The 42,372-nt window shown below is 55.3% G+C and carries 33 protein-coding genes; 16 read left to right on the forward strand and 17 right to left on the reverse strand.

Translation table 11 applies throughout. The features are described from left to right. Nucleotides 1–52 precede the first annotated feature (52 nt). From mnmA to purB, 3 genes are all read left to right on the forward strand, one after another. A complete protein-coding gene (mnmA, locus tag ACW14G_RS13240; protein WP_249021991.1) occupies nucleotides 53–1,162 on the forward strand; it encodes a tRNA 2-thiouridine(34) synthase MnmA in 1,110 nt (369 codons plus the stop codon). A 76-nt stretch (nucleotides 1,163–1,238) separates the two neighbouring features. After that, on the forward strand, nucleotides 1,239–1,880 hold the full coding sequence (hflD, locus tag ACW14G_RS13245; protein ID WP_167576170.1) for a high frequency lysogenization protein HflD: 642 nt from the start codon (nucleotides 1,239–1,241) through the stop codon (nucleotides 1,878–1,880). Between the two features lie 3 nt (nucleotides 1,881–1,883). Next, entirely contained in the window at nucleotides 1,884–3,254 is a 1,371-nt protein-coding gene (gene purB / locus ACW14G_RS13250; RefSeq protein ID WP_167576171.1) for an adenylosuccinate lyase, read from the forward strand. 174 nt (nucleotides 3,255–3,428) lie between these two features. Here the strand turns inward: purB and ACW14G_RS13255 are convergent, their stop codons facing one another. Further along, nucleotides 3,429–5,924, reverse strand: coding sequence for an autotransporter outer membrane beta-barrel domain-containing protein (locus tag ACW14G_RS13255; protein ID WP_249021992.1), 2,496 nt, complete (start codon nucleotides 5,922–5,924; stop codon nucleotides 3,429–3,431). Between the two features lie 485 nt (nucleotides 5,925–6,409). On the opposite strand from ACW14G_RS13255, the gene phoP reads away from it, so the two are divergent. From phoP to ACW14G_RS13270, 3 genes are all read left to right on the forward strand, one after another. Continuing rightward, on the forward strand, nucleotides 6,410–7,084 hold the full coding sequence (phoP, locus tag ACW14G_RS13260) for a two-component system response regulator PhoP (protein ID WP_167576173.1): 675 nt from the start codon (nucleotides 6,410–6,412) through the stop codon (nucleotides 7,082–7,084). Continuing rightward, nucleotides 7,081–8,544 carry a two-component system sensor histidine kinase PhoQ gene (gene phoQ, locus ACW14G_RS13265; RefSeq protein ID WP_167576174.1) on the forward strand — a complete coding sequence of 488 codons (1,464 nt, stop codon included), beginning with the start codon at nucleotides 7,081–7,083 and terminating at the stop codon, nucleotides 8,542–8,544. Before phoP ends, phoQ begins: the two co-directional genes overlap by 4 nt. A 76-nt stretch (nucleotides 8,545–8,620) precedes the next feature. Then, nucleotides 8,621–9,742 (forward strand): ribosomal protein uL16 3-hydroxylase, encoded by a 1,122-nt coding sequence (locus tag ACW14G_RS13270; RefSeq protein ID WP_167576175.1) that lies wholly within the window; start codon nucleotides 8,621–8,623, stop codon nucleotides 9,740–9,742. 43 nt (nucleotides 9,743–9,785) lie between these two features. Here the strand turns inward: ACW14G_RS13270 and pepT are convergent, their stop codons facing one another. Continuing rightward, the gene (gene pepT / locus ACW14G_RS13275) at nucleotides 9,786–11,012 is read right to left on the reverse strand and encodes a peptidase T (RefSeq protein ID WP_419057391.1); all 1,227 of its coding nucleotides are present in this window, start codon (nucleotides 11,010–11,012) and stop codon (nucleotides 9,786–9,788) included. Nucleotides 11,013–11,280: 268 nt separating this feature from the next. Between pepT and potA the strand changes: the two genes are divergently transcribed. Genes potA through potD form a run of 4 tightly spaced genes read left to right on the forward strand, consistent with a single transcriptional unit; the run spans nucleotide 11,281 to nucleotide 15,109 of the window. Further along, a complete protein-coding gene (gene potA, locus ACW14G_RS13280; RefSeq protein ID WP_163448080.1) occupies nucleotides 11,281–12,417 on the forward strand; it encodes a spermidine/putrescine ABC transporter ATP-binding protein PotA in 1,137 nt (378 codons plus the stop codon). Continuing rightward, nucleotides 12,401–13,258 (forward strand): spermidine/putrescine ABC transporter permease PotB, encoded by an 858-nt coding sequence (gene potB, locus ACW14G_RS13285; RefSeq protein WP_163448081.1) that lies wholly within the window; start codon nucleotides 12,401–12,403, stop codon nucleotides 13,256–13,258. The genes potA and potB overlap by 17 nt, the downstream gene beginning before the upstream one ends. Next, entirely contained in the window at nucleotides 13,255–14,046 is a 792-nt protein-coding gene (gene potC / locus ACW14G_RS13290) for a spermidine/putrescine ABC transporter permease PotC (protein WP_163448082.1), read from the forward strand. Before potB ends, potC begins: the two co-directional genes overlap by 4 nt. Before the next feature lie 16 nt (nucleotides 14,047–14,062). After that, entirely contained in the window at nucleotides 14,063–15,109 is a 1,047-nt protein-coding gene (potD, locus tag ACW14G_RS13295; protein ID WP_249021994.1) for a spermidine/putrescine ABC transporter substrate-binding protein PotD, read from the forward strand. 27 nt (nucleotides 15,110–15,136) lie between these two features. Here potD and ACW14G_RS13300 read toward each other — a convergent pair whose 3' ends face one another. Further along, nucleotides 15,137–15,841, reverse strand: coding sequence for a GntR family transcriptional regulator (locus ACW14G_RS13300; RefSeq protein WP_419057389.1), 705 nt, complete (start codon nucleotides 15,839–15,841; stop codon nucleotides 15,137–15,139). Nucleotides 15,842–16,101: 260 nt separating this feature from the next. Here ACW14G_RS13300 and ACW14G_RS13305 point away from each other — a divergent pair, with 260 nt between their 5' ends. Both ACW14G_RS13305 and bglX read left to right on the forward strand, forming a co-directional pair. Further along, nucleotides 16,102–17,379 (forward strand): PTS sugar transporter subunit IIC, encoded by a 1,278-nt coding sequence (locus ACW14G_RS13305; RefSeq protein WP_455648618.1) that lies wholly within the window; start codon nucleotides 16,102–16,104, stop codon nucleotides 17,377–17,379. Continuing rightward, nucleotides 17,376–19,598, forward strand: coding sequence for a beta-glucosidase BglX (gene bglX, locus ACW14G_RS13310; RefSeq protein WP_419058637.1), 2,223 nt, complete (start codon nucleotides 17,376–17,378; stop codon nucleotides 19,596–19,598). Before ACW14G_RS13305 ends, bglX begins: the two co-directional genes overlap by 4 nt. 40 nt (nucleotides 19,599–19,638) lie before the next feature. On the opposite strand, the gene cobB is transcribed toward bglX, so the two are convergent. From cobB to lolC, 5 genes are read right to left on the reverse strand one after another with little or no spacing between them, the layout of a single operon-like run. Further along, nucleotides 19,639–20,460 carry a Sir2 family NAD+-dependent deacetylase gene (gene cobB / locus ACW14G_RS13315; protein WP_064549186.1) on the reverse strand — a complete coding sequence of 274 codons (822 nt, stop codon included), beginning with the start codon at nucleotides 20,458–20,460 and terminating at the stop codon, nucleotides 19,639–19,641. A 12-nt stretch (nucleotides 20,461–20,472) separates the two neighbouring features. Next, a complete protein-coding gene (gene nagK / locus ACW14G_RS13320; RefSeq protein ID WP_065356372.1) occupies nucleotides 20,473–21,384 on the reverse strand; it encodes an N-acetylglucosamine kinase in 912 nt (303 codons plus the stop codon). Nucleotides 21,385–21,444: 60 nt separating this feature from the next. Then, nucleotides 21,445–22,689, reverse strand: coding sequence for a lipoprotein-releasing ABC transporter permease subunit LolE (gene lolE, locus ACW14G_RS13325; protein WP_249021996.1), 1,245 nt, complete (start codon nucleotides 22,687–22,689; stop codon nucleotides 21,445–21,447). Then, complete coding sequence (gene lolD / locus ACW14G_RS13330) at nucleotides 22,689–23,390, reverse strand: lipoprotein-releasing ABC transporter ATP-binding protein LolD (RefSeq protein ID WP_064549182.1); 702 nt, start codon at nucleotides 23,388–23,390, stop codon at nucleotides 22,689–22,691. Before lolD ends, lolE begins: the two co-directional genes overlap by 1 nt. After that, a complete protein-coding gene (gene lolC / locus ACW14G_RS13335) occupies nucleotides 23,383–24,582 on the reverse strand; it encodes a lipoprotein-releasing ABC transporter permease subunit LolC (protein ID WP_163448085.1) in 1,200 nt (399 codons plus the stop codon). Before lolC ends, lolD begins: the two co-directional genes overlap by 8 nt. Nucleotides 24,583–24,756: 174 nt before the next feature. Between lolC and ACW14G_RS13340 the strand changes: the two genes are divergently transcribed. Next, on the forward strand, nucleotides 24,757–25,374 hold the full coding sequence (locus ACW14G_RS13340) for a DUF2238 domain-containing protein (protein ID WP_249023335.1): 618 nt from the start codon (nucleotides 24,757–24,759) through the stop codon (nucleotides 25,372–25,374). A gap of 48 nt (nucleotides 25,375–25,422) precedes the next feature. Here ACW14G_RS13340 and ACW14G_RS13345 read toward each other — a convergent pair whose 3' ends face one another. The 3 genes from ACW14G_RS13345 to melA all read right to left on the reverse strand — a co-directional run bounded on the left by ACW14G_RS13345 (nucleotide 25,423) and on the right by melA (nucleotide 28,554). Then, nucleotides 25,423–25,677, reverse strand: coding sequence for a SemiSWEET transporter (locus ACW14G_RS13345; protein WP_163448086.1), 255 nt, complete (start codon nucleotides 25,675–25,677; stop codon nucleotides 25,423–25,425). A 2-nt stretch (nucleotides 25,678–25,679) separates the two neighbouring features. Further along, entirely contained in the window at nucleotides 25,680–27,110 is a 1,431-nt protein-coding gene (melB, locus tag ACW14G_RS13350) for a melibiose:sodium transporter MelB (RefSeq protein WP_249021997.1), read from the reverse strand. Nucleotides 27,111–27,198: 88 nt separating this feature from the next. Then, nucleotides 27,199–28,554, reverse strand: a complete 1,356-nt coding sequence (melA, locus tag ACW14G_RS13355) for an alpha-glucosidase/alpha-galactosidase (protein WP_249021998.1) — start codon at nucleotides 28,552–28,554, stop codon at nucleotides 27,199–27,201. Between the two features lie 269 nt (nucleotides 28,555–28,823). Between melA and melR the strand changes: the two genes are divergently transcribed. From melR to fhuE, 3 genes are all read left to right on the forward strand, one after another. Next, nucleotides 28,824–29,750: a transcriptional regulator MelR gene (gene melR / locus ACW14G_RS13360; RefSeq protein ID WP_163448089.1), complete on the forward strand. Its 927-nt coding sequence runs from the start codon at nucleotides 28,824–28,826 to the stop codon at nucleotides 29,748–29,750. 117 nt (nucleotides 29,751–29,867) lie between these two features. Then, on the forward strand, nucleotides 29,868–33,314 hold the full coding sequence (gene mfd, locus ACW14G_RS13365) for a transcription-repair coupling factor (RefSeq protein WP_249021999.1): 3,447 nt from the start codon (nucleotides 29,868–29,870) through the stop codon (nucleotides 33,312–33,314). Nucleotides 33,315–33,566: 252 nt separating this feature from the next. Continuing rightward, nucleotides 33,567–35,744, forward strand: coding sequence for a ferric-rhodotorulic acid/ferric-coprogen receptor FhuE (gene fhuE, locus ACW14G_RS13370; RefSeq protein ID WP_249022000.1), 2,178 nt, complete (start codon nucleotides 33,567–33,569; stop codon nucleotides 35,742–35,744). A 202-nt stretch (nucleotides 35,745–35,946) separates the two neighbouring features. Here the strand turns inward: fhuE and ptsG are convergent, their stop codons facing one another. The 6 genes from ptsG to pabC form a co-directional block, all read right to left on the reverse strand. Then, a complete protein-coding gene (gene ptsG / locus ACW14G_RS13375; RefSeq protein ID WP_064549167.1) occupies nucleotides 35,947–37,380 on the reverse strand; it encodes a PTS glucose transporter subunit IIBC in 1,434 nt (477 codons plus the stop codon). A gap of 302 nt (nucleotides 37,381–37,682) precedes the next feature. Further along, nucleotides 37,683–38,477 carry a metal-dependent hydrolase gene (locus ACW14G_RS13380; protein WP_065356304.1) on the reverse strand — a complete coding sequence of 265 codons (795 nt, stop codon included), beginning with the start codon at nucleotides 38,475–38,477 and terminating at the stop codon, nucleotides 37,683–37,685. A 10-nt stretch (nucleotides 38,478–38,487) separates the two neighbouring features. Then, nucleotides 38,488–39,492 carry a DNA polymerase III subunit delta' gene (gene holB / locus ACW14G_RS13385; protein WP_167576183.1) on the reverse strand — a complete coding sequence of 335 codons (1,005 nt, stop codon included), beginning with the start codon at nucleotides 39,490–39,492 and terminating at the stop codon, nucleotides 38,488–38,490. Continuing rightward, nucleotides 39,489–40,130 (reverse strand): dTMP kinase, encoded by a 642-nt coding sequence (tmk, locus tag ACW14G_RS13390; protein WP_167576184.1) that lies wholly within the window; start codon nucleotides 40,128–40,130, stop codon nucleotides 39,489–39,491. The genes holB and tmk overlap by 4 nt, the downstream gene beginning before the upstream one ends. Next, a complete protein-coding gene (gene yceG, locus ACW14G_RS13395) occupies nucleotides 40,120–41,142 on the reverse strand; it encodes a cell division protein YceG (protein ID WP_249022001.1) in 1,023 nt (340 codons plus the stop codon). Before yceG ends, tmk begins: the two co-directional genes overlap by 11 nt. A gap of 1 nt (nucleotide 41,143) precedes the next feature. Continuing rightward, on the reverse strand, nucleotides 41,144–41,953 hold the full coding sequence (gene pabC, locus ACW14G_RS13400) for an aminodeoxychorismate lyase (RefSeq protein ID WP_167576185.1): 810 nt from the start codon (nucleotides 41,951–41,953) through the stop codon (nucleotides 41,144–41,146). Nucleotides 41,954–42,372 lie beyond the last annotated feature (419 nt).

Consider the following 42,372-nt stretch of genomic DNA (forward strand, 5'->3'; position numbering starts at 1 on the left):
GGGCTGCGTGCTAGAATATGCCGCCTTGAAGTCCAATGTCGTGAGTATTCCAATGTCAGAAAGCCAGAAAAAAGTGATCGTCGGCATGTCCGGCGGTGTTGATTCCTCTGTTTCCGCCTACCTGTTACAACAACAGGGCTATAAGGTGGAAGGCCTGTTCATGAAGAACTGGGAGGAAGACGACGGCGAGGAATACTGTACTGCCGCCGCCGACCTTGCCGATGCGCAGGCGGTGTGCGATAAGCTCGGCATTGAGCTGCACACCGTGAACTTTGCTGCCGAATACTGGGACAACGTCTTTGAACTGTTCCTGCAGGAGTACAAAGCGGGCCGTACGCCGAACCCGGACATCCTGTGCAACAAAGAGATCAAGTTTAAAGCCTTCCTGGAATTCGCTGCAGAAGACCTCGGCGCCGACTACATCGCCACCGGCCACTACGTGCGCCGTGCTGACGTCGACGGTAAAAGCCAACTGCTGCGTGGCCTTGATGGCAACAAAGACCAGAGCTACTTCCTTTATACGCTGGGCCACGAACAGATCGCGCAAAGCCTGTTCCCGGTTGGCGAACTGGAAAAACCGCAGGTGCGTAAAATCGCCGAAGAGCTGGATCTCATCACCGCGAAGAAAAAAGACTCTACCGGTATCTGCTTTATCGGCGAGCGCAAATTCCGCGAGTTCCTTGGCCGCTACCTGCCCGCACAGCCGGGTAAAATCATCACCGTTGATGGCGATGAGATTGGTACCCATCAGGGGCTGATGTACCACACGCTGGGTCAACGTAAAGGTCTGGGCATCGGTGGCACCAAAGAAGGCAGTGAAGATCCGTGGTATGTCGTTGATAAAGACGTTGAGAACAACATTCTGGTTGTCGCTCAGGGTCACGATCACCCGCGTCTGATGTCGGTGGGTCTGATTGCCCAACAGCTGCACTGGGTGGATCGCGAACCGGTCACCGGCACCTTCCGCTGCACCGTGAAGACGCGCTACCGTCAGACGGATATCCCATGCACCGTCACCGCACTGGATGCAGAACGTATTGAGGTTCGTTTTGATGAACCTGTTGCCGCAGTCACTCCGGGCCAGTCCGCCGTGTTCTATCGCGGTGAAGTCTGCCTGGGCGGCGGCGTAATTGAGCAGCGCCTGCCGCTGCCGGTGGAATAAAGCCCTCGTCTGAACAGGGCATAACGTAGCCTGCCTGGCGTCGCGCCGCCGGGCCAGGCGCCAACAAGGAGTTAGCGTGGCGAAGAATTACTATGACATCACCCTGGCGCTGGCGGGAATTTGCCAGTCAGCCCGTCTGGTGCAGCAGCTGGCCCATCAGGGGCACTGCGACGGCGAGGCGTTACACGTCTCGCTGAACAGCGTTATCGACCTCAACCCAGACTCCGCGCTGGGCGTGTTCGGTGGCAGCGAAGCGAATCTTCGTCTCGGCCTGGAAACCTTACTCGGCGTGCTCAATGCCAGCAGCCGTCAGGGTCTGAACGCCGAGTTAACCCGCTATACTCTTAGCCTGATGGTGCTTGAGCGCAAGCTCGCCGCCGCTAAAGGCGCTATGGAGACGCTGGGTAACCGCATCAATGGGTTACAGCGCCAGCTCGACCATTTTGATTTGCAGTCCGATACCCTGCTAAGCGCCATGGCGGGTATCTATGTTGACGTCATCAGCCCACTTGGCCCGCGTATTCAGGTCACCGGCTCCCCTGCTGTGCTGCAAAGCCCACAGGTTCAGGCCAAAGTCCGCGCCTCGTTGCTGGCTGGGATCCGCTCTGCGGTGCTGTGGCACCAGGTCGGTGGCGGACGTCTGCAGCTGATGTTTTCTCGTAATCGCCTGACCGCTCAGGCAAAACAAATTCTTGCTCATTTAACCCCGGAGTTGTGATCTATGGAATTATCCTCACTGACCGCCGTTTCCCCTGTCGATGGACGCTACGGCGATAAAGTCAGCGCGCTGCGCGGGATTTTCAGCGAATATGGTTTGCTGAAATTCCGTGTACAAGTCGAAGTACGCTGGCTGCAAAAGCTGGCCGCACACGCAGCCGTCAAGGAAGTTCCTGCTTTTGCTGCCGACGCAAACGGTTACCTTGATAGCATCGTGGCTAACTTCAGCGAAGAAGACGCCGCGCGCATTAAAACTATCGAGCGTACCACCAACCATGACGTGAAGGCAGTTGAGTATTTCCTGAAAGAAAAAGTCGCGTCCGTGCCTGAACTGCACGCCGTGTCTGAGTTTATCCACTTTGCCTGCACCTCCGAGGACATTAACAACCTGTCCCATGCGCTGATGCTGAAAACCGCCCGTGAAGACGTGGTGCTGCCGTACTGGCGTAAGATTATCGACGCCATCAAAGATCTGGCGGTGCAGTATCGCGATATCCCGCTGCTCTCCCGTACTCACGGTCAGCCTGCCACGCCGTCCACCATCGGTAAAGAGATGGCGAACGTTGCTTACCGTATGGAGCGTCAGTACCGTCAGCTCAGCCAGGTTGAAATTCTGGGCAAAATCAACGGCGCGGTGGGTAACTACAACGCCCACATTGTCGCCTATCCAGAGGTTGACTGGCATCAGTTCAGCGAAGAGTTTGTTACCTCTTTGGGCATTCAGTGGAACCCGTACACCACCCAGATCGAACCGCACGACTATATCGCCGAACTGTTTGACTGCGTCGCTCGCTTTAACACGATCCTTATCGACTTCGATCGTGACGTGTGGGGCTACATTGCCCTGAACCACTTCAAACAGAAAACCATCGCCGGCGAGATTGGCTCGTCCACCATGCCGCACAAGGTCAACCCGATCGACTTCGAAAACTCCGAAGGCAACCTGGGGCTGTCCAACGCCGTACTGCAACACCTGGCCAGTAAACTGCCGGTTTCCCGCTGGCAGCGTGACCTGACCGACTCTACCGTACTGCGTAACCTTGGCGTGGGTATCGGTTATGCACTCATAGCTTATCAGTCCACGCTGAAAGGGGTGAGCAAACTGGAAGTGAACCGCGATCGTCTGCTGGATGAACTGGACCATAACTGGGAAGTTCTGGCTGAGCCGATCCAGACGGTAATGCGTCGTTACGGTATCGAGAAGCCGTACGAGAAGCTGAAAGAGCTGACCCGCGGCAAACGCGTTGATGCCGAAGGCATGAAGCAATTCATCGACGGCCTTGCGCTGCCGGAAGAAGAGAAGACCCGCCTGAAGGCGATGACCCCGGCGAACTACATCGGCCGCGCCATCACCATGGTCGACGAGCTGAAATAATCGCGGCTCTCCCCTTCTTCGTTCTGGAGAAGGGGATTTTCCCTCATTTTATCGTTATCGTCAGCGCAGGAAACTCGCCGTTAAGCCGTTGGGCTGATGTCCCAGGGCGTTCCTTATTGCAATAAAAAAAGCCAGCAACAATCGTCACTGGCTAATCAGCTATTTCAACTGTTTTTAGAACGCGTAACGCACCTTCAGGCTAATGCTCTGGCTGGTGAATTGTGTTCGTTGATTCGCATCATACTGTACGGTGCCATCAAGCACATCTGTGAATCTGGCCGTCACACCAACACCGGCCATCGCAATCCACGGGCTTTCACTCATACCATGATAGGTAAACGGCGTGTCCGCTGCGCCAATAAATGCCGCCGTGGTTTTGCTACGATCGTTCTTTGTATCGTAACCCGCCCCGACATAACCATGTACATCAACAATCTCCGAAAGCTTGATGCCCGCTTTCAACTTGCTGGAAACCACCAGGGCCTCGGTTGTGACCCCTCCCACCTTCAGGCCGACATCCTCGGCGCCAGTCTCCTGGTAACCTTTATCCTTCACGCGATAGTAATCAGTACGCAGTTCAGGAGTGAGCATAACGTCATCCATGGGGTGGAAAGTGCTTTGCAGCCCTATCCCAGCCTGGAACGTATCACTGTCGTAATCTGAGTGTGCGACGCCATTGTAGGCAGTGCTTCCATCGGTAGGGTTTTCAATATTCAAATAACGATTGCCGGTCGTATTATTTCGCCCGAAGCCAGTTTGCCAGGTTACAGCCGTGTCAGGCGTAAAATCATAGCCGCCATAAGCAAGAATATTCCAGCTATCCACACGCGCATCATGGCGGATGTCATCCGAGGTATCGTTAACGTCTGTTCGACTCATGCCCAGCGCCAGGCCAAGACGGGTTTTGTCTAATATCAGGCCATCCGCACCGATGGCGATCCCACGGGTATCGGCGTTATAGCCTGTGTAATCACCACGGTTGGACTGGTTATCCCAGCGTCCAACCGGGCGGATCCACAGGTATTTTTCAGGATTAAATTCGTTGGTATAACCCTGACCACGAACGGACTCCTGACGGCTGTTTACGATATCGCCAAATGCGCGCAGATTATTCATTTCAATGTATGTCATGCTGCCATCCATCAACGGAGCAAGTTGAACCACATTTTTGTGAACCTGGCTGGCATTAAATGACGAGGTGATGGCACATACCGTACTCGCCAGAGCGCCGGTACAGTTCTGAGAGCCGGTATTATTGTTGTTGATAATGTTATCCACCACGGACCCAACACCAACCAATGACGTGTTCTGGCTGGTATTAGTAATGGCGTTATTGACGGTCGTCAGATTGGTCTCGGCAATTTTCAGGGAGTAGCTACTTCCGGTTTGCACCTGAATAAACTGATAACGAAGCGAGTCATCCAGTACCGCCGATGGTGAACCCGTGATATTACTCGCCGTTACGACATCAACCAGTTCATCACCATCAGCAAAACTTGTGCTACCTCGGGTGATCACCACTGTCCGTCCATTCAGTGAAGCATTCCCGGCGACATTTAACTGTCCATAGCTACTGGTGCTGTCTGCCTGCAACGCCAGCACACCATTGCTATTTTGAACGTAAGTATTAACCGTTGAGGGCTGCTGGCTGCTGAGCAACTCAAAAATACCGCTGTTACTCATCGCGCTGTTCGGGGCATTAACTCGCCCAATAATAATCCCCTGGTTATTAATGCCCCCGGCAATTGTACTTGTGCTGGCAACCTGAATAGCATCACCCGTTAGTGCGCCAATTAACCCCTTGTTCTCGAACTGGTTCACCTTCGCAGTATCCGTTAACACCACAGCGTTGCCGCTACCACCACCAATGATAGTGCCTGTATTGACTAATGTTCCGGTCTGAGAGGTCCCTCCTAACGATACCCCTGCCACGCCACCATCAATAATACCGGCATTGAGAAGGGTATTTATTGCGGCAGTCTCAGTCACCGTAATACCCGTTCCATTCGGGGCATAAATAACACCATTCCCCAGGTTTTGCAGGGTCGTATCCGTTACGTTACTCCCGGCATAAATACCGTTGCTTCCGGCACCATTAACCGTGATATTACCGTTATTTGCAATCAGGCTACTTTGGAAGGCGTGCGCATTAATACCATCAGCATTCGCCCCTGACGTTGTAATATTGCCGTTATTGGTTATAGAGCTACCTGAAACAACGTTTAAAAAAATCCCATTAGCCTCATCGGCCGTTGTCACCAATTTACCGGTATTTAAAACTTCACTATCTGCCACTTCTGCCACATTGATAGCATTAGTGCGGGCACCTGAAGTTGTCACGGTCCCCTTATTTTCAACTTTGGAATTATTTGTCGAGAAAAAACGAATCCCATCACCATCGGAAGTGATGTTCCCATTATTCAGCAAACTTGCTTTATGGCTGCCAAAATGGATAGCAGTATCACTCCCAGTGGTTGTAAATTGCGTTCCCTGGGCAACAGTGACACTTTGTCCGTCAGTGCGAAAATATTGTGGCGTCGTAACACTGTTACTACAGGTTACCGTCGCACCCGATGGATCGGTACAATCCGCCAATGCCAATGGAGAAGCCAGCATGCCAGCACCTCCAAGGATGCTACTCATCACTAAACAACTGGTTTTCTTCTTCAAGGTGGTTCCTCAACATAATAATCACGATTTTAACAAATTTAGTTGCGAAATCTGATAGTTGCCATACGTTATCTTTTCACCATTATGCATTAGCACTAATTCTTCGTCTGCTTAGCAACCATAAAAATAACCATAGTCTATAAATCGTTTACCAACACCGCTTCAGAGCCGTGATACCGGGTCCGGATACCTTTAACAGTGAATAAACAAACGTCGTTTTTATCAGAAATGCTTAAGCTTACGAATGGGAGTCAGTTTATAGTTCACACACCCTGGAAAGGGCACCAGATTAAATGAGCAAAAGTGAGCCAGAGCGTTGTCAATCAATGAGATCGTCAGCAGGAACGCGAAAATGCACGTATGGTTTATGATGTGGGGCTCCGGCATAACCGTAGAGATAAAAATCATGTGATTTCAACATCATGTGGTTTGTAGCAATATTTAGCGCTAAACTATTCACGTCGTTAATTTAATGGAGAAACAGCATGCGCGTACTCGTCGTAGAGGACAACGCTCTGTTACGTCATCACCTGAAAGTTCAGCTCCAGGAAATGGGCCATCAGGTGGATGCCGCAGAAGATGCGAAGGAAGCAGACTATTTTTTAGGCGAGCATATTCCCGATATTGCCATTGTCGACCTTGGGTTGCCGGATGAAGACGGCCTGTCGCTGATTCGCCGCTGGCGCAGCCATGATATTTCACTACCGATTCTGGTGCTGACCGCACGTGAAAGCTGGCAGGACAAAGTGGAAGTACTAAGCGCTGGTGCTGACGACTACGTCACCAAGCCGTTCCATATTGAAGAAGTTGCCGCCCGCATGCAGGCGCTGATGCGCCGTAACAGCGGCCACGCCTCACAGGTAATCTCTTTGCCCCCGTTCCAGGTGGACCTTTCACGTCGCGAGCTGTCCATTAATGAAGAAGTGATCAAACTCACCGCCTTCGAATACACCATTATGGAAACGCTGATCCGCAATAATGGCAAAGTGGTCAGTAAAGATTCTTTAATGCTTCAGCTCTATCCGGACGCCGAGCTGCGCGAAAGTCACACAATCGATGTGCTGATGGGCCGCCTGCGTAAAAAAATTCAGGCTCAGTACCCGCAGGACGTCATTATTACCGTACGCGGCCAGGGCTATCTGTTCGAACTTCGCGAATGAAAAATATCCGACGGCATATTCTGCCGCTGTCGCTGCGGATGCGCTTTCTGCTGGCGACGGCCGCCGTGGTTATCGTTCTGTCGCTGGCCTACGGCATGGTGGCGCTGGTGGGCTACAGCGTCAGCTTTGATAAAACAACTTTTCGTCTGCTACGCGGCGAGAGCAACCTGTTCTATACCCTCGCCAGATGGGAAAACAATAAGCTGGACGTAGAGATCCCCGATAATCTGAATATGCAGGGCCCGACGGTGGCGCTGATTTACGGCGACAAGGGAAATTTGCTGTGGCAGCAAAAAAATCTGCCGTGGCTGACCCAAAGCATTCAACCCGAGTGGCTGAAAGGCAATGGGTTTTATGAAATCGAGGCCAATGCAACCTCCTCCAGTACGCTCCTTCACGGCAATCACGAGATTCAAAAAGAACTCAGTGAAATGCAGCAAGCTGGCGATGATTCAGAGATGACGCACTCGGTGGCCGTCAATAGCTACCCGGCGACCAGTACGATGCCCGCTCTCACCATCGTGGTGGTGGACACCGTGCCCATTGAGCTTAAACGCTCCTACATGGTCTGGAGCTGGTTCTCCTACGTGCTGGCCGCTAACCTGCTGCTGGTGATTCCGCTGCTGTGGATTGCCGCTCACTGGAGCCTGCGCCCCATCGCCGACCTTACCCGTGAAGTGCGTGAGCTAGAAGATCACCACCGTGAACACCTCAACCCGGACACCACCCGCGAGCTGACCAGCCTGGTACGCAACCTCAACCGGCTGCTGAAAAGCGAGCGCGAACGCTATGATAAGTACCGCACCACCCTCACCGACCTGACGCACAGCCTGAAAACGCCGCTGGCAGTGCTGCAAAGCTCGCTGCGTTCACTGCGCAGTGAAAAAATCACAGTCAGCGAGGCTGAGCCGGTGATGCTGGAACAAATCAGCCGGATCTCGCAGCAAATCGGCTATTACCTGCATCGCGCCAGTATGCGCACCGACAGTACGCTGGTCAGCCGTGAACTGCACCCGGTGGCGCCGCTGCTCGATAGCCTGACTTCCGCGCTCAATAAGGTCTATCAGCGCAAAGGGGTAAATATCACACTGGATATTTCACCGGAAATCACCTTTGCCGGTGAGAAAAACGACTTTATGGAAGTGATGGGTAACCTGCTGGATAACGCCTGTAAATACTGCCTTGAATTTGTCGAGGTTTCCGCCCGCCAGACCGATGATTACCTGCATATTATCGTTGAGGATGATGGCCCAGGCATTCCGCAGAGCAAACGCGATATCGTGTTCGACCGCGGTCAGCGCGCCGATACCATGCGCCCAGGACAGGGCGTTGGCCTTGCCGTTGTCCGTGATATCGTCGAGCAGTATGACGGCCAGATTGTGACCCGCGATAGCCTCCTTGGCGGCGCGAAAATGGAAGTGATCTTCGGTCATCAGAATCTGGACGGTCACGAAGGGTAAATTCTGTTTCCGCAGCAGGGTAGTTTTGTGAATAAGATGTATAATCCGGACATACATCTGCTGCGGAAAAAGTCATATGGAATACCACTTAACGTTAAACTGGCCCGATTTTCTGGCGCGCTACTGGCAAAAACGACCGGTCGTGCTTAAACGCGGCTTCGCCAATTTTATTGACCCCATTTCACCGGATGAACTGGCAGGTCTGGCGATGGAAAATGAGGTTGATAGCCGACTGGTGAGTCATCTTGACGGTGACTGGCAGGTCAGCCACGGTCCGTTTGAAAGCTACGATCATCTGGGCGAGAGCAACTGGTCGTTGCTGGTCCAGGCCGTTGATCACTGGCACGAACCTTCCAGCGCGCTGATGCGCCCGTTCCGCGCCCTCCCCGACTGGCGTATCGACGATCTGATGATCTCCTTCTCCGTCCCCGGCGGCGGCGTTGGCCCGCACGTCGACCAGTATGACGTGTTTATTATCCAGGGCACTGGCCGTCGCCGCTGGCGCGTGGGCGAGAAAACCACGCTCAAGCAACACTGCCCGCATCCGGATCTGCTCCAGGTGCAGCCGTTTGACGCCATCATTGATGAAGAGATGGAGCCAGGCGATATCCTCTATATTCCACCGGGATTCCCGCACGAAGGCTACGCGCTGGAAAACTCGCTCAACTATTCCGTGGGCTTCCGCTCGCCAAACAGCCGCGAGCTGATTAGCGGCTTTGCCGACTATATTCTGCAACGCGATCTGGGCAACCAGCACTACAGCGACCCGGACGTTCCGGCACGCGACCACCCGGCAGATCTGCTGCCGCAAGAGGTCGATCGCCTGCGCGATATGATGCTGGGGTTGATACAACAACCTGAGCATTTCCAGCAGTGGCTGGGGGAATTTATCAGCCAGTCGCGCCACGAGCTTGACGTTGCGCCGCCGGAGCCGCCGTATCAGCCGGATGAGATTTACGACGCGCTGCAGCAGGGCGATATGTTACAGCGCCTGGGCGGGCTGCGGGTCATTCGCATTGGCGATGACTTCTTCGTTAACGGCGAGAAAGTGGACTCTCCGCACCAGCATGCGCTGGATGCGATGGCGGGCAGTATTATGCTGGAGAGTCAGCACTTCGGCGAGGCGCTGGACGACCCGTCGTTCCTGGTGATGTTGACCGCGCTGGTCAACAGCGGGTACTGGTTCTTCGCGGAGTAAGATGAAATAACCCGGGTGTTCGCAAGCGACCCCGGGTTATTTTTTAGCTGCGTTTCGCGGTTAGCTCGGCGATACGCACAATCACCTTCACCGCTTTCTCCATTCCTTCCAGGGTCACGAACTCGTGCTTGCCGTGGTAGTTATAGCCGCCAGTGAAAATATTCGGGCACGGTAGTCCCATAAACGACAGCTGTGCGCCGTCGGTGCCACCGCGGATCGGCTTGAGATTGGGCTCAATATCGCAATCGCGCATCGCCTGTTGGGCGATATCGACAATGTGCGGATGTTCCGCCACCTTCTCACGCATATTGTAGTAGCTGTCTTCGATAATCAGCTCAATATAGCAGTCCGGGTGCAGCCCTTTGCCCACCTTCTTGGCGATCTCCATCATCTTGCGCTTGCGGGCTTCAAACTGCTTGCGGTCAAAATCGCGCACGATGTAGTGCATTTCCGCGCGGTCAACCGTGCCCTTAATGCTGGTGAGATGATAGAAACCTTCATAGCCTTCGGTTTTTTCCGGGCTTTCATCGGCCGGCACTTCCGCATGAATGCGCGTCGCCAGCGACAGTGCATTCACCATTACCCCTTTGGCCGTGCCCGGGTGGACGTTGTTACCGACAATTTTGATAGTGACCGACGCTGCGTTGAAGTTTTCATACTCCAGCTCCCCCACGCCGCCGCCGTCAATGGTATAGGCCCACTGAGCGTTAAACGCTTCAACGTCGAAGTGTTTCGCCCCTTTGCCCACTTCTTCATCCGGCGTAAAAGCCACACGGATATCCCCGTGCGGGATGTTCTGGCCTTTCAGCACCGCCAGCGCGGTCATGATTTCGGCAATGCCAGCTTTATCATCAGCGCCAAGCAGCGTTTTGCCGTCGGTGGTAATCAGCGTCTGGCCCAACAGTTGGTGCAACACCGGGAACATCACCGGCGAAAGCACTTCATCACCGATGCCCAGCGCGATATCGCCACCGCGATAGTTTTCCACAATCTGCGGGTTAACGTTCTTACCACTAAAATCCGGTGCGGTATCCACATGGGAGATAAAACCAATCGCCGGAATGTCGCCGCTGACGTTCGCAGGCAGGGTCCCCATGACCGTGCCCTTCTCGCTCAGCGTAACGTTCACCAGCCCCATCGTTTCTAATTGCTCTTTGAGCAGATGTAACAGTTTCCACTGCCCTTCGGTACTCGGCACCTGACGCACGCCGGGCTTCGATTGCGTGTCCAGAGAAACGTACTGCAAAAAACGCTCAAGCAATTTATCCATGTAGCCACCCTCACTTTTTGTGACAACATTATCAATAAGCCATAAAAGACAAATATTGCGTCAGGTCACTTTTAGCCCGGCAAAGGCAACTTTTTTTCCCCGAACGGCATCTAATCGTCAGATATTCCTATAGTAAGTTTAACAAGGATTGGCGATTGAGCACGTTTGCCGTAGAATGCCAGCCCTTATTAATACGTATCAGACCTCTAAACGTCTAAAGGTGGTTAACCACAAACCCCGCATCGCCAGATTTTTTCGATGCGTTTACATGGGACAGAGTAATAAATTGAATACAAAATCGCGTTCGCTGTCACCGCTGGTGGAACTGGTGGGGATTCGCAAGGACTTCGATGGTAAAACGGTCATTTCGGATCTCGATTTGACCATCAATAACGGCGAGTTTCTCACGCTGCTTGGCCCCTCGGGCTGTGGCAAAACGACCGTCCTGCGCCTGATTGCCGGGCTGGAGAGCGTCGATGCCGGGCAGATCCACCTGGAAAACCAGGATATCACCCACGTTCCGGCTGAAGATCGCCACGTCAATACCGTATTCCAGAGCTACGCGCTCTTCCCGCACATGACCGTTTTCGACAATGTCGCGTTTGGCCTGCGCATGCAAAAAACGCCGGCCAGCGAAATTACGCCGCGAGTGCTTGACGCCCTGCGTATGGTCCAACTGGAAGAGTTCGCACAACGTAAACCGCATCAGCTTTCCGGCGGCCAGCAGCAGCGCGTCGCCATCGCCCGCGCGGTGGTCAATAAGCCTAGCCTGCTGCTGCTGGATGAGTCGCTCTCCGCACTCGACTACAAGCTGCGTAAGCAGATGCAGAACGAGCTAAAGGCCCTGCAGCGTAAGCTCGGCATCACCTTTGTCTTCGTCACCCACGATCAGGAAGAAGCGCTGACCATGTCAGACCGCATCGTGGTCATGCGCGACGGTAAAATTGAGCAGGACGGCACGCCGCGTGAAATCTACGAAGAGCCGAAAAACCTGTTTGTGGCGGGCTTTATCGGCGAGATTAACCTCTTCGATGCGACCGTCATTGAGCGCCTTGACGAGCAGCGCGTGCGCGCCAACGTGGAAGGTCGCGAGTGCAATATCTACGTCAACTTCCCGGTCACCGCGGGACAAAAGCTCCACGTTCTGCTGCGCCCGGAAGATCTCCGCGTCGATGAGATCCACGATGGTACCGAGCTGGAAGGGCTTATCGGCTATATCCGTGAACGCAACTACAAGGGCATGACCCTGGAGTCGGTTGTCGAACTGGAAAACGGCAAGATGGTGATGGTCAGCGAATTCTTCAACGAAGACGATCCTGATTTCGACCACTCGCTGGACCAGAAAATGGCGATTAACTGGGTCGAAAGCTGGGAGGTCGTACTGGCTGATGAAGAGCACAAGTAAGTTCCAGAACGTGGTGATTGCCACCATCGTCGGTTGGCTTGTGCTGTTTGTGTTCCTGCCCAACCTGATGATCATCGTCACCAGCTTCCTGACGCGCGACGATGCCAACTTTGTCCAGATGGTCTTCACGCTGGACAACTACGCGCGCCTGCTCGACCCGCTGTATGCGCAGGTGCTGCTGCACTCGTTGAATATGGCGGCCATCGCCACGCTGGCGTGCCTGGTGCTGGGCTACCCCTTCGCCTGGTTCCTTGCCCGCCTGCCGCAGAAGGTGCGCCCACTGCTGCTGTTTTTGCTGATTGTCCCCTTCTGGACCAACTCGCTGATCCGCATCTATGGGCTGAAAATTTTCCTCAGCACCAAAGGCTACCTCAACGAGTTCCTGCTGTGGCTCGGCATCATTGATACCCCTATACGCATCATGTTCACCCCCAGCGCGGTGATCATCGGCCTGGTGTATATCCTGCTGCCATTTATGGTCATGCCGCTGTACTCCAGCATCGAAAAGCTCGACAAACCGCTGCTGGAAGCGGCGAAAGACCTCGGCGCCAACAAGCTGCAAACCTTTATCCGTATTATTATTCCGTTGACCATGCCAGGGATTATCGCCGGTTGTCTGCTGGTGATGTTACCGGCGATGGGGCTGTTCTACGTCTCAGACCTGATGGGCGGCGCGAAGAACCTGCTGATTGGCAACGTCATTAAGAGCCAGTTCCTCAACATTCGCGACTGGCCTTTCGGCGCGGCCACCAGCATTACGTTGACGGTGGTGATGGGGCTGATGCTGCTGGTCTACTGGCGTGCCTCGCGTTTGCTGAATAAAAAGGTGGAACTGGAATGATCGGTCGACTGCTGCGCGGCGGCTTTATGACCGCCATTTATGCTTATCTCTATATTCCGATTATCATTTTGATCGTGAACTCGTTTAACAGCTCACGTTTCGGGATCAACTGGCAGGGTTTTACCACCCAGTGGTACAGCCTGCTGATGAACAACGACAGCCTGCTGCAGGCGGCCCAACACTCGCTGACGATGGCCATTTTCTCCGCTACCGCCGCGACGCTTATTGGCTCGCTGACTGCTGTAGCGCTCTATCGCTACCGTTTCCGCGGTAAACCGTTTGTCAGCGGGATGCTGTTTGTGGTGATGATGTCGCCGGATATCGTCATGGCTATCTCCCTGCTGGTGCTGTTTATGCTGATAGGGATTCAGCTCGGCTTCTGGTCGCTGCTGTTCTCGCACATCACGTTCTGCCTGCCGTTCGTGGTGGTCACCGTCTTCTCGCGTCTGAAAGGCTTTGACGTACGGATGCTCGAGGCGGCGAAAGATCTGGGGGCCAGCGAGTTGACCATCCTGCGCAAAATTATTCTGCCGCTGGCTATGCCGGCGGTCGCCGCGGGCTGGCTGCTGAGCTTCACTCTGTCGATGGATGACGTGGTGGTTTCGTCGTTCGTCACCGGGCCAGGCTACGAGATTCTGCCGCTGAAGATCTACTCGATGGTGAAGGTTGGCGTATCGCCAGAAGTGAACGCGCTGGCTACCATTCTGCTGGTTCTGTCGCTGGTGATGGTGATTGCCAGCCAGCTGATTGCACGTGATAAAACGAAGGGCCTGAAGGTCAGGCACTAAACTCAGGGGACGTAAAATGATGAAATGGTCACGCCACCTGCTCGCGGCAGGTGCTTTAGCGCTCAGTATGAGCGCAGCCCACGCGGACGATAGCAAAACGCTGTACTTCTATAACTGGACGGAATATGTTCCGCCCGGACTGCTGGAACAGTTCACCAAAGAGACCGGCATTAAGGTTATCTATTCGACATACGAATCGAATGAAACCATGTACGCCAAGCTCAAGACTTATAAAGACGGTGCCTATGACCTGGTGGTGCCGTCCACCTACTTTGTCGACAAAATGCGCAAAGAAGGGATGATTCAGAAGATCGATAAAACGCAGCTGAGTAACTTCAAAAATCTCGACCCGGAGATGCTCAACAAGCCGTTCGACCCGAATAACGACTACTCCATTCCGTACATCTGGGGGGCGACCGCTATTGGCGTCAACAGCGACGCGATTGACCCGAAAACCGTCACCAGCTGGGCCGATCTGTGGAAACCGGAATACAAAGGCAGCCTGCTGCTGACCGACGATGCTCGCGAAGTGTTCCAGATTGCGCTGCGCAAGCTGGGCTATTCCGGCAACACCACCGACCCGAAAGAAATTGAAGCGGCCTATAACGAGCTGAAAAAACTGATGCCAAACGTGGCCGCCTTCAACTCTGACAACCCGGCCAACCCGTATATGGAAGGCGAAGTGAATCTCGGCATGGTGTGGAACGGCTCGGCATTCGTCGCCCGTCAGGCAGGTACGCCGCTGGAAATCGTCTGGCCGAAAGAAGGCGGTATCTTCTGGATGGACAGCCTGGCCATTCCGGCCAACGCCAAAAACAAAACGGGCGCGTTGAAGCTGATTAACTTCCTGCTGCGCCCGGACGTGGCTAAACAGGTTGCAGAAACCATCGGCTACCCGACGCCAAACCTGGCGGCGCGCAAGCTGCTGAGCCCGGAAGTGGCCAACGACAAGTCGCTCTACCCGGACGCGGAAACCGTGCAGAAAGGCGAGTGGCAGAACGATGTGGGCGCTGCCAGCACGCTGTACGAAGAGTATTATCAGAAGCTGAAGGCCGGGCGTTAACGTCACATTTGGGGCGCTATGCGCCCCTCATCTCACTCGCGGGTAGAAATAGCGCACCCGGAACTCATCGTTATTGTTATAAAGCACCGAATAGTCGAGCGGCCTGCCTGAAGGCTCCACAGCCTGCGTTTCAATGCGGATCACCGGGTCCTTTTCACTGAGATTAAGCATCCTTGCGACGTCCCGATGCGCTAACGCGGTTGAAAATGTTTCATAACATCCAGCGATGGTAATTCCACACTCCTCCTCAAAGAAGTCAAACTTTGAATGATTCATATGCTCCATCGTCAAACGCGGAAAACGCTGCGCCGAAAGCCAGGTTTCCTCCAGCTGCATCGGCGTTTTATCCATCGTACGCAATCGCTTAACGTGGAACACCGACTCACCCACCTCACACTGTAGCCAGGCGGCAATATTTTCTCTCGCCGGAATAACCTCAAAGCTCAGTACGCGACTCACGGCCGGTTTACCCTGAATGCGGGCAATTTCGCTGAATCCCATAAAGCCGTTCAACCAGGCAACCGTCTTTTTGTGCCGAATAATGCTACCGGTCCCCTGTCGCTTTTCAATAATCCCTTCCTGTTCCAGAACCGCAAGTGCTTTACGCAGGGTATTTCTAGACACCTTAAAATAGGCAGCAAGCGTTTTTTCCGCAGGTAGGGCGTCGCCCTCTTGTCGGTCCGATGCATCTATATATTCATTAATTAAATGGACAACCGAACGATAAATCATGGCAGCCTCCCATCAGGTCAGAGAAACAGAATAACGCGATCATTCCAGAATACCAGCAATCAAAAGAACCACTTAGGGATAAGTTTTTTCACATTAATATCAAAGAGATAACAAAAACAAAAATGAAACAAGCCATTATTTATTCCTGTTTGCACCGATAAATGAACATGTCAGCACAATGAAATATTGATGGGCTTAACATTATCCACAGAAAATAAAAACAAAAATAAACAACGACCTTATTTCATATTATTAATCACATGAATAAATCAGAAAGAATTTTTCAAAAAATAAATCCCGCTATTAACTGGCTGGGGAAAAGCCCCTGGCTGCAAGCGATATCTATCTCGATGGTTTCCACCGTTGCGATCACGCTTATCGGCTCGCTCAGCGTGCTACTGATGGTGTTTCCTGTAGACAGCGTGCATCAGTTTTTTATTGTCAGCAAAATGATGCCGGTGTTTAACAACGTGACGACCTGTACTCTGGGTATACTCGCCATTTACGTCACCTTTTTTATGGCGCGTAACCTCGTTCGTCAATACAACGTGGATACCGATAGCACACTGTGCGGTATCGCGGCCATCATGGCCTTTTTAATCGTCACGCCAATGGCTGACGATACAGGAGCCATCACCGCAATTCCGCTGACCTGGCTCGGCGTGCAGGGTGTTTTTTCCGCGATGCTGATTGGCCTGAGCGTCGGGCGCCTCTTTATCTTTATTATTCAGCGGGGCTGGACGCTGCGTCTGCCCAAAGGGGTACCACCAATGATAGGCCGGGTGTTTGAAGGCCTGTTCCCGTTTGTGCTGGTGGGTATCGTTTTTCTGCTGATTAACCGCCTGTTTATGGCAACGCCCTGGGAGAATGTTCACCAGTGCATCTATACCCTCATCCAGCAGCCTTTAAAGGGGCTGGGGGGAAGTCTGTGGGCGTTCCTGCTGGTGACGCTGGTCATGCAGATTTTGTGGTTTCTCGGTATTCACGGCACCAACGTGGTGCTACCGCTGGTCACCCCCATCTGGCTGGCGATGGATCTCGAAAATCTCGCCGCCTGGCGCAACGGTCTGGAAATGCCCAATGTTCTTGGACTGGCCTTCTTCAACATTGTCACCTGGAGCGGACTGGCGTTGGGGTTAGTGCTGCTAATGTGCTTGTCGAAAAGCAAACAGTTTAACCAGATGGGCAAGCTGGCGCTGATGCCTGCGCTGTTTGGCATTACCGAGCCTGTGATCTTCGGTACGCCGCTGGTCATGAATTACCGTCTGATGGTGCCTTTTGTGACCAACAACGCCATCGCGATTGCCCTTTCATGGCTGCTCATCAAACTGGGGCTGGTGGCGAAAATCGTCGGAGCCCAGACTATCTTTGGCCTGCCGTTGGGGTTCTTCGCCACGGTGGGCGGCGCGGCGTCAATTATTGCTCTGCATCTTTTCTTACAGCTGATCCTTTCGCCGCTGCTCTGGTACCCGTGGTTCAAAATGGCCGAGCGCGCCGCGCTTGCAGCGGAACGCGAAGCTGACAAGGAGGGCCTATGACTCACCTTCACGCACTGCTGGCGCAAATGACGCTGGATGAAAAGATTGGCCAGTTGGTGCAGCTGTCTGGCGAATTCTTCCTGGATGAACCCCAGCTTACCGTTGGGCCAAAGACCCGTCTGGGCATCACTCAGGAGGTGGTCAGTCACGTCGGCTCGGTGCTGAACGTTTCCGGTGCCGCCAAAACGCGGGAAATTCAGCGTCAACACCTGGAAAACAGTCGTCTGAAGATCCCGCTTCTGTTTATGGCCGATGTGATTTACGGTTACCGGACCATCTTCCCCATTCCGTTAGCGCTCGGCTGCACCTGGGAACCATCGCTGATTCGACAGTGCTGCGTCGTTGCCGCGAAGGAAGCCGCCAGCGCCGGTAGCCACGTCACCTTCGCACCGATGGCGGATCTGGTGCGTGATGCCCGCTGGGGGCGCTGTATGGAGTCAACCGGCGAAGATGTGTTCCTGAATACTCAGTACGTTCGCGCCAGCGTCGAGGGGTTCCAGCAAAATCTGGCGACTCACCAGGGGCTGGCGGCCTGCGTGAAGCATTTTGTCGGCTACGGCGCGCCTGTCGGCGGACGCGACTACAACACGGTTGAATTGTCGCACCAGAGTCTGTTTGACGATTACTTTCCGCCGTTCCAGGCGGCCATCGAAGCGGGATGCGAGATGGTCATGACGTCATTCAATACCGTTGACGGCATTCCGGTCACCGCCAACCCATGGTTACTGAAAACCCTGCTACGCGAGCGCTGGCATTTTCAGGGCATCACCATCGCCGATTACGCCGCTGTCAAAGAGCTCATTCCCCACGGCGTGGCAGCCGATGAGCAGGAAGCCTGCGCTCTTGCCTTTAACGCCGGGCTGGATATTGATATGAAAACCGCCTGTTACGCCAACGGCCTGAAGCCGCTGCTGGCGGCGGGGAAAATCAGCGAACAAGCGTTAGATGCAGCGGTGCTGCGCGTCCTGCGGCTGAAGCAAAAGCTCGGTCTATTTGAAGATCCTTATCGCGGTACCTCTGCCGAAGGCGAACAACGCTGCTGCTATCATCCTGACCATCTGCGGCTTGCCCGCGAGACGGCGGGCAAATCGATAGTGGTGCTCAAAAATGAACGTCAGACGCTGCCCTTTCACCCGGAGACAACGCGTATCGCCCTGATAGGCCCTTACGCCGATAATCCGGACATCTTCGGGCTATGGGCGGTTTACGGAGAAAAATCACGCTGTACAACGCTAAAAGCCGCACTGCAGGAAGTGGTTCCCGCGGGAAATTTACGCGTGATGCAGGGCTGCGATCTGCTGCTGGACTACGACTTCCTCGGCGAATTTGGCGCCACCCACCAGATAGAACAAACTCGCCCCCTCTCGGACACTGAGCGGGAGCAAGAACGTCAGCGGGCGCTGGACTACGCCCGCGAGGCCGATATTGTGCTGCTGGCGATGGGCGAACATATGATGCAAAGTGGCGAAGCCGCCAGCCGTACTGACCTGCACCTGCCACGCCACCAGGTGGCCTTTATTCAGCAAATCGCTGCCGTCGCGAAAAAGACCGTGTTAATCCTGTTCAACGGCAGGCCGCTGGTGCTCACCGACGTCGTCGGCTGCGTTGACGCGATTGTCGAAGCCTGGTTCCCCGGCATCGAGGGCAGCCGCGCGCTGGTGGATATTATCAGCGGCGCGCGCAACCCTACGGGGCGGTTATCGATGAGTTTTCCCTACGCGAATGGCCAGGTTCCCGTCTATTACAATGCACTTAACACTGGCCGACCAGCTCAACGGTCCGATCATAGCCCACGCTTTCTTTCCAAATACCTGGACTGTCCAAACACGCCGCTGTTTCCCTTTGGTTTCGGGCTGTCGTGGCATCACACCACGCTTAGCACGCTCCGCGTGACGCCGCGGCTGGTACCGGGCGGCAGGATTACGGTCAGTGTGACGGCCAGCAACTCAAGCCATACCGCCGGATGCGAAACAATACAGCTTTACCTTAACGACTGCGTCGCCAGTATCGCTCGGCCTGCCTTACAGCTAAAAGCCTTCACCCGGATCTCGCTTGCTGCCGGTGCCTCACAGGTGGTGAGCTTTGAGATCACCGAGAACGATCTGGGCTTCTACGACGCCGAAGGGGCGCGGCGGCTGGAGTACGGCAGGTTCCGGGTCTTTGTCGGCCTGAACAGCGCGGACTTGCTGGAGGGTGAATTTTACTACGCGGAAAGCTGATGGTCGGGCATCCGGCAAAAGGCGCCGGATGCCCGAATATTTACAGCGACTTCAACAGCTCATCAACATACGCTGGCACCACTTCGCTCGCCAACCCGTAGTGCTTCTCTTCAAACTCACTGCCGACCTGGCTGGGTTCGAGGTTGAGTTCCACGGTATGAGCGCCGTGTAGCTTAGCCTCGTGGACGAAGCCAGCAGCCGGGTAAACGTGGCCTGACGTACCAATGGCGATAAAGATGTCGGCCATCGACAGCGCGAGATAGATATGGTCCATCTCAAACGGCATCTCGCCAAACCAGACGATATGCGGACGCAGCGGCGCCGGGAACTGGCAGCAGTGGCAGCGTTCGTCTACCGGCAAATCGCCCGGCCAGTCGAACACCTGGCCGCTTTGGGTGCAGCGCACCTTTAGCAGCTCACCGTGCATGTGCAGCACGTTTTTGTTGCCCGCGCGCTCGTGCAGATTGTCGATGTTCTGCGTGACCAGCATAAAGTTCTCGCCGAGCGCCTCTTCCAGCCGGGCCAGCGCCAGGTGCGCCGCGTTAGGCGCAATCTCCGGCTGCTGGAGCTGACGGCGACGAGCGTTGTAAAAGCTCTGCACCAGCTCAGGATTACGGGCGAAGCCTTCCGGCGTCGCCACGTCCTCAACCTTATGCTCTTCCCATAGCCCATCGGCCGCCCGGAAAGTTCGAATCCCCGACTCTGCCGAAATCCCCGCGCCGGTTAACACCAACACTCTTGGTTTATCCATCTCTTCTGGCATCACCCTGTCCGTGAAAAAAATCCGCTGGCGCAGACGCTGGCGCAGCTGACGTTTATTCCGACGAAAACGGCTCAATCGATGTAAGCGGCGCGACTGCATATCTACTCCATGTTAGTTGGTCAGATGAAGGAACGCAGCGCCGCGCATCCCCCCTGCATCACCGTGGCGTGCGCGTTCAATGCGCGGCGTGCGGGCTACAGGCAGTAAATGACGCGGTAAGCGGTGCGCAAGTCCATCGGCGATCGCTGAAAAATTTGATAACCCACCGCCGAGCACCAGCAGATCCGGGTCGACAATGGTCAGTATATTCCCCAGGCATACGGCAAGCAGATCCAGATAAAGCTCAACGTGCTCGCGCGCCCTTTCGTCTCCCTGCTGCCAGAGGGCAACAATTTCCGGCGAGGTCAGCGGCTGCTGGTAGACATGGTTGTACAGCCACGCAAACCCACGACCGGATAAATAGTTTTCGATACAGCCGAGCTGGCCGCAGCCGCAGCGCACCAGCGGGAAATCACGCCCCACCACTTCCAGCGCGTCGACCGGCAGGCGAATATGACCAAACTCGCCGGTAATATAACTGTGACCGGTAATCGATTTACCGTTCAGCACGATACCGCCACCGACGCCGGTGCCAAGAATCAAGCCCATCACCAGCGGGTACTGGGTAAACTCGTCGTCCCAGGCCTCAGAGATGGCAAAACAGTTAGCGTCGTTATCCAGACGTACGTCGCGGTCGAGCAAACGGCTAAGATCCGCACGGAGCGGTCGACCGGTCGCCGCCGGGACGTTCGCCGCATACAGCGTGCCGTCTTCGGTTTCCGGCATACCGGGAATGCCGATACCCACGGTGCCACGGCAGTTAAAACGTGCGTCGGCTTCCGCCACCAGCCCGGTTACCGCTTCAAGGAAGCTTTCATAGCTCTCTTTCGGCGTCGGGATACGTTTTTCCCATTGAAGCTGGCGCGATGAATCAAATACGCCCAGCGCGATTTTGCTGCCGCCAATGTCAAATCCATAATGCATCATTGTTCATTCCTCTAACTGACGCACGCAGCAGCAACGCCGCGCGGTCAGGACGTCAAATTACTGGCCACTCAGCACCCTCGCAGGGTCGATACGGCTGGCGCGGCGGGCGGGATACCAGCTTGCCAGCAGACTCAGCAACAGTGCCGTGACCAGCACATAAACGACATCCAGCCAGTGCAGTTCAGACGGCAGGAAGTCGATAAAATAGATGTCACCCGATAAGAATTGATGACCAATAATCTTTTCAATCACCTTAATAATGTCGGTGAGGTACAGCGAAGCGAACACGCCGATAACCACACCACAAAGACTGCCCAACAGGCCAGCCAATAAACCATACCACACGAAAATTGCGCGAATCAGCCCGTCTTTGGCACCCAATGTGCGCAGGACCGCAATATCGCTACTTTTATCTTTCACCGCCATCACTAACGTCGACACGATGTTAAAACAGGCCACGCCGATCACCAGCACCATCGCCAGATACATAATCGCGCGGATCATCTGAATGTCGCGATACATATAGCCGTAGGTGCCAATCCAGCTCTTGATATAAACGTAGTTGTTGGTGACCTCGCCCGCGTCGCGCACCAGTTTGTTGGCGTTGAACACGTCGTTCACTTTAATGGCGATACCGGTGATGCTTTCTCCCATATCCAGATACTGCTGGGCATCCTGCATCGGAATCATGGCGAAGCTGTGGTCAAGCTGACCGCTCAACTGGAGAATACCGATGACGTGCAGGCGCACGCGTTTCGGTTGCAGCAGCTTATGCTCGGGGTTCGAGTTGGGGATCATGATCGACACCCAGTCTCCGGCTTTCACCTTCAGCGCATCGGCGACGCCTTTGCCAAGGATAATTTGCTGCTCTCCGGCCTTAAAATTCGCCCAGGCATTCGCCTGAACAAAGCGCGGCAGAGCGCTCAGTTTACTCTCTTGCTGCGGATCGACGCCTTTGACCTGAATGGCGCGCAGGTTGCTACCGCTCTCCACCAGGCCGGTAAAGTTGATGTACGGCGCCGCGGCCTCAATGCCTTTCACCGCTTCAACTTTCGGCAGCACGTTTTGCCAGTCGTTCCACGGCGGATTGACCGCTTCGATTTCGCCGTGCGGCACCACCGCAAGAATGCGGTTGTTCAGCTCGCGCTCGAAGCCGTTCATCGCGCTCAGGCCAACGATCAGCACCGCCACGCCCAGCGCAATCCCCACGGTGGAGATAACCGAAATCAGCGACACCATGCCGCTGCGCCGACGCCCGCGGCTAAAGCGCAGGCCAATCAGTAACGACAGCGAAGGAGCCATTAATGCGCTCCCATCAGGGTCAGTTGGTCGCTCAGGTGACCGTCGCGCATTTCCAACTGACGCCCCATGCGTTTCGCCAGCTGCAGATCGTGAGTAACCACCAGGAAGGCCGTTCCCTGCGACTGGTTCAGCTCGCCGAGCAGTTTAAAAATGCTGTCGGCGTTTTTGGCATCGAGGTTACCGGTGGGCTCATCCGCCAGCACCAGGCGCGGGTTATTGACCAGCGCACGGGCAATCGCCACGCGCTGGCGCTCGCCGCCGGACAGCTCCGACGGACGGTGATTCGCACGGTGGGCCAGCCCGACCGCTTTCAGCATCTCCAGCGCGCGCGAGTTGATCTCAGCGGCTTTCTTTTTGCCAATCAGCAGCGGCATCGCCACGTTTTCCAGCGCGGTAAAGTCCGGCAGCAGGTGGTGGAACTGGTAGATAAAACCAAGCTTCTGATTACGCAGCTCGGCCTTCGCCGCCGAAGAGAGCTTGCTCATCGGCTGGCCGCTGAAAATGACGTCGCCGGAGGTCGGCGTATCCAGCCCGCCCAGCAGGTGCAGCAGCGTACTTTTCCCGGAACCCGAGGTACCGACGATAGCCATCATTTCACCCTCGCCCACGCTGAAGCTAACGTTGTGCAGCACGTCAGTCTGCACCGAGCCTTCCTGATAGCGTTTGCACAGGTTGTCGCATTGCAACAGGATCTTATTCATAACGTAAAGCCTCAGCGGGTTGGGTGGCGGCAGCGCGCCAGGAAGGGTACAGCGTTGACAGCAGCGCCAGGGCCATCGCCACCAGCGCAATCACGATAACCTGCAGCGGCTCGATGGCAACCGGCAACGCCGCACCGTCGAGGAACGCGCCGATAATCGGCATTAAATTATTGAGCTGGCTGGCGAGCAGCACGCCCAGCAGCGCGCCAAGCACCGCGCCGATGATGCCCGCACTGGCCCCCTGCACCATAAAGACGGTGAGGATCTGCCGCGGCGTCAGCCCCTGCGTTTGCAGAATCGCCACTTCGCCCTGCTTCTCCATCACCATCAGCCCCAGCGAGGTGATGATGTTAAACGCGGCGACCGCGACGATCAGGCTCAACAGCAGCCCCATCATGTTTTTTTCCATGCGCACGGCCTGGAATAGCTCGCCTTTACGCTCGCGCCAGTCCTGCCATTTGGTGCCTTCCGGCAGCGTTTGCTGGCTGAGGGTGTCGACCTGCAGCGGTTTATCCAGCCACAGACGCCAGCCGGTAATGTTGCCCTGCGGATAGAGCATCAGACGCGAGGCATCCTGAATATTGACCAGCATCTGATAGCCATCGACTTCGCTGTTGGCGGCGAAGGTGCCAATCACCGTGAACAAGCGCTGGCTCGGCAGACGCCCCATCGGGGTGAACTGGCTGGCAGACGGCACCATCACGCGGATTTGATCGCCGCGATTGACGCCTAACTGGCCCGCCAGTTGCTCGCCAAGAATCACGTTGTATTTCCCGGCGGTGAGATCGGTTTGCTTGACGTTCACCAGATACGGCGTCAGCGGATCTTTCTGCGCCGGGTCAATACCCAGCATGACGCCCACCGAGACGCTACGCGCGCTTTGCAGCACCACATCGCCGGTGGTCAGCGGTGCAATACGGGTCACGCCCTGGAGCTTCACGCTCGCTTCCGGGATTTTTTGCGGATTCAGGGAACCCTGTTCAGCGCTCAGAATGGCCTGCGGCATCAGCCCCAGAATGTTGTTTTGCAGCTCGCGTTCAAAGCCGTTCATCACCGAAAGGACGGTGACCAGCGCCATCACGCCAAGCGTAATGCCGATTGTCGACAGCCAGGAAACAAAGCGACCGAAGCGGTCCGCTGCTCGCCCACGCATGTAGCGCAGGCCGATAAATAGTGCGACAGGTTGATACATGTAATCCGTCTGGTTGCTGATAGCAGAAGCACGAGTATATAAGCGAAAGCAGGATGGGTAAATGACTGAACCGTAAGCGCAAGGCTGACAATTCATCACAAGGGAATACGAATGTTGAAATTTTCAGCGACACGGTCAATAGTGATGTTTTCCATAACTCTTTGCGAAAGCCTGATGAACCGCACCGTTAACCCTCTGATATTGCGCACGGGGGCGCTGCTGCTAGCCCTCTTTCTGGTTTACACCGGCGTTAACGCCGCTGAAAAAGTGACCTGGCTGATGGAGGTCACGCCGGTGATTATCATCGTCCCGTTGCTGCTTTTCACCGCCCACCGTTATCCACTCACCCCGCTGCTTTACGCGCTGATTTTCTGTCACGCCATTATTTTGATGGTCGGCGGTCAGTATACCTACGCTAAGGTGCCCATCGGCTTTGATGTCCAGCAATGGTTTAACCTGAGCCGCAACCCTTATGACAAGCTCGGCCACTTTTTCCAGGGTCTGGTACCTGCGCTGGCGGCACGCGAAATTCTGCGGCGCGGGAGTATCGTCAAAGGTCCTAAAATGCTGGCATTTCTGGTGTGCTGCGTGGCGCTGGCCATTAGCGCCACCTACGAGCTGATTGAATGGTGGGCCGCCCTGGCGATGGGGCAAGGCGCGGATGATTTCCTCGGCACTCAGGGGGACCCGTGGGATACGCAATCGGATATATTTTGCGCCCTGCTGGGCGCGCTGACCACGGTGCTGCTGCTTGCTCGCTGGCATAACCGTCAGTTAAACGCGGGCAGATGACACCAATGCCGATCCGGCCTACAGGATGGCTCCTGCAGGCCGGTTTCCCTACCCTCGACGCAGCTTAATGACAAGGATCGGCATCGCGAACACCAGCGTCAGAAAATTCGCCATACTCACGGCCTTGTCTTCAATCATTAAACCGTAAACCAGCCACATCACCAGCCCGCAGACAAACATCACGTACATCAGACCCGAAATGCCCTGGGTGTTGCGAGTGACAATAACCTTAATGGCCTGCGGCAAAAAAGAGAGCGTGGTGAGACAGGCTGCCAGATAGCCAATCCATGATGTCCATTCCATGATTACGCCTTTACATCCCGTACAACGCTCGCCACTGGGGCTGGATTGTCCAGCGCCACGGCAGGCGATGGCGTTTTGCGATACTTATCCAACAGGTGAATCTGAATTTTCCGCAAGGCATCGCCATTCAGGCGGTAATAACGGAAATAGAGCACCAGCGTCATGATGAAAAACAGTGCTGGTAACGCAATCATAATAAACTGCATGCCCTGAACGGTTTGCGCCGACTGCACCACATTTGGGGTATAGCCGATGATGCCCAACACCACGGCGATAAAGAAAGCCGCAAATGCCGAACCGCCCTTCACCACCATCGTCTGCACCGAGTAAGCAATACTTTCGCAGCGAACGTTGAGCTTGTACTCGCCATAGTCGACGGTATCCGCCACCATGATGACCTGCAGAACCCAGAACAGCGCGGTTCCCACGTTAAGGAACACTCCGGCCACGATAATCAGCGGCGCGTTGTGATATCCCGCCAGCGCCATCGCAAACAGCCCGATGCAGCTGATCACCGGCAGAATTGACGCCCCGGCCCACAGTACGCGTCTCGACAGCGCGTTCACCAGCCTCGGGAAGAGAATCAGAGTGAGTAAATTCGCCGCGCCCGCGTAGGAAAGGTAGTACGGGAACAGTGCCGCATCGCCAATCACGTAGGTGAAGTAGTAAATCGCAAAGCCAGTAATGATGTTAGAAGCAATGTTGTAAGCCAGCGCCATCCCCAACAGGCAAGAGAGCTGATCGTTTTTGTAAATCAGCGCCACAATCCCTTTTAACGTCAGACGAGCACTATCGGAAGCCGCGTCGCTGTCGGAGGAGAAAACTTCGTGCACGTTGCGCAGCGTGACAACGGTCGAGACGATAAAGAAAGCAATCAGCACCAGCGTAAACATCTGGAAACCAAACCCACGATCCGCGCCGCCGACGGCCTCCACGAAAGGTAGCGTAATGCCTGCCGTGACAAATCCGGCCAGGCTGGCGAAGAAACGCGGATACGGAACCAGTTGTTCGCGTTCGCGCTTATCAAGGGTAATCGTCGGCACCAGCGACCAGAAAGGAATATCCATAATGGTGTAGGTCATTCCCCACAGGATATAGGTGACGCAGACAAAAACGACCTGCGCGGTGCCTTCAAACAGATGAGCGCTGAACAGTAAAAACAGAATCAGCGAGTTCGCAAGCGTACCGATAAGGATCCACGGTTTGAATTTGCCCCATCGCGTTCGCGTGGCGTTCACTATCCATCCCATGATGGGGTCGTTTATCGCATCCCAGATACGCGCCACAAGGAACAGCGTGCCCACCAGGCCAACCGACAGCCCGACGACGTCGGTGTAGTAATACATCAGATACATATAAACAATGCCGATGGCGAAATCTTTACCAAACGCACCGAATCCGTAACTGAGTTTTGTTGTCAGAGAGATGCTCATAGGGTACCGGGTCACTGTTACCAGCGCCCGCCTTCTGTTATTAGCGAGAGGTAAAGCGCCGGATACTTTGCCCGGCGCCGTCATTTTTTTAGCGGTGCAGCCAGGCTGGCAACCAGTCGCCGTGGGCGGTAATCAGGTCATCCACCAGCGCATAGATTTCGTCGATGCCCAGTACGGCTGCGGTATGCGGATCCATCATCGCCGCGTGATAAACACGATCGCGATTTTCCGTCAGAATGGCCTCCGTCAGCAGCGTCTGCACGTTGATATTGGTCTGCATCATCGCCGCAAGGTGCGTGGGAATCGCCCCCACTTTTGTCGGCTGAATGCCGTTCGCATCGACCAGGCAAGCAACCTCCACGCAGCTGCCCTGCGGCAGGTTATCAATCAGACCGTCGTTACGTACGTTGCCATAAATAACGCTCGGCTCGCCGGTCCACAGCGCGTTCATGATGGTGCTGGCATACTCTCTCGACGGTTTAATATCAATACGTTCAGCGGTTTTGTACTCTTCCAGCTCCTTATGCCAGTTTGCCAACTGTTCAACGCAACGTTTCGGGTATTCGTCCAGCGGTACCTTGTAGCGTTCGATCAGATCTTCGCGTCCGGGCTTAATAAACCACGGTGTATATTCGGCGAAATGCTCGGACGATTCGGTGACGAAGTAGCCCAGCTTTTTGAACATTTCATAGCGCACGATGTTCTGGCAGCGCGTATTGCCATGAATATTCGGCTTCGGAGCCTCGCCTGCGGCATAGGCAGCCAGCAGTTCCGGGTAGAGATTGACGTACTCGCCGTCGGCGTTTTTGCGTTCCAGTTCAAGATAGAACGCCATGTGGTTAATACCGGCGCAGCGATAACGCAACGAAGCGGGATCAATACCGAGATCGCGAGCCAGCTCTTCCGCCGTTCCTTGTACCGAATGGCACAGCCCCACCTGTTTGATGTGCGGGTAGCGAGCGTACATTGCCCAGGTGTTCATCGCCATCGGGTTAACGTAGTTGAGCATGGTGGCATTCGGGCACAGCTCGCTCATATCCTCACAAATCTGCCAGAGATGCGGGATGGTCCGCAGCGCGCGCATAATGCCGCCCGGCCCAAGCGTATCGGCGATGGTTTGTTCCAGCCCGTGGCGTTTACACACTTCGAAGTCGGTCACGGTACAGGGTTCATAGCCGCCAATCTGGAAGGCGACGACCACAAAGTCCGCGCCCTGCAATGCCGCGCGTTGGTCGGTATGACAGGTAATATGGCCAGATGCTCCGGCCGAATCCATCAGCTTGCGCACCACAATGTGCGACTCTTCCAGCCGCGTGGCATCGATATCCATCAGGGCAATATGCGCCGACTTCAATGCTTCACGATGAAAAACATCGCCGAGGATATTTTTAACGAAAATCGTCGACCCGGCGCCGATAAAAGTAATTTTGGGTGCTGTCATCATGACTCTCCAGAACAATAAGTGGACAAGAACATGGTGGCATGCGGTACTCGGGAAAACTTCCACCTTCCGCGATGAGCATTCCCATAAACTCAGATCGGCGATCGGGCAGCGGGTGATCTGAGCTTTTGGGAATAAATGAGCGCAAAAGCAGAGTATACGGCCTGAATTAGCGGTTACTATTAGACTAAGCGATGGGTTTTGCAGCCGACTTCCGGGTTGTTAACTCCCCGCTCTGACGTCATTCTGATAAATCAGGAAATGGAGCCGCCATGAGCAACGAGCCAATCCCACTTCTTCCGCCCGACCCGCACATGTGCAATGGCGATGAAAAACAGACCCGTAGCCCACTCTCACTCTATTCGGAATACCAGCGTCTTGATGTTGAACTTCGTCCACCGCACGCCATGCCCGCCAGCCACTGGCACGGACAGGTCGAGGTGAACGTGCCATTTGATGGTGACGTCGAATACCTGATCAACAATGAAGTCGTGCAGATAAAACAAGGGCATATCACCCTCTTCTGGGCCTGTACGCCGCACCAGCTCACCCGTCCGGGACATTGTCAGCAGATGGCGATTTTCAGCCTCCCTATGCATTTGTTCCTCTCCTGGCCGCTGGACCGCGAACTGGTCAACTACGTAACCCATGGCATGGTGATAAAGTCGCTCGCCACTCAGCAGCTGAGCGCCTTTGAAGTGACCCGCTGGCAGCAGGAGCTTGCCAGCCCGAATGAACAGATTCGTCAGTTGGCCATCGATGAAATAGCCCTGATGCTCAAGCGTTTTAGCCTCTCCGGCTGGCAGCCTATCCTGCTGAATAAAACCTCACGCACGCACAAAAACAGCGTCTCGCGCCACGCGCAGTTTTACGTCAGCCAGATGCTTGGTTTTATTGCCGATAACTATGATCAGGCGTTAACCATCAATGACGTCGCGGAACATGTGAAGCTGAATGCCAACTACGCGATGGGCATTTTCCAGCGCGTCATGCAGCTCACCTTAAAGCAGTACATTACGGCGATGCGCATCAACCACGTCCGCGCGCTGTTGAGCGATACGGATAAAACCATCATTGACGTTGCCATGACTGCGGGTTTTCGTTCCAGTAGCCGTTTTTACAGCACCTTCAGCAAATTGGTCGGCATGTCGCCACAGCAGTACCGCAAGCTCAGCCAGCAGAAGCGGCAAATGATCTGAAACGCGCCATCCCCGCATTTTCAGCGGTTGCACTCCGGCCACCATCACGGATAATAAGTACAGCAAATTTATATTATTACCGTGGAAATACGGCCTTCTGGAGAACGTGCGCTGACTATGCCTGAACTTGCCCGTTATGCCCTACCGACAAAACCCGGCGACCAGCGCCTGCTTGGCGAACTGACCGGCGCGGCCTGCGCGACATTGGTGGCGGATATCGCCGAGCGTCATGCGGGGCCGGTGGTGTTAATCGCCCCGGATATGCAGAACGCCCTGCGCCTGCACGATGAAATTGCTCAGTTTACCGACAGCCTGGTGATGAACCTAGCCGACTGGGAGACGCTGCCCTATGACAGCTTCTCACCGCATCAGGATATTATCTCCTCGCGCCTGTCGACGCTCTACCAGTTACCCACCATGCAGCGCGGCGTGCTGATCGTGCCGGTTAGCACGCTGATGCAGCGCGTCTGCCCGCACAGTTTCCTGCACGGCCACGCGCTGGTGATGAAAAAAGGCCAGCGCCTGTCGCGCGACGCCCTGCGCAGCCAGCTCGACAGCGCGGGTTATCGTCATGTCGATCAGGTGATGGAGCACGGTGAATACGCCACCCGCGGTGCGCTGCTGGATCTCTATCCAATGGGCAGCGAGCAGCCCTATCGCCTTGACTTCTTCGACGATGAAATCGACAGCCTGCGCGTCTTTGACGTCGACAGCCAGCGTACGCTGGAAGAGGTGGAAGCCATTAACCTGCTGCCCGCGCACGAATTCCCGACCGATAAAACCGCTATCGAACTGTTCCGCAGCCAATGGCGCGATAAGTTTGAGGTCAAACGTGACGCCGAACATATCTACCAGCAGGTCAGTAAAGGCACGCTGCCTGCCGGGATCGAATACTGGCAGCCGCTGTTCTTCAGCGAGCCGCTGCCCGCGCTGTTCAGCTATTTCCCGGCCAACACTCTGCTGGTGAATACCGGCGACGTCGAGGCCAGCGCCAACCGTTTCCAGGCTGATGCACAGGCACGTTTTGAAAACCGCGGCGTGGATCCGATGCGTCCGCTGCTGCCTCCAGCCCAGCTGTGGCTGCGTACCGAAGAGCTGAACAGCGAGCTGAAAAAATGGCCGCGTATCCAGCTTAAAACCGAGCATCTGGCAGACAAAGCGGCGAATACCAACCTCGGCTTCCAGCCGCTGCCGGACCTTTCCGTCCAGGCGCAAAATAAATCGCCGCTGGATAACCTGCGTAAGTTTATCGAGTCCTTTAGCGGGCCGGTGGTCTTCTCGGTAGAGAGCGAGGGCCGCCGCGAAGCGTTAGGCGAACTGTTGGCGCGGATCAAGCTGTCGCCAAAACGGATTCAGCGGCTCGATGAAGCAAGCGGTAAAGGTCACTATCTGATGATCGGCGCCGCCGAGCATGGCTTTATCGATACGCAACATAACCTGGCGCTGATTTGCGAAAGCGATCTGCTGGGTGAGCGCGTGGCGCGTCGCCGTCAGGATGCCCGTCGGACCATTAACCCGGATACCCTGATTCGTAACCTGGCGGAGTTGCACATCGGCCAGCCGGTGGTGCATCTCGAGCACGGCGTAGGACGCTACGGCGGCATGACGACCCTGGAAGCAGGCGGCATCACCGCCGAGTATCTGATCCTCACCTACGCCAACGACGCCAAGCTGTACGTACCGGTCTCCTCATTGCACCTGATTAGCCGCTACGCCGGCGGCGCGGAAGAGAACGCGCCGCTGCACAAACTGGGCGGCGATGCCTGGAGCCGCGCGCGACAAAAAGCGGCGGAAAAAGTGCGCGATGTGGCCGCGGAGCTGCTGGATATCTACGCCCAGCGGGCAGCGAAAGAGGGCTTCGCCTTCAAGCACGATCGTGAACAGTATCAGCTGTTCTGCGACAGCTTCCCGTTTGAAACCACGCCGGATCAGGCCCAGGCGATCAACGCGGTGCTCAGCGACATGTGCCAGCCGCTGGCGATGGATCGTCTGGTGTGCGGCGACGTTGGCTTTGGTAAAACCGAAGTTGCGATGCGCGCCGCCTTCCTCGCGGTCGAGAACCATAAGCAGGTTGCGGTGCTGGTGCCGACGACCCTGCTGGCGCAGCAGCACTATGATAACTTCCGCGACCGTTTCGCCAACTGGCCGGTGCGCATTGAGATGCTCTCCCGCTTCCGCAGCGCCAAAGAGCAGACGCAGATTCTGGCGGAAGCCGCCGAGGGCAAAATCGATATTCTGATCGGTACCCACAAGCTGCTGCAAAGCGACGTGAAGCTGCGCGATCTGGGGCTGCTGATCGTCGATGAAGAGCATCGCTTCGGCGTGCGCCACAAAGAGCGCATTAAAGCGATGCGCGCCGACGTCGACATTCTGACGCTCACCGCCACGCCTATTCCGCGAACCCTGAATATGGCGATGAGCGGTATGCGCGATCTGTCGATTATCGCTACCCCACCTGCCCGCCGTCTGGCGGTCAAAACCTTTGTGCGTGAGTACGATAGTCTGGTGGTGCGCGAAGCGATCCTGCGTGAAACGCTGCGCGGCGGCCAGGTGTACTACCTGTACAACGATGTCGAGAATATTCAGAAAGCCGCCGATAGACTGGCGGAACTGGTGCCGGAAGCGCGTATCGCCATCGGTCACGGCCAGATGCGCGAGCGCGAGCTGGAACGGGTGATGAACGATTTCCACCACCAGCGCTTTAACGTGCTGGTGTGTACCACCATCATCGAGACCGGTATCGACATTCCGACCGCCAATACCATCATCATCGAGCGCGCCGACCACTTTGGTCTGGCGCAGCTGCATCAGCTGCGCGGCCGCGTGGGGCGTTCGCACCACCAGGCCTATGCCTGGCTGCTGACGCCGCATCCTAAAGCCATGACCCCGGATGCCCAGAAACGTCTGGAAGCCATCGCCTCACTGGAAGATTTGGGCGCAGGTTTTGCGCTGGCCACCCACGACCTCGAAATTCGCGGTGCGGGCGAACTGCTGGGCGAAGGGCAAAGCGGACAGATGGAATCCATCGGCTTCTCGCTGTACATGGAGATGCTGGAAAACGCCGTCGATGCGCTAAAAGAGGGTCGCGAACCGTCGCTGGAGGATTTAACCAGTCAGCAAACCGAAGTTGAGCTGCGTATGCCGTCGCTGTTGCCGGATGATTTTATCCCGGACGTTAACACGCGCCTCTCCTTCTACAAGCGTATTGCCAGCGCGAAGAACGAAAACGAGCTGGAAGAGATCAAAGTCGAGCTGATCGATCGCTTCGGCCTGCTACCGGATGCAGCGCGTAACCTGCTGGATATCGCCCGTCTGCGTCAGCAGGCGCAAAAGCTGGGGATCCGTAAGCTGGAAGGCAACGAGAAAGGCGGCGTGATTGAATTTGCCGAGAAGAATCACGTCAACCCAACGTGGCTGATTGGCCTGCTGCAAAAACAGCCGCAGCACTTCCGCCTTGACGGCCCGACACGGCTGAAGTTCTTCCAGGAGCTCGGCGAGCGTAAGACGCGCATGGATTGGGTTCGTCAGTTTATGCGTCAACTGGAAGAAAACGCCCTCGCCTGAACGAAATAACAGACTGATTATTTTTTTTATTTTTTCATCCTTATACGGCCGCTGATGCGGCCGTATTGTTTTCTCTCCACTCCTGAAATCCCGTTTCATTCTTTCCCAATCGCGTTCTTACTTTTGTTTACATTGTAATAAAAATGCGTATATTTCTCATTTGCATTCATTATATGCATGCGCGTTGGCCTATAACACGACCGTCACCACAGAGCGGCGGACAAAAATAATGACGATTGAGTAAGGGTTTATATGTCTCACATTTCCAATATCCGCAACGGCCGTCTGGCGCCGTCAATGCTGGCGATGGGCATCGCGCTCGCGTTGTCCCCAGGCTTAAGCTTTGCCGCCAGTGAAGATACGATTATCGTTGATGGCACCAGCAATACTGGCAACGATAGCGAAACGCAGGACTATAGCGTGAAAACCACCACTGCCGGCACGAAGATGCAGATGGTCCAGCGCGATATTCCGCAGTCGGTCACCATCGTCAGCGAGCAACGTATGCAGGATCAGCAGTTGCAAACGCTGGGCGACGTGATGAACAACACCATGGGCATTACCAGCAGCCAGGCCGATTCCGACCGTACCAGCTACTTCTCTCGCGGTTTTGAAATTGACAACTATATGGTCGATGGCATTCCGACCTATTTTGAATCCCGCTGGAATCTGGGCGATGCCCTTTCCGATACCGCGCTGTTTGAACGCGTGGAAGTGGTTCGCGGCGCGAACGGCCTGATGACCGGCACCGGTAACCCTTCCGCCTCGATCAACATGGTTCGCAAACACGCCACCAGCCAGACGTTTAAAGGCAATCTCTCTGCCGAATATGGTAGCTGGAATAAGCAGCGCTACGTTGCCGACCTGCAAAGCCCACTGACCGAAGACGGTAAAGTGCGTGCGCGTATCGTGGCCGGCTATCAGAACAACGACTCCTGGCTTGACCGCTACAATAACGACAAAACCTTCTTCTCCGGCATTCTCGATGCCGATCTGGGCGACACCACCGCGCTCTCCGTTGGCTATGAATATCAACGTATCGATATCAATAGCCCAACCTGGGGCGGCCTGCCGCGCTGGAATACCGACGGCAGCACCAACCATTACGATCGCGCGCACAGCACTTCACCGGATTGGGCCTACAACGATAAAGACATCAATAAGGTATTTATGACCCTGACGCAGCGTTTCGCCGATACCTGGCAGGCAACGCTGAACGCCACCCACTCCGAGGTAAAGTTCGACAGTAAAATGATGTACATCGATGCTTACGTCAATAAAGCCGACGGTACGTTAGTCGGCCCGTACGGCAGCTACGGCCCGGGCTATGACTATGTAGGGGGAACGGGCTGGAACAGCGGCAAGCGTAAAGTAGACGCGCTGGATTTGTACGCCGACGGCAGCTATGACCTGTTCGGGCGCCAGCACAACCTGATGCTCGGCGGCAGCTATAGCAAGCAAAATAACCGCTACTACAGTTCGTGGGCCAACGTCTTCCCGGATGAGATTGGCAGCTTCTATAACTTCAACAGCGCCAGCTTCCCGCAAACCAGCTGGGATCCGCAAAGCCTGGCGCAGGACGATACTACGCGCATGAAGTCGCTGTACGCCGCGACGCGTATCTCGCTGGCCGACCCGCTGCACCTGATCGTCGGCGCGCGTTACACCAACTGGAGCGTTAACACGCTGTCCTACACCATGGAGCAGAACCACACTACGCCGTATGCGGGCCTGGTGTATGACATCAACGAAAACTGGTCCACCTACGCCAGCTATACCTCTATCTTCCAGCCGCAAAACGACAAAGACAGTTCCGGTAAATACCTGAAGCCGATTACCGGCAACAACTACGAGGTGGGCCTGAAATCCGACTGGATGGACAGCCGCCTGACCACCACCCTGTCCGTGTTCCGTATTGAGCAGGATAACCTGGGGCAGTCTACCGGCGTGCCGATTGCCGGCAGCAACGGCGAAATCGCCTACACCACCGTCGACGGCACCGTCAGCAAAGGCGTAGAGTTTGAAATTAACGGCGCGCTCACCGATAACTGGCAGATGACCTTCGGGGCGACCCGCTACGTCGCAGAAGACAGCGATGGCAAGGCGGTAAACCCGAACCTGCCACGCACATCCGTGAAGCTGTTTACCCGCTATCGTCTGCCGGTGATGCCGGAGCTGACCGTCGGCGGCGGCGTGAACTGGCAGAACCGCGTGTATAAAGACACGGTAACACCGTACGGCACTTTCCGTGCAGAGCAAGGCAGCTATGCGCTGGTGGATTTGTTCACCCGCTACCAGGTGACGAAAAACTTTGCCCTACAGGGCAATATCAACAACCTGTTTGATAAAACCTACGATACCAATATCGACGGTTCTATCGTTTACGGTGAACCTCGCAACGTAAGCATTACCGCAAGCTATCAGTTCTGATTTAATTGCCAGACAAAACCAAGGGAGCCATAAGGCTCCCTTTTTTGTCTGCCTGAGCATCGCGCTCCCCGGCGCCTGAGCTACAGGTTCCAGGTAGCCCGTCCAGGCGAAGCGCCGCCGGGACCAGTCCCCATCCGTCAGACGTAAAAAAGGCAGCCATTCGGCTGCCTTAGTCTCCCCAAATTTTCGACTTCGAAATAACTTAGTTATTGCGAATATAGTCGTCCATCTCGGTTTTCAGGTTATCGGATTTGGTCCCGAAAATCGCCTGAACACCGGAACCTGCGACAACCACACCCGCAGCGCCCAGTTTCTTCAGGCCAGCCTGATCCACTTTGGCGACGTCGGCTACGCTCACGCGCAGACGGGTGATACAAGCGTCGAGGTTGGTGATGTTTTCTTTACCGCCGAAGGCTGCAATCAGCGCCGGAGCCATTTCACTGGTTGCGCCCGCTTTGGATTCTTCAGTGGTGTCTTCACGACCCGGCGTTTTCAGATCCAGTGCTTTAATCAGCACGCGGAAGATAACGTAGTACACGATCGCATAGCAGATACCGACAATCGGGAACAGCCACAGCTTGCTGCTGTTACCGGACAGAACGATAAAGTCGATCAGACCGTGAGAGAAGGAAGTACCGTCACGCATACCCAGCAGGATACAGATCGGGAACGCCAGGCCAGCCAGAATCGCGTGGATAACGTACAGGATCGGCGCAACGAACATGAAGGAGAACTCGATCGGCTCGGTGATACCGGTCAGGAACGAGGTCAGCGCTGCGGAGATCATGATACCGCCCACTTTGGCGCGGTTTTCTGGTTTAGCAGAGTGCCAGATAGCGATAGCGGCTGCCGGCAGACCGTACATTTTGAACAGGAAGCCACCGGACAGTTTGCCCGCAGTCGGGTCGCCCGCCATGTAACGCGGGATATCGCCGTGGAAGACCTGACCTGCTGCGTTGGTGTATTCGCCAATCTGCATCTGGAAAGGAACGTTCCAGATATGGTGCAGACCGAACGGCACCAGGCAACGCTCGATGAAGCCGTAGATACCGAACGCGACAACCGGGTTCTGGTAAGCAGCCCACTGAGAGAAGGTCTGGATAGCAGTACCGATTGGCGGCCAGATGAAGGACAGGATCACGCCAGTGAAGATAGCGGCCAGACCGGAGATAATCGGTACAAAGCGCTTGCCCGCGAAGAAGCCCAGGTATTCTGGCAGCTTGATGCGGTAGAAGCGGTTGAACATGTACGCAGCGATGGCACCGGAGATGATACCGCCGAGAACACCGGTATCAGCCAGGTGTTTAGCAGCAATTTCTTCAGCCGGTAAGTGCAGTACCAGCGGCGCAACCACAGCCATGGTTTTCACCATGATGCCATAAGCGACGACTGAGGCCAGTGCGGATACGCCATCGTTATTGGTGAAGCCTAACGCCACACCGATAGCGAAGATAAGCGGCATGTTAGCAAAAACAGAACCGCCTGCTTCTGCCATAACATGAGAAACGACGGCTGGCAGCCAGCTGAAGTTTGCGGAACCGACGCCCAGCAGGATACCTGCGATAGGCAGTACGGAAACCGGCAGCATCAGCGATTTACCGACCTTCTGCAGGTTAGCAAATGCATTCTTAAACATAATAAGGAGTGCTCCTGAGTTTTTTGTACTTTTATCTACGTTTTCACGCATCGGTGAGAGGGGAGGAACTCACCAGGGACAGGACATCTAAGTGCCCTTTTTATTTATTACACAGAGTAAAATAATTCCCTGTGATTTTGTTTGACGGCTATCACGTTTCAAAGAGCTATGGCGCAAAAACTGAATAATCTTTACATAAAACATGTCCGCATGTTGCAAGATTAACATTCACCGCCACTTTTACGGCGGTGAACTGTACTCGCTTTAACCATTAATTACGAGCATTAAAATAAGCTCTGAAATCAGGCGGATTGCAGACGGGCGGGATCAATATGGAAGAGCGTCGAGAAGTTCTCGGTGGTCTGCTGCGCCAGCTGTTCAACGCTAACGCCTTTCAGTACCGCCATGTATTCAGCGACGTCACGCACCATCGCCGGCTGGTTCTCTTTACCGCGATGCGGCACCGGCGCCAGATAAGGCGAATCGGTCTCAACCAGCAGCCTGTCCAGCGGGACATAGCGTGCGGCTTCGCGCAGTTGCTCCGCGTTACGGAAGGTCACAATCCCGGAAAACGAGATATAGAAACCCATATCCAACAGCTTTCCTGCCGTCTCCACGTCTTCAGTGAAACAGTGTAGTACACCGCCGCAATCCGTCACTTTTTCTTCCCGCAGGATTGCCAGCGTATCAGCGCGGGCATCGCGGGTATGGACGATTACCGGCTTATTCAGCTCACGGCCTATCTGAATATGGTGGCGGAACGACAGCTGCTGCTGCGGTTTGGTTTCCGGCGTATAGAAGTAATCAAGGCCGGTTTCGCCCATCGCCACCACGCCCTCTTCTGCCGCCAGACGGCGCAGCTCTTCAACATCGTACGGTTCATCCTGATTGAGCGGATGCACACCGCAGGAGAAGACCACTTCCGGGCGATTGCCCACCAGCTCACGCATACGATGATAGCCAGGCAGCGTCGTCGCCACCGCCAGGGCAAAACGGACGTCACGCGCGGCGGCTTTCGCCATCACGTCATCCACGTCTTTATGCAGGGATTGATAATCAAGGCCATCGAGATGGCAGTGCGAGTCGACTAAAAACATAATGTCTCTCTTAGAGGTGGGATACCGGCAGCACCGCACCAGGTTGCAGATATTGTTCCCAGCGCAGAAGGCGCTCGGTGAGAATAAGTTCGCGGTTCAGCCCCGTGACGCTTTGCAGCTGTTCACGACAGGCGCAAGCATCGGCGACAATCGCCTGCAGGCGCGCGGCGGACAGCGTTTGCGCCAGCTGGGCGACCAGCGGCAGGCTATCGGCATTGGTCAGCCGCGTAATGCGCTGCTGATATTTGAGGGCATCGAGCAGTAATGACGACAGCCAGTGTAAACGCTGCACGACTGAATCATGGTTCAGCGAGGGCAAAAACGCCAGCCAGTCGCCGCTGTTGAGCGTCACGCCCAGCGCCTGACAAAATTTTTCGCGCGTGGCCCAGGTCTCTGGGGCCAACAGCTCCAGCGCCGCGGCGGGCGCATGATCGGACAAACGCAACGCCGTCAGCAGCGCATCGCGCGAGGCGCTGTTTTCTCTCTCCAGCCACGCCAGCGCGTACTGTTCGCTCGGCGGCGCCAGATGGAAAAAACGACAGCGGCTACGCAGCGTTGCCAGCAGCCGCGCAGGCTCCTGACAAGCAAGGAAAAACCAGGTATTTTTCGGCGGTTCTTCCAGCGTTTTCAGAAGCGCGTTGGCGGCAGCTTCGGTCAGCAGCGTAGCATCCGCTATCCACACCACCTTTGCCCCGCCCAGGCGAGAATGCTCGTACAGCTTTTCGCTCACCTCACGTACCGCGTCGATGCCTAACGTACTTTTGCCCTTCTCGGGCTGCAGCGCGTAGTAGTCAGGGTGCGTTCCCGCCTGCATCAGCTGACAGCTATGGCACTGGCCGCAGCTTTTATGGCCGTCCGGGTTCTGGCACATCAGAAAACGGGTGATGGCGTAGACCAGCGAGTCAGCCCCCATTCCGCTGCGCGCCTGAACCAGCAGCGCATGGTGACCACGTCCGGCCTGATAGCTCGTGACGAGCTGTTCAAACGGCGGGCGTAACCACGGATACCATTTCATGCCTGCTGCTCCGCTACCCACCCGGTGACCGCGGCGCGAATATCGCTCATCACTTTCTCCAGCGGTTGGGTCGCGTCAACGGTGATAATGCTGTCATCCGCCGCCGCCAGTTCAAGATAGCGCGCGCGGGTGCGGTTAAAGAAGTTCAGCGACTCTTGCTCGATGCGATCGAGATCGCCACGAGCGCGGGCGCGCTTGAGGCCCACTTCCGGCGTCACGTCGAGATAAATGGTCAGATTCGGGCGAAAATCCCCCAGCACCGCGTCGCGCAGGGTCGCCAGCATCGTGCGATCGATACCGCGGCCGCCGCCCTGGTAGGCCTGGGTGGAAAGGTCATGACGATCGCCAATCACCCACTGCCCGCTTGCCAGCGCCGGTTTGATCACCGTTTCAACCAGCTGCACGCGGGCGGCGTAGAACATCAGCACTTCCGCTTTATCGGTAATCACTTCGTCGCCGACCGATTTAATGTCCAGCACCAGGCTGCGCAGCTTTTCCGCCAGCACGGTGCCGCCCGGCTCGCGGGTAAACAGCAGGTCGTTCACGCCGAGGTCGCGCAGTGTTTCCACAACCACATCCCGCGCGGTGGTTTTGCCCGCCCCTTCCAGTCCTTCAATGACGATGTAATTACTGCGCATTTTTATCCTTTAGCACTTTCAGGTAACCCTGCACCGACCGGTTATGGTCTGCAAGATTGGTATTAAACGTATGCCCGCCTTTACCATCGGCCACAAAATACAGATATGGCGTTTTAGCCGGATGCGCGGCCGCATTCAGCGACGCTTCGCCCGGGCTGGCAATCGCGCCCGGCGGCAGACCGGAAATGGTGTAGGTATTATACGCGGTTGGGGTCTCAAGATCCTTACGCGAAATCTTGCCGTCGTAGCTCTCCCCCATCCCGTAGATGACCGTTGGGTCCGTCTGCAGGCGCATGCCGAGGCGTAATCGATTGATAAACACCGACGCCACGCGATCGCGCTCCTCCGGCACCGCCGTCTCTTTTTCAATAATCGACGCCATGGTCACCAGCTGGTTTTTATCCTGATACGGCAGGTTGTCCATGCGGCCTTCCCAGACTTTATCAACCTGGGTCACCATCTTCTGATGCGCGCGTTTGAGGATGGCCACGTCGGTGGTATTGGCGGTATACATCCAGGTATCCGGCCAGAACCAGCCTTCAATCCACTCAGGATTATCCAGCGCCAACGCTTTCGCGACGGTGGCGTAGCTGTCATCGCTGAGCGTGTGTTTGATATAAGGCGCCTCACGCAGCTGCTTCAGGTAATCGCTCAGGCGCATCCCTTCCACGAAGCGCAGCGGGAACTGGGCTTCTTTGCCGCTTGCCAGCAGTTGCAGCATCTCACGGACGGTCATCTGTGGGGTAAAGCGATAGGTACCGGCCTTAAAATGCGAGAGTTCTGGCTCCAGGCGCAGCAGCCACTGGAAAACGCGCGGACGGTTTATCACCTTGTCGGCATACAGCTGGTCGCCCAGCGCCAGGCGACCGGTCCCCGCTTTCAGCGTAAAGACAGTATCTTCTTTAATCAGCAGCGCGCTATCCGCCATCTGACGCACCTTCCACATACCGACGCCAGCGGCAATGCCGAGACCAATCAATACCAACAGAACAAAGCGTAACAGTTTCATCATGCTAATCAGACGACTCACAAATTGGGGCTAAAAATTGGTAAAGCTCGCGGGCTGACCAGTGCAAATCCGCATAGCGTTGAACAGGGACTACCGGCATCAGCGCGTTGCATATCAGCACTTCATCCGCCTGTTCCAGCGCCGACAGAGGCGCATTCACTTCGACCACGCGATAGGCCGTCGGTGCCAGTTGGGCGATAATAAATTGCCGCATAATACCGTTCACCCCCGCCTGATCGAGGCGCGGCGTATACACATCGCGGCCGCAGCGCCAGAACAGATTGGCGGCACAGCATTCCGTAAGCCACCCGTCGCTGTCAAGGACAAGGGCCTCATCGGCGTTTGTCTGCTCAAGATGAGAACGAATCAGCACCTGTTCAAGGCGATTGAGGTGTTTAAGCCCGGCCAGGTAAGGATTACGCCCGAGCGGAACCGGGCTCAACGCCAGCGTCGCCCCTGTCTCCTTCCAGCGGGCATAGTGGGCAGGAGCGGCAGAAATGCTGAGAATTCGTGTCGGCTGCTGGCAGTCTGCCGAGCTATAGCCGCGACCACCCGCGCCGCGGGTGATCGTCACCTTCAGCACCCCGTCCGCATGCGGCAACGCCATGCGCCGCATCTCTTCATCAAGCATCTCCCACGCGTCGAACGGAATTGCCAGCCGAGCGCAGGCCTGCTGTAGCCGCGCGAGATGTGCGGCCAGCAAAGCGATGCGCCCTTCCCTCACCCGCGCCGTTGTAAAACAGCCATCGCCAAACTGTAGCCCACGGTCGGCGACGGGTAAGAGGTCAGAGGCTTTACCGTTGATCAAATACATTTGCGCTCCTGATTTTTAATATAAGGGTATCAGGCGAGGTGAATAATTCACAGCCCGTCCGGACCTTTACGGCACAGAACCGCTCGTTCTGCGTTCGGCGCATCCTACACACAGTCATAACAGGATTAGGTCATTGCCGAGAAATATTTCAGCCACTGATTACAAAACAAACAATTTTACAAAAAAATATTTTACTCTATTCGTTCCCTATAGACATATTCTCCCGAATGCTTCAGAATCGAATTAAATAATTTTAAATTAAAGACATGATTTCATCCATTCAATTTAATCATTAAGTTACCAACCATTGACGCCACCCTCCACATAATTAACACATCAATATAATTATTAGCATGGATTTATTAACCCTAATTTAATATACCTTTTAGATTAAATTAATTGTTGTCTATAACATATTC

The organism is Kluyvera sp. (assembly GCF_965301105.1).

Excerpts from the sequence above, each read along its gene's own strand:
- ACW14G_RS13305 (WP_455648618.1), top strand. The coding sequence starts at position 16,102 with ATGAATAAATCAGAAAGAATTTTTCAAAAAATAAATCCCGCTATTAAC.
- holB (WP_167576183.1), bottom strand. The coding sequence starts at position 39,492 with ATGAAATGGTATCCGTGGTTACGCCCGCCGTTTGAACAGCTCGTCACG.
- fhuE (WP_249022000.1), top strand. The coding sequence starts at position 33,567 with ATGTCTCACATTTCCAATATCCGCAACGGCCGTCTGGCGCCGTCAATG.
- pepT (WP_419057391.1), bottom strand. The coding sequence starts at position 11,012 with ATGGATAAATTGCTTGAGCGTTTTTTGCAGTACGTTTCTCTGGACACG.
- ACW14G_RS13345 (WP_163448086.1), bottom strand. The coding sequence starts at position 25,677 with ATGGAATGGACATCATGGATTGGCTATCTGGCAGCCTGTCTCACCACG.
- ACW14G_RS13340 (WP_249023335.1), top strand. The coding sequence starts at position 24,757 with ATGAACCGCACCGTTAACCCTCTGATATTGCGCACGGGGGCGCTGCTG.
- bglX (WP_419058637.1), top strand. The coding sequence starts at position 17,376 with ATGACTCACCTTCACGCACTGCTGGCGCAAATGACGCTGGATGAAAAG.
- phoQ (WP_167576174.1), top strand. The coding sequence starts at position 7,081 with ATGAAAAATATCCGACGGCATATTCTGCCGCTGTCGCTGCGGATGCGC.
- yceG (WP_249022001.1), bottom strand. The coding sequence starts at position 41,142 with ATGATGAAACTGTTACGCTTTGTTCTGTTGGTATTGATTGGTCTCGGC.
- ptsG (WP_064549167.1), bottom strand. The coding sequence starts at position 37,380 with ATGTTTAAGAATGCATTTGCTAACCTGCAGAAGGTCGGTAAATCGCTG.
- melA (WP_249021998.1), bottom strand. The coding sequence starts at position 28,554 with ATGATGACAGCACCCAAAATTACTTTTATCGGCGCCGGGTCGACGATT.
- mnmA (WP_249021991.1), top strand. The coding sequence starts at position 53 with ATGTCAGAAAGCCAGAAAAAAGTGATCGTCGGCATGTCCGGCGGTGTT.
- cobB (WP_064549186.1), bottom strand. The coding sequence starts at position 20,460 with ATGCAGTCGCGCCGCTTACATCGATTGAGCCGTTTTCGTCGGAATAAA.
- potD (WP_249021994.1), top strand. The coding sequence starts at position 14,063 with ATGATGAAATGGTCACGCCACCTGCTCGCGGCAGGTGCTTTAGCGCTC.
- potC (WP_163448082.1), top strand. The coding sequence starts at position 13,255 with ATGATCGGTCGACTGCTGCGCGGCGGCTTTATGACCGCCATTTATGCT.
- phoP (WP_167576173.1), top strand. The coding sequence starts at position 6,410 with ATGCGCGTACTCGTCGTAGAGGACAACGCTCTGTTACGTCATCACCTG.
- potB (WP_163448081.1), top strand. The coding sequence starts at position 12,401 with ATGAAGAGCACAAGTAAGTTCCAGAACGTGGTGATTGCCACCATCGTC.
- nagK (WP_065356372.1), bottom strand. The coding sequence starts at position 21,384 with ATGCATTATGGATTTGACATTGGCGGCAGCAAAATCGCGCTGGGCGTA.
- tmk (WP_167576184.1), bottom strand. The coding sequence starts at position 40,130 with ATGCGCAGTAATTACATCGTCATTGAAGGACTGGAAGGGGCGGGCAAA.
- melB (WP_249021997.1), bottom strand. The coding sequence starts at position 27,110 with ATGAGCATCTCTCTGACAACAAAACTCAGTTACGGATTCGGTGCGTTT.
- ACW14G_RS13380 (WP_065356304.1), bottom strand. The coding sequence starts at position 38,477 with ATGTTTTTAGTCGACTCGCACTGCCATCTCGATGGCCTTGATTATCAA.
- purB (WP_167576171.1), top strand. The coding sequence starts at position 1,884 with ATGGAATTATCCTCACTGACCGCCGTTTCCCCTGTCGATGGACGCTAC.
- lolD (WP_064549182.1), bottom strand. The coding sequence starts at position 23,390 with ATGAATAAGATCCTGTTGCAATGCGACAACCTGTGCAAACGCTATCAG.
- lolC (WP_163448085.1), bottom strand. The coding sequence starts at position 24,582 with ATGTATCAACCTGTCGCACTATTTATCGGCCTGCGCTACATGCGTGGG.
- lolE (WP_249021996.1), bottom strand. The coding sequence starts at position 22,689 with ATGGCTCCTTCGCTGTCGTTACTGATTGGCCTGCGCTTTAGCCGCGGG.
- melR (WP_163448089.1), top strand. The coding sequence starts at position 28,824 with ATGAGCAACGAGCCAATCCCACTTCTTCCGCCCGACCCGCACATGTGC.
- ACW14G_RS13270 (WP_167576175.1), top strand. The coding sequence starts at position 8,621 with ATGGAATACCACTTAACGTTAAACTGGCCCGATTTTCTGGCGCGCTAC.
- potA (WP_163448080.1), top strand. The coding sequence starts at position 11,281 with ATGGGACAGAGTAATAAATTGAATACAAAATCGCGTTCGCTGTCACCG.
- mfd (WP_249021999.1), top strand. The coding sequence starts at position 29,868 with ATGCCTGAACTTGCCCGTTATGCCCTACCGACAAAACCCGGCGACCAG.
- ACW14G_RS13300 (WP_419057389.1), bottom strand. The coding sequence starts at position 15,841 with ATGATTTATCGTTCGGTTGTCCATTTAATTAATGAATATATAGATGCA.
- pabC (WP_167576185.1), bottom strand. The coding sequence starts at position 41,953 with ATGTATTTGATCAACGGTAAAGCCTCTGACCTCTTACCCGTCGCCGAC.